Here is a 57,671-nt window from a genome sequence, read left to right on the forward strand (position 1 = left end):
TCGAACAACTATTAGGTAAGGTTGTTGTTCTCGATACAAAGTGGAACGTCACACCCAATAACGGTTGATCACCACAGGTAACATTCCACCTAACCAGTTTAAACCAGCATGACCATATTGTAGTTTCTTCCTTGAAAAACATTATCAATTCTTGCAGTTTTGCTAACGTGCTAGTGGACAAAAATGAGCTAGAACCAAACTCTAAAAATGACGACTAGTGTTAGGAAAAGTATGGGAATCGAATATTCGATAACGCCGCGTTAAGCGGACAAAAATTGTGGGTTATAATATGTAGCGAAGCGAAACGTAACCCACTGTTTTTTTGTTCCGCTTAAACGCCTTGTTGAACGAAGCCGCTCTGCGGCAGAAAAAGATAAAAGCCCATCTTTAGCTTCATCATAAATACTTACTAGACCCGCCTAATGAGGCATTTTTCTAGGAGTATGACTATGGACGCTCACGAACAACAACGCTTTGATTTTCTTTATCAACAACATCTTACCAATTTAACACTGCAAGGCAAGCGCCCCGCTACCATCGATGCTTACAGTCGCGCAGTGAGGCGCATTAGCGCTTATTTTGACTGCTGTCCCGATAACCTTTCAACCGATGATTTGAAGCGTTATTTTGCTGATTTAATTGCCTCTCACTCCTGGAGTACCGTAAAACTCGACCGCAATGGATTACAGTTTTTCTACCGGTATGTCCTTAATCAATCTTGGGAGTGGCTCAACATTGTTAAGCCGCCGCAGGTCAAACGCCTACCGGATATTCTAACCCCTGCCGAAGTCTCAATCGTCATTAGCCTCACCCATAAGCTGCGATATCAAGTGTGCTTTTTAACCTTATACAGCATGGGGTTGCGCCTCGGTGAAGCAATTTCATTGCAGGTTGGCGATATCGATTCAGCGTTGATGCAGGTGCATATTCGTGACGCCAAAGGCGGCAAGGATAGGCTAGTACCTTTACCGCAACGCACTTTACTTGCGCTGCGATATTACTGGCGTACCCATCGTCATCCCCGCCACCTCTTTCCCGGTAAAGATGGTAAGCCAGGTTCAATGATAGATAAAGGCGGTATTCAAAAGGCCATGAAAAAAGTGATTTCTGAGTGCAACATTCACAAATCTATCAGTCCACATAATTTACGTCACAGCTATGCGACTCATTTGCTAGAGCAAGGATTAGATTTACGCTCAGTACAACACTTGCTCGGTCACAACAGCCTAAACACCACAGCAAGGTATACACGTCTCACTCATATTACCCGTAAAAACACGGCCTTGTCGGTTAACCAGCTCACTAATAATTTGGTGTTGAAGTGGGAGTGCGAGATATGAAGTTTATCGATATTTTACGTGACCATCTTGATGCGTTTAATCAAGCTTATGATGGCCAAATAACAACATCAATGCGCCATGCCATTAATGCCATGCTGAGCTGTCGCGTTCACACCCAAAGAGCTAGCCACTGGGTTTGTCAGGGCTGTACTCATACAGCAGATTTCCCGCTATCATGTGGTCATCGCAGTTGTCCCCAATGCCAGTACAACACCACAGCAGATTGGTTAGCTAAGCAACAGGCTAAATTGTTATCTGTCGATTACTTTATGGTGACATTTACTTTGCCATATGAGCTGCGTGTGGTTGCTAAATATCAACCGGAAGTTCTCTATCCAGCCATGTTTTCAGTGGCTGCCAGTGTGCTCAAAGACTTTGCACTTAACTCACCAAAACTTGCCGGTGATATTGGTTTCACTGGCGTGCTGCATACTCACAGCCGGCGGCGAGATTTACATCCGCATATTCACTTTATTATTCCAGCGGGCAGTTTCAACAAAACCCAACAACACTGGAAAAAGAATAAGGGCAAATACCTGTTCAACGCTTTCAATTTAGCTAAAGTGTGGCGCGCACGTTTACTGGAACAGTTGGCAAAACTGAATCTCAAACTGCCAACCTCACTGCCGAAAAAGTGGGTGGTTGATTGCCAGCATATGGGTAAAGGTTTGCCTGCACTGCAATATCTATCACGCTATCTTTATCGCGGCGTACTGCCAGACAAAAGCATCAAAAGTGATGTCGATGGGCTTGTTAGTTTTGAGTATAAAGACAGTCAAACTCAGTCTACAAAAGTACGAACCTTACCCGCTACTGAATTTCTCTGGTTAATACTGCAACACGTATTACCGAAAGGGTTACGACGAGTGAGAGACTATGGATTACTCAGAGGCAATGCTAAAAAACTCAGGCTACAAATACAACTGATGCTGGCGGTTGCTGGGGCTGTATTTCCAATCATTCCCGAGATAAAGCGCAGATTAGCAACACGCCGTTGCCCCTGTTGTCAGCAACCAATGCACTTTATGGGCATAGTGAAACGACCGACAAACTTAATACCCTGAACCTAATGTTGAACATGATAATAAGGATAATGGCTTAACTGAATACCGTGGAGGGTTAATTTAAGATACTGAAATATAGCGAGTTAACTAATTAGCAAAGAGGCTAAGGAAACTTGCTGCCTACTGAAAAGTAGCTAGCTAACAATCACATCAAACAGCGCGTTTTCTCGAACTGTTAATTACATAATAAAGAGTCACATCTCACGTGTTCGGGCTTGTTCAACACTTGGGATAAGGACGCGGCTTCGCGCGGCCTATCCTTATTAGTTAGCCTTGCAGCGCAATTTCTGCTTCTCCGAGTTCTGCTAATGTAAGATTTGGATTATCTTTAGCCATAACCATGAAAAGCTCAGGGTTCTGAAGAATTAGGTGTATGAATGAGCCTTTTACTAATTTATTATTTTTATGACCAAGGTCTTTTCTGATTTCTAAAAAAAACTCTTCCATCATGAACATGGTTTTAGCATCTGGGTTTCCTTTCTTTAAATGCCCCATCCAAGCAATATATTTTGATAATACATCCTGACCTCCCCAGAGAATCATTTTTCTTTGCCACTCTCGGAGAAAAACAACAAGATCTGGATTTGCTTCTTCGTTTTCATTATCTATATCAGAATGAAATATTTTAAAAAACTCACATAGAAACTCATCATATATTTCAGTTTTCTTTTGTCTATAATGCGCTTCAATATCTTTTTTCCGTTCTATATATTTACCCAAAACAATAGTTGAAGTTGCAACTATTACTGTTGTTGCCGCCGTTAATAAGCCGACTGAAACCTTTGGATCAAGAAGTTTAAATTGTCCCCAAATTTGAGAGACAATCCAATAAATTCCAAAACCTATCCCCGCTATCAAAACGAAGCCAAATATCATTGATGCAGTTTTCTTCATACCTATCCTTGTAAGGCTAACGGCGTATTAGCGAGAATTCCGATAAACATCCTGAGAAGCTCACCAAAACACAACATCCAAATGGCTTTAATTATTAATAATTTTAGTAACTTATCAGCTTAAATAACCCAAATCAATCACCTTTTAGTCTAGGCAAAAGCGAGAATTTAGATAATCGAGAATAATACAAACTCGTTATGCAGAGCAGATATGTTAACAAAAATCAGCTAATTCAATTAGATAGAATTATCCTTTAGGTAAAACCAAGAATTTTCGCAATTACATAACGAGAAACAACACTGTTGTTTTAACACAAATGAATTATAACTGTATAAAAACACAGTGTACTGTCGCAAAGATTTTATGATGTTAATCGTAGATAAATTTATTTCAAAATAGTGCTTTCATAAACTAGCGATAACTATGTTCGAGCAAAGTTTAAATTAGATGTTCTCTAACAAGCTTTGGGGCACAAGCGAGTTAGTTTTCTTGATTTTAAAATGTTCAAATTCAACTCTGAACTTGAGGCCGTTGAAGAAAATGACGTGAGCCCAGACATGGATGTCTGGCTAGCTTTGGAGGGGAAGGGACGCCCCATCTGAAGCGTTAGCATTTTCGAATAAGGCCGGAGAACACTCAGACGAAGTTAAAAGCTGGATCAGACCACGTCGCGAAATTATCGCTTTTCAGATAATTTTGATGTGGCGGCTGGGAGATCCAAGAGGGAACAGCCGTTGGTTTCCTCTTGGTCTGGTGTGGGTGAAGCACCACGACGTTAGTGGCCGCAGGTCATAAAAGGCCTGAGCAACCATAACAAGTCTGCTTTGCTTAACATCCTTTATTGTTTACCGTTACGCTCAATGCCCATTGCTCTCGAAAGTCTTTTTGAATACGTGAATGGATAAAAAGGGTTATCGCCATCGCTATAAAACCGCCAAGACTTGCCAGGGCCATATCTTTATGTGCATCCCAAACATCTCCCTGTGTGCCTAAATACGCCATTCCTAGCTCGCCACCAAATGTCTCGGCGGCGCCCCACTCAATCAATTCATATAGCATCGATGTTGCCATAATAAGATTTAAAGGCGTTAAATAGCTCCAAAAGCCTTTCAAACCAGCAATTCGACAATACAAATCCCTAACCGGGTATGCCAATAAAAGACCGTATGCCAAATGAATCAATCTATCAAAATTATTCCTGGTCCAGCCCATATATTCATTAAGGCTAAAGTTAAAATACGACGTTAAAAATGCATCATAGGGAACATTGGAATAAGTATAATATGAACCTATTTCATGCAAGCTCATAAAGGCAAATATCAAACTATAAGAGAGTCGCGATAATGGGCATTTCTTATACGTAAAAAAAATGAAGATGGCAGATAAGACAACTAATACATTCTCAAGCGCCCAATCGGCTCGGTCATGAGGCGATATAGAAATAACTAGGAATTCAATGCCAAAGATAACTGAAAGGATTAGAAAGTATCGTTTATGTTCCATAATATTTTTAGCCATTCTGAATTAACGGTAATCTTACTAGGGAGTCAAAAGTCTGCTGTAGATCCCTCACCCATACCCTTTGGGACTCACCGCCGTGCAATCTCTCACTAACGCGAGGGCTACTGAAAAATAATAAACTCATTCTTTTAAATGCTGCATGTAAAATAACGGATTTTGCTTATATTGATGGATTGATCAACCCATCAATAGGCTAATAATGAAGATAATACGTTTTATCTTCAACAATAACCCCATGAACAACATACCACCTATTTATCTAACTAGCCCTGCTATATATATCATGTTTCGATTAACGCAAAAAACACTAACGCATTTTGTGCTTCCAAGAGCGATTTACGCTTAAACAGGACTGAAAGTATTATGTTTTCCAGCATATTGGTTGATTCGGGATGCAAATAGATACAATGATCAAACAGTAAAAAAAATAGACCCAGGTTGTTAAACATGGGTCTATTTACAGGGTATTTACACGTTATCTAAAGCAGTTAATTACTTCGCTAACACCTCGCTGACTGAGCTAAACGATCTAGCTAAATTATCTAGCTAAATTGCGCAATACATAATGCAAGATGCCGCCATGTTGGTAATAACTAAACTCATTAGGGGTATCAATGCGGATTTTAGCTTCAAACGAATGTTGCTTACCCGCTTTGTCGGTCACTGATACATTAACGGTTTTCTGTTCGGCGCTTACCGCTGGAATGCTAAATTGCTCTTCACCTGTGAGGTTTAGCGATTGTGCGCTGTCATCAGGCATAAACTGCAGTGGCAAGATACCCATTCCAACCAAATTAGAACGGTGAATACGCTCATAACTTTGCGCTATAACCGCTTTGACCCCCAACAGTGCAGGCCCTTTTGCCGCCCAGTCCCGCGAGCTGCCAGTGCCATATTCCTTACCGGCAAGCACAATACAAGGCGTACCTTGCTTTTGATACTGCATAGCGGCATCAAATACAGTCATCGACTCACCGTTAGGCATTAAACGTGTCCAACAGCCTTCGGTCCCCGGTGCCAGCAGATTTTTTAGCCTTACATTGGCAAAGGTGCCGCGCATCATTACTTCATGGTTGCCACGGCGTGAACCGTAAGAGTTAAAGTCTTTAATGGCGACTCCAGCTTGTTGTAAATAGTCTCCGGCTGGGCTGTCTGGTGCAATAGACCCCGCAGGTGAAATATGGTCGGTAGTGACCGAATCACCTAACTTAAGCAAACAACGGGCATTGTCGATAGCCATAATTTTCGGTACTTCAGCACTGATCCCATCAAAGAATGGCGGCTGTTTAACATAGGTGGAATCTGGCCAGTTATATTTTTGGCTCTGCACCACTTCAAGCCCTTGCCAGTCTGCGTCGCCGCTGTATACATCGGCATAGCGGGAAACAAACATCTCGCTTTGTACCGCGCTGGCCATGACCTGTTGGATTTCCTGATTATCTGGCCAGATATCTTTTAAATAAACCGCATTACCATCAACATCTTCGCCAAGTGCTTCTGTGACCATATCGGCTTTCATATTACCGGCCAATGCATACGCCACCACCAGCGGCGGCGATGCTAAGTAATTGGCTTGTACTTCTGGATGGATGCGGCCATCAAAGTTACGGTTGCCCGATAATACCGAACACACCTTCAATCTGCCCTGTTGTATCGCTTCACTAACGGGCTGAGGCAATGGACCAGAATTACCAATACAAGTGGTACAACCGTAGCCAACCAACTGAAAACCTAGCGCATCTAGATCGACATTAAGACCCGATTTTATTAAATAATCCGTCACTACCTGTGAGCCAGGTGCAAAGCTGGTTTTCACCCAAGGTTTAACCTGTAAGCCTTTTTTACGCGCATTTCGGGCCAATAATCCGGCTGCGATTAACACCGATGGATTAGAGGTATTAGTACAACTGGTTATCGCCGCTATCACCACCGCGCCGGCTTCCAGCACAAAGTCTTTATCTCGATAACGACAAGCAACACCAGTACTACCATCGGCGACGGGTACTTGCACCGATGGACCACCCTCGCTTGCCAACTCGTCTTTACCTTCGGCGTCGATGTGGCTCACAGGGATTTGACTATCCAACCATTGGCGGAAACTGACTCCAGCTTGCTCAAGTGCAATTCTGTCTTGTGGTCTTTTGGGGCCAGCGATAGAAGGCACAATACTGCCTAAATCCAGTTGTAATCTGGCGTGATAACTGGCTTTGTTGTCGGATGCGCTGGCCCACATGCCCATCTGTTTAAGATACGCTTTGATCAACGCGATACGCTCTGGATCACGACCGGTAAGCTTGAGGTAATCTAACGTTTGTTGGTCAATCGGGAAAATGCCACAAGTAGCACCGTATTCTGGCGCCATATTGGCAATGGTTGCCCTATCGGCCAAGGTTAATTGATCAACACCGGCACCAAAAAATTCTACAAACTTACCTACCACGCCAAATGAGCGCAGCTGTTCGGTTACCGTTAACACTAGATCAGTCGCGGTAACTCCTGGGGGCAATTTACCGACAAACTCAAATCCGACAATTTCGGGTAACAACATGGTCACGGGTTGGCCTAACATCGCGGCCTCAGCCTCAATGCCGCCCACGCCCCAACCCAATACTCCCAAACCGTTGATCATAGTAGTATGAGAATCTGTTCCGACTAAGGTGTCGGGATACAATAGGTTATCGTCATCCTCTTTAACAAAGACCACTCTTGCCAAATATTCCAGATTGATTTGATGCACGATACCGCGCCCTGGCGGTACTACTTTAAAGTTGTCGAAGGCTTGCTGACCCCAACGCAAAAACTGATATCGTTCGCGGTTTCGTTGAATCTCAATGGCGGTATTTTTTTGCAGTGCTCCTGTTTCGGCAAATACATCGACCATCACGGAGTGGTCAATCACCAGCTCTACCGGATTCAGTGGATTAATCGCGTCGGCATTGCCGCCCAATGTCACGATAGCATCACGCATTGCGGCTAAATCGACAACTGAAGGTACGCCGGTAAAATCTTGTAGAATGACTCGAGAAGGAACAAAGGCAATTTCGGTTTCTGACCAGTTATCCAGATCCCAGCGAGCCAAGATTTCAATATCCTCTGGCTGGACAAAATCCGAATTTTCGTAACGCAGTAGATTTTCTAATAATATTTTTGCCGCAAAGGGTAAGCGGGTTAAATCGTAGTGTTCAGCTAATCGATCAAAGCTGTAATACCGGAAAGTTTTTCCATTACTTTCAAGCTGTTTCAATAATTGCATAGAATGGTTCATTACTGATCTCCCTATAAACGTTTATTGGCACTTCCTGCTAAGCTTAGTGAACACACTAACATATCCAAATCAAAAATCGAGTCAGAAACCTTATGAGTAAGATGCGTATAGAATATGACAGTATGGGAAAAGTACAGGTGCCAGATGATGTTTATTATCAGGCGCAAACTCAACGCGCACGAGATAACTTTCAGTTTTCTGAGCGGCGCTTTCCGACGCCAGCGATACTCGCCCTACTCGACATAAAATCAGCTGCTGCACAGGCTAATAGCCAACTCGGTTTATTAGATAGCGCCATGGCCAAAGCAATTCAACAAGCGATTATCGCCGCTAAGAAGCTTCATTTTTCGCAGCATTTTCCGATTGATTTGTTCCAAACAGGCTCTGGCACCAGTTCTAATATGAATGTTAATGAAGTCATTGCCAGCCTCGCCAGCGATATTTTGCAGGCAAAGGTTCACCCTAATGATCATGTCAATATGGGGCAAAGCAGTAACGATGTGGTGCCTGCCTGTATTCATATTAGTACGGTTAGGCAATTAAAGGGCTTATTGTATCCGGCCATTAAGGGCTTGAATGACAGATTAGCGTTTTTGGCCGATGAGTATTCCAATACAGTCAAAACCGGTCGCACCCATTTAATGGATGCCATGCCGATTACGCTTGGTCAAGAACTGCAATGTTGGCAACAACAGCTAAACAGTGCTCAAGCTCGAATTCAGCAAGTTGAGCTGAGCCTGCATCAATTGCCATTGGGCGGCACAGCGGTTGGCACTGGCGTTAATTGTGACCCCAATTTTGCCAAACTTGCATGTGATGATTTACAACAGCAAGATAAAATCCCTTGGCAGGCGGCGGTAATGCCTGCGTTATATATGAGTAGCCAAGATCACACCTTAGCCATGGCTTCGGCGATCAAAGGGTTAGCGGTTACGTTATTGAAAATCGCCAATGATTTACGTTGGATGAACTCTGGCCCTGTAGCAGGGTTACAAGAAATTAGCTTAACGGCACTGCAACCGGGCTCATCGATAATGCCCGGTAAGGTTAACCCCGTTATCCCAGAAGCGGTAGCCATGATTGCCGCTGAAGTCATTGGCAATGAAACAACCATCACCATCGCGGCGCAATCGGGTAATTTTCAGTTGAATGTGATGCTGCCACTGATTGCCGACAAGCTACTGTCCAGTATTGATTTATTAACCCATGCCTGCCAGGCCATGACCGACAAAGTGTTTGCCGAGTTTCAACCCAATGTCGAGCATTTGACCCAGGCATTGGAGAAAAACCCTATTCTGGCTACCGCACTTAATTCAGTGGTGGGTTACGATATGGCCGCAAAAATTGCTAAACGTGCAGACAAAGAACATAAATCAGTATTAGCCATTGCACTTGAAGAAACCGATTTGGACGAAGAGAAACTCAAAGCGATACTCGACCCGTTGCATCTGGCAAAGCAGTATTAATAACGCCCATCAAACTGAAAATAACGCGTTAAATAACATGATGATGAGGCTGTAGATGTTAGCTGTTAGCCATCGTTTAAGTCAGTAAAAGTGCAATGGTGAATGGTGAATGGTGAATGGTGAATAAAAAATCGTGAGTAGTGAATCATAAGAAGTCTGCCGATATCCGTTGTCTCAGTGATATCGGCGGTAAACGTTATGACTCATCATCTAGCGTCATTGCCTCTTTTATTTCATCACTGCCAAATCCTTTACGGGATAAATAGGCATACGCTTTCGACTTTTCTTTATAGTCCGCTAAGTTATAGCGTTTTTTAGCCAGTTCATTTTTGCAGCTTTGATAAAAATCGACGTGTTCTGTTAGCGTTAGTTGGTACAAGGTTTCTTCAAAGTCGCTTACATCAATCAATCGCTGCTTTAATTCCTGCAAGATAAGAGTTTTACCTTTGCCTTTATTAAACAGCTTGATTATTTCAGTGGTTAAATCTGCTTTGTCGGCTTTGAGGGCTAATTTACTGCGCAGGGTTTCACGTTGTGGATGTTGTGCTAATGCGTGATCAATTTCAGCTCGAGAGAAACCTTTTGTGGTCATCTGGGAATAGACTTTTTCTATATTGGTGCCATAGAAATTTTCAAACCGACTCAACAATCGCGATGTGGCTAACTCAAAAAGGTCCACTGTTTGCTCGTGCATCACTTGTTCTATCGCGGTATCAATCTCTGTAGCACTCACGCCGCGCAGCTGTAACTTACGCCTTATGGCACCGATACCGATTTCGTTACTAAAAGCTAACTCGCAGTAACGTACCGCAAAGTCAAAATCACTTTTTAAATATCCGCCCTCAATGAGTCTGGCGAGTACGGTATCAATCCATTGTTGATTGTCGGTTTTACGCTCAAGCTTGGTGCGAATTTCGTTAATGGTAAAGTCTTGCTGGCCAAGGTGCCAATAAGCACTATTAAAAACGTTATCGATGGTTTTGGCTTGACGTAGTGGTGGACGCTGCATAAAAAAATAATCTTAAATTCAAAAATAACCAAAAACAGTGTAGCAGTTCATCACATTATTGAGTACGCACCTGACGGACCGTTGTACTGATACGGTGTGAAAGCAAGGCCGTGAAATACCAATAGAATTTACGGCTTAGTTCTAACGCTCCCATATATAAACCAGCCTGATACGTGGATTCAAACAACTAAAAACTGAACCACACACAAAAACTAAACTCACTTTTTAATAATATAAGCCCTTACACAATGCAGCCTCGCCAACCTCTATAACGGGTAAAATGGCTAACTTACATACAGCTCATCAATCAAGATTTTGATTAATCTCTCGGCGGGCATTTCGCGTGCGAAAGGTGCGCCTTGACCAGCCCATTGTGCCGCGAACTGATGATTATCGAGTTTGTTGGCAATCGCATTAAGCTGCTTGGCCGCATCATAAGCAACCGGATATGCCGCGGGTGTTGGTGCCTCTATTGATTCACCGTGAGTAATGAAGCGATTAACGATTCCGCGAGCGGGCCGACCAGACAGCACAGAAGTCAGTTTGGTGAAACTTGCTCGCTCACTTTTGAGGTTTTCGCGATAGCTAGCATTTGCCGCAGATTCAGGACAAAGTATAAAGGCGGTGCCAAGCTGCGCTGCAACTGCGCCCAAATCGAGAGCAGCTTTAATTCCCTGCCCATCCATAATGCCTCCAGCGGCAATGACAGGTAATTGGGTCTGTTGCACTAGTAATCTGACCAATTCTGAAGTGCTTAAGAGTTCATCTATAAGCGCAGGATTAAACATACCGCGATGCCCACCAGCTTCAATACCTTGCGCAACGATGGCATCAATCCCAGCGAGCTCAATAGACTGTGCTTCTTGTAAATTAGTTGCAGTAGCGATGGTATAAATACCAGCTTGTTTTAGGGCGCTAAGTTTTTCACTTGATGGCAAGCCAAAATGAAAACTCACCACCGCAGGGCGTTCATTCAGCAGCATGTTGAACATGGCTTCATCTTCGATAAAACTGGTATAGATTTCATCGATTTGGGTTGGTGCTTTTGCACCCAACTCAACAAATAACTCATCCAGATGGTGTAACCAAGCATGTTCTTTTATTGCATCACGCTGAGCAGGTGCATGACAAAATACATTCACATTAAACGGCGCATTGGTAAGCAAGCGGGTTTCCCTAATCAACTGCTGAGCTTGCGCTACCGAACTAGCACCAATCCCCAATGAGCCGAGACCACCAGCGTTTGAAACTGCAGCAGCCAATTGCGGCGTAGAAACACCAGCCATCGGCGCTTGAATAATAGGCTGAATGCCAAAACGTTCTGTAAAAGAATTATGCGCGTTCACAACCGCTCCTCAAAAATGACACTACCGATTAGTTAATCATAAAAACAAGTTAACCCACCATTTCCAACGTACTCTTAGTCGAGACTGATTAACAATAGCTAATCAAGAATAGTTAACACGATTTTACCCACATGCTTCTTTTTCAAGAACACGTCCTGGGCTTGAGCAATCGCTTCTAGTGGGAAGGTTTGCGCCACAATGGGGGTTATTTTACCTTGTTCAATTCGGTATTGGAGTACTTCTGGGCCGCCATGGCCAGTCAGTAGAACGCCTTTCATTGTTTTGGGGATCATCATATTCGTTGTTCCTGTTTAAAAAATTGTAATACGGTTTTTTGAGCAGATATTACCGCCTCTGTGCCCAACACTGACCACGCGCTCGATACCCCTTCATGCAATATAAAAAGGGCTGTAGCTAGATCGTCTCTGTTGCTTTGTTGACCTAATATATGACGAACTTCCGCTTTGTGCTCTTTTACCGCTTTACTAATAAGCGCGTTGTCGGGAAAGGCTGCTATGGCATCCATGCGGTGCGCTTTCTGCCATCCATTGTTCAAGCTTTTGAAAAATATGGATGACAGATTCGATGCCTTTATGAGGATTATCGTTAAGTAAAAAAGCCAGATATCTTTGGTGTCTGTACTCTAGCGCTGCGACGATCATCGCTTCTTTTGATGGATAATGTTTATAGAGTGTACGTAAGCTAACATTACATGCCGCTTTCAATTGAGCCACGTTCGGCTCAGCAAATCCGTGGGCGCTAAAAGCCTGTTCAAGGCTCGCCGCAATTTGATGTTTTAACATAACAACCATTTAGTAGAATACTTGTTCTACCCTGTCAAATTTACAGCCATTATTATCATATTGATTTGAAGTATCAGCGCATCTCTATAATGTTTAATAGCGAATATGACGTTCCAGTTGTAACAGTATCTGCTGGTTTTTACTGGCCAGAGGGCAGCAAACCCGATCACGGTTTCTCATTTGAAATAAGTGCTATTAGTCACAAATTTGTGCGTTTTGCGCCACCGACTCATGATCAAAGGGTTAAATGTGTAAAACATTCGTTTAAATATTGTTCTAATTAAGATTTATTTAATAATTTCACGGTTTCCCTACCGTGATTCACTTCCAATGACCAGCCCCTTATTGTTATTCTCCTGCCAATGAAAATTGCCAGCTGGATCTGTTGATTCAACTACCCACTCCTTTGAGCTCGTTTGGAATCGTTTCTTGAAATTCACTCTTTGCCAATACCTTGCTAAGCCGCTTAATAGCATCGCAAGGCTTTCCAAATTGAGTAAAGCACATTTAACGTTGTGTTTCGGGTTACTGTTGCTGCAACCTGTAGCCGATTCATTATCGATGTCGATGGGACATGTCGTCGATATTAGTGAGTTTATTGCCGTTGTTGACACTTTATTAGCTGAAGTTATGGGCGCTAGCTTACTGGGCCTGTTGATATTAAATCCATTGGTGATCGAGCAATTCTGGCGTTTATTCAATCTCAATTCTACTTTTTGTAATCTCCTTGCTCTTAGCTACGCGTTAAGTGCTTTATCTGCTGTTACCCCTAAATCCCTTGAATACACGGCACACGGTTGTCGCGCTCCTCCTCTACAAGCTTAAGTTTTTAATTTAAATACATTATTCGCAAAATCGATATCGCCTTAAGCGCTACGCCAAAATCACTGATAGTTGATTTGGATTAGTCCTTTGGTGTGGTTATTTGCGTTCGATGATTATTCTGCAACTGCCGATCCTATTGGCAGCGTAGTAAGCTTTTAAGGTGAGAGGAATCTTCCTTTGTTAATTCGAAATTTAAGTAAACCAATGCTGGCGGCATTAGCATTTATGCTTGCCGGTTGTGAAGGCGGCGTACTGGATCCCAAAGGTCAAATCGGCATAGATGAGAAAAACCTCATTATTGTGGCGACGCTACTGATGCTGATTGTGGTTATTCCGGTAATTTTTATGACGCTGTACTTTGCGTGGAAATACCGTGATGGCCGCGATGAAGAAATTTATGCGCCTAAATGGGCACACTCAACTGCAATTGAAATTGTGGTGTGGGTTGTTCCCATTATTATCGTGATCATTTTGGGTGTTATCACTTGGAATTCGACTCATGATTTAGACCCCTATAAACCGCTTGAACATGATGCTAAACCAGTAACGGTTGAAGTAGTGTCGCTGGACTGGAAGTGGTTATTTATCTATCCAGAATATGGCATTGCGTCGGTTAACGAATTGGCCTTCCCTGCGAACGTGCCGGTTAACTTCAAAATTACCTCAGACACGGCGATGAATTCCTTTTTCATTCCGCAGTTAGGCAGCCAAATATACTCAATGGCAGGCATGGCAACCAAGCTACACCTTATTGCTAATGAGCCGGGTACCTTTGAAGGTATTTCAGCTAACTACAGTGGTGCTGGTTTTGCGGGCATGAAGTTTAACGCCATTGCCACACCTACAGCAGGCGATTTTGATGCCTGGATTGCTAAAGTAAAACAACAAGGTAACACCTTGGATGTTGAGCAATATAAGCAGCTAGCTGAAAAGAGCGAAAACAACCCTGTGCAATATTATGGGTCAGTGCAAAAAGGCATGTTTAATTACATTGTTATGCAGTACATGCATCCAGACTCGAACATGAAATCAATGGGCAGCATGGACGGGATGGAAAATATGGAAGGCATGCACGACATGGGCAACATGAAATCAATGTCTGGTATGGACCACACTCAACATATGCAGCATATGACAGACATGGACGCTGAACAACATTCTGGACTTTCATCCTCTACACACTCAACCACAGAGCATTCTTCGACTGCTTCTGGGGAGGCGGAGTAATCATGTCATTTCTTGGAAAATTAACACTCGAGTCTATTCCGTATCACGAACCCATTATTATGGTGACCCTAGCGGCTGTCGCCATTATTGGTGTCATCATTGCGGCCTTAATTACTAAACATCAAAAATGGGGCGTGCTGTGGCACGACTGGTTAACCTCTGTTGACCACAAAAAACTCGGTATTATGTATATCGTATTAGCGATGGTAATGCTGGTCCGTGGTTTTTCTGACGCGATTATGATGCGAACTCAGCAAGCACTTGCCACTAACGGCGCTGCGGGCTATTTACCACCAGAACATTACGACCAAATCTTCACTGCCCACGGCGTGATCATGATTATCTTTATGGCAATGCCATTTATGATTGGTTTAATGAACTTGGTCGTGCCATTACAGATTGGTGCTCGCGATGTGGCGTTCCCATTCTTAAACAACTTAAGTTTTTGGCTAACGACCTCTGGCGCAGTGTTAATTAACATATCGCTAGGACTCGGTGAGTTTGCTAAAACCGGTTGGGTTGCTTATCCGCCATTGTCTGAGCTGGCCTACAGCCCGGGGGTGGGGGTTGATTATTATATCTGGGCCTTGCAAATATCCGGTATCGGGACAACCTTAACCGGGGTGAACTTTATCGCCACTGTGTTAAAAATGCGTGCGCCTGGCATGAAGTTAATGCAAATGCCTATTTTCACTTGGGCTTGTACTTGGGCTAACGTGTTAATCGTTGCATCGTTCCCCATTTTAACCGCTGTTTTAGGTATGTTGACCTTAGACCGTTATTTAGATTTCCACTTTTTTACCAATGATGGTGGCGGTAACGCCATGATGTACATCAACCTGTTTTGGGCTTGGGGTCATCCTGAAGTATACATTTTGGTATTACCGGCTTTCGGTATTTTCTCTGAAGTGTTTTCAACCTTTACCTCAAAGCGTTTATTTGGTTACACCTCAATGGTGTGGGCAACCGGTGCGATTTCGGTGCTTGGCTTTATTGTGTGGTTACACCATTTCTTTACCATGGGTTCAAGCGCTAACGTTAACGCCTTTTTCGGCGTAATGACCATGGTGATTGCGGTGCCGACCGGGGTGAAACTGTTTAACTGGCTATTTACCATTTATCGCGGCCGTTTACGTTTTACCGTGCCAGTATTGTGGTCTTTAGGCTTTATGGTGACCTTCACCATCGGCGGCATGACCGGGGTATTGTTAGCATTACCTGGTGCCGATTACGTACTGCATAACAGCTTGTTTTTAATCGCCCATTTCCATAACACCATTATTGGTGGTGCGGTATTTGGCTACATGGCTGGTTTTGCTTACTGGTTCCCTAAAGCGATGGGGTTCACACTCAATGAACGCTTAGGTAAGGCATCATTTTGGTGCTGGCAGATTGGCTTCTATGTGGCCTTTATGCCGTTGTACGTGCTTGGTTTTATGGGCATGACACGTCGTATTAACCACACCGACAACCCAGCGTGGAACTTCTGGCTTTACTTTGCCGTAGTCGGCGCATTTATCATTCTTGTGGGTATTATTTTACAGTTTGTCCAATTGTATGTGAGCTTCCGTGACCGTGAGCAAAACCTGGATACCACAGGCGATCCATGGAATGGCCATACGCTTGAGTGGTCAACATCTTCACCCCCACAGTTCTATAACTTTGCCCAGTTAGATCCTGTAACTGACATTGATGCGTTCACCGACATGAAAGAAAAAGGCACTGCCTACCAACGTCGTGAAACCTATCAGCCAATTCACATGCCTAAAAATACTGCCAGCGGTATTGCTATGGCCGCGTGTATTACGGCCATGGGCTTTGCTGCTATTTGGCATATTTGGTGGTTAGCCATTGTCGGGTTTGCCGGTACGTTTGTGTTGTTTTTACTGCGCGCTTACGACAATGACGTTGACTATTTCGTGCAGCCAGATGAAGTCGCACGGATTGAAAATGCACACTTAGATAACGTAGCAAGGGGCCGATAATGAGTATTGCTATTCAAGCAGATTTACACGTGGCTCACGCTGCAGATCACCATGATGAGCATCATGACACTAGCGGTAACACCTTGTTCGGTTTTTGGATTTATCTAATGACCGACTGTATTTTGTTCGCCTCTGTGTTTGCGACTTATGCGGTGTTGTTTATGAACACCGACGGTGGTGTGTCGGGTAAAGATATTTTCGAACTAGACTTCGTCCTTATCGAAACCGCCGCCTTGTTGGTCAGTAGTATTACTTATGGCTTTGCCATGATTTGCGCAAGACACCAAAAGAAAGCAGCAACTTTAGGCTGGTTATTAATCACCTTCGCTTTAGGTTGTGTGTTTATCGCGATGGAAGTGTACGAGTTTCATCACTTAATTGAACACGGCAATGGCCCAGATCGCAGCGCCTTTTTATCAGCATTTTTTGCCTTAGTTGGCATGCATGGGTTGCATGTTACCGCGGGCTTAATTTGGATGTTGATCATGATGGTTGAAGTGCTTAAAACAGGTTTAACTAATCGCAGCATCACTCGCCTGAGTTGCTTAAGTTTGTTCTGGCATTTCTTAGACATCGTGTGGGTGTGCGTGTTTACCGTAGTTTATTTGTTAGGAGTCTTGTGATGAGCAATGCACATGCAAGCCACGGCGAAGGCGATTTTTCTGCCAGCGTTAAATCATATTTAGTCGGCTTTGTGTTATCGGTTGTCTTAACCGGTATTCCATTTTGGTCGGTGATGACGCACCAGTTTGACCACATGACAACGCTATGGGTTGTGGTGATAACGGCGTTAGTGCAAATCGTGGTGCACTTGAAATACTTCCTCCATTTAGATTTTTCTAAAAAAGGCAGAATCAATACATTCTCGTTCTTATTCACAGCCTTGATTATTGTCATGGTGGTGGGTTTGTCTGTGTGGATTATCTACGCAGCCAATGAATTGATGATGTAACGAGATCAACGTAACCACAGTATGTCACTCAACAGCCATCATGAATAATCAAGGTCAATTTATGTCAGCACAATTAACCTCACGCTTACGAGGATATGTTCAGGTCACCAAACCTGGCATCATCATGGGCAATTTAATTTCTGTCGCGGGCGGCTTTTTACTCGCGGCTCAAGGTAATGTTGATTTGACCTTGATGTTCGCCACCATGATAGGTTTATCTTTGGTGGTAGCGTCGGGTTGCGCGATCAATAATTGCATTGATCGCGACATCGACGCCAAGATGAAGCGTACTCGAAACCGAGTTACCGTTACCGGTGAAATATCAGTACAAGCGGTATTGAGCTTTGGTATTGGTTTGGGTGTTGTAGGCTTTACCATGCTGGCGATATTCACTAATAGCCTAGCGGTGTTATTTGCCGCCATTGGCTATGTGGTATATGTCGGCGTGTACAGCCTGTACATGAAACGCAACTCGGTTTACGGCACCTTAGTAGGCAGTTTTTCGGGTGCTGTGCCACCGGTTGTGGGTTATTGCGCGGTTACCGGGCAAATGGACATGGGCGCGGTAATTTTGCTGCTGATGTTTAGCCTATGGCAAATGCCCCACTCTTATGCGATTGCGATTTTTCGGTTTGACGATTATGCCGCGGCCAATATTCCTGTATTGCCCGTAGCCCAAGGCATGACCAAAGCTAAACTACATATCGTATTGTACATAGCGATATTTGCTGTCGTCAGTGCGCTGTTGCCACTGGCCGGTTACACAGGTATTGCTTTTATGGCGGTCACCTTTGCCACCAGCTTATGGTGGTTAGCCATGGCGTTAAAAGGCTATCGTCGCGACATCAATTTGCAGTCTTGGGCTAGACAGGTATTTGGATTTTCCATTATCACTATCACAGCATTAAGCGTGACCATGGCATTGGATTTTCAAGTAGTTGCCCAAACACCGTTACTCACATTGGTGCCATAGGCGATTAAGCTCAATAAAAGGCTACGTCCAATAAATAGCTAAGTTTAATAAAGGCTTCAAGCCCGTGGCATTATGCTGCGGGCTTTTTTATTTGATAAATCCGCATTAAAGACTAAGGTTTAAGACTGATTAAAATTACCGCATGCAATTCTATTTTTCGTTTTTAACCGCATCATCAAACATAAAGGGATCTTATGTTTACCGTATTTAAGGGAATTAAGCCTCATATCCAGTCACTAAACCCTGTTAACCTCATCATGCTAATGTTGGCATGCAGTGTATTGCAGACAAATCCACTGCATGCCGCTACGCAACCGAGTACCAATAACAACATCTTCGGTGATTGGGTAATCAACACCCCTGAACGTATTACCTTGTTGCAGTTAAATCGTAATAGCAGCTACTTACACCTAGAACTTAACTTAACAGCGCCACAAGATAGCGTGGCAGAATGGGGCCGTTTGGATTTGCAATCAACAGACGCGCACTTTATCCCTAGCTACAGTAATAATGCCCAACAAGGATTAGTAGCATATCAATTCGAGCATCCGCAATTAAACATGATGCTGACATCACTGTCGTTACAACTCGCATTAACCATCGATACTAATGCCGACAGCATTGCTGATGAACAACATCACTATAACCTCACGACTAACCAATCGGTCTATGGTGTATGGCATCAATTGTCTACCCCAGCGCTGAGTAGCTTAGTACTGCTCGACAATGGCTATTACGCCATGGTGAACATTAACCTACACCAAGACCCACAAGCTAATGAGCACGTCACTCACTTACAATGGGGACGGTTTGAATTACACCAAAATCAGCTAACCCTTGAGCCCGTTTTTAATAGCCATTCCCAACACACAACTAACTTACCCAGCACTATTCCCAGCATGATTTATCAGCCTAGCAAACAGCAATTGACGTTATCATTTAACGTAAATAAAGGTAATTTGACTGACCATTTGTTGCTATTTAAGCGATAAACAAACATTTACAGCTATTTAGTTACAATTTCTGCCACAATCAGCTATTCAAATTCAAGCGATTACACTTCATACTGAGTCATTGCTAGTATCAATTTAGTGTTAAAAGGATATGTCATGGGCCAAGAAACCTCTAAGATTCTCGTTGTCGATGATGACATGAGATTACGTTCATTATTAGAACGTTACTTAATTGAGCAAGGCTTCCAAGTTCGTAGCGCTGCCAATGCAGAACAAATGGATAGATTACTTGAACGTGAAAATTTCCATTTATTAGTACTCGATCTGATGCTACCAGGCGAAGATGGTTTGTCTATTTGCCGCCGCTTACGCCAGCAAGAAAACCCAATCCCTATCGTGATGCTGACCGCCAAAGGCGATGAAGTTGATCGTATTATTGGCCTAGAGCTTGGCGCTGATGACTATTTACCTAAACCGTTTAATCCACGTGAGTTATTAGCGCGTATTAAAGCGGTAATGCGTCGCCAAATTGCTGAAGTACCTGGTGCGCCTGCGCAACAAGAAGAAATGATTGAGTTTGGCGAGTTTTCGCTAAATTTAGCCACTCGTGAAATGTTCCATGGCGATGAAAGCATTGCACTTACCAGTGGTGAGTTTGCTGTGCTTAAAGTGCTGGTAAACCATCCTCGTGAGCCATTATCGCGCGACAAATTGATGAACCTTGCCCGTGGCCGTGACTATTCAGCCCTTGAGCGTTCAATCGATGTTCAGGTATCGCGCTTGCGTCGTTTAATTGAAAAAGACGCCGCTAACCCACGTTATATTCAAACAGTTTGGGGTTTAGGTTATGTGTTTGTGCCCGACGGCACAACGCGTAAGTAATCCATGAAACTGAAGTTAAAATGGTGGCAACGCTTCTTACCTAGAAGCGCTTTTAGTCAAACCGTATTGCTGATCGGCAGCTTACTGCTGATCAATCAATTAGTGTCATATTGGTCTGTCGCCGTTTACTTTATCAAGCCCAGTTATGAGCAAATTAACCAATTAATTGCCCGCCAAATCAATATATTATTTGTTGATGGGGTCGATGTTGGCCGTGAACATCTCACCATGGTGGATGCCTTAAACGCCAAAGTGCGTGACGATGGCATGACCGTTTATAACCAAAAACAAGCACAAGAAGCCGGACTCGGCCAAGCCACTTATTACAGTTTCTTGTCAGAACAAATGTCAGTTTACCTTGGCGGCGAAGCCGAAGTGCGTTTTTCGCAAGGTGAAAAGCTCGATGTGTGGATAAAACCGCCGCAAGCCCCCACATTGTGGATAAAAGTCCCTTTGACGGGCATTAACGAGTCAGACTTATCACCATTAACTTTGTATTTGCTGGTTATTGGCGGGCTCAGTGTCGCCGGTGGCTGGTTATTTGCCCGTAGGCAAAACAGGCCTTTAAAACGTTTACAAAAAGCCGCTGTGGCCGTTTCTCAAGGCGACTTTCCGCCAACACTGCCGTTAAGTGGCTCGACTGAAATTGTTGAAGTAACCCATGCGTTTAACCAAATGGCTCATAGCATGAAGCAGCTTGAGCAAGACCGAGCTTTATTAATGGCAGGGATTTCACACGATTTACGCACACCATTGACCCGCATTCGATTAGCATCTGAAATGATGGTAGAAGACGACCAATATTTAAAAGAAGGTATTGTCACCGACATTGAAGACATGGATGCGATTATTAACCAATTTATTGCTTATATTCGTAACGACCGTGAAGGTGTACGCGAGCCCGACCAAATCAATCGTTTGATCCAAGAAATTAGCCAACAAGAATCACACCGTGAAGAAACCATCGAGCTGTCGCTAGCAGACTGCCCCGATGTTCCCATGAACAGCGTCGCCATTAAACGTGTACTGAGCAACTTGGTCGAAAATGCGTTCCGATATGGCAATGGCTGGATAAAAATCAGTTCTTATCATCAAGGTAACGCGGTGTGTTTTAGTGTTGAAGATAACGGCCCTGGTATTAATGAAGCCGAAGTTGAGCATCTATTTCAACCCTTTACCCAAGGCGATACTGCACGCGGTAGTATTGGTTCTGGCTTAGGACTAGCTATTATTAAACGTATTATTGACCGCCATCATGGTAAGGTGAAGTTGTCTAACCGCCCTCAAGGCGGCTTAAAAGCTCAAGTGTGGCTGCCGTTAATCGATAAAAATCTCTACAACTAACAACGGACACATTTCACCACACATTATTCAACTCATAGATAAAGTGCAATCACGAAAAACTGTAACATTAGTGCCATAAAATGCACATATTGGCATTTATGTGAAGTCACTTACCTATGAAGATATCGACCCTATCCCTTAGTGCATCCGCCTTATTATTACTGCTTGCGGCATTACTCGCCGCTACCGTGTTATGGAGTAATCAACAACGGCAAACCAGTGAAAAATTAAACCTAGACTTACAACATATTCAACATACCTTTCAATATGATGTTCGCCGAAACATTGATAGTTACTTACAAACAGGCCAAAGCAATTATCTCGAACAAGCCCGCAGCGATATTACCCGTATAACCGACAATATTACCCAGCTGAGTTCCGCTCACCCACAACTTGATAGTGCTTCATTAACCAGCTTAATGACTCAATTAATTAGCGACTTAGACACTAAATACCGTGCCGCAGGAAAACTGGCCGGTAACCCACGCCAACTACTGGCTTTTGCTGAATCAGAAATGATCGATTACAGCCGCAGCCTGCATCGTTATGCCCAATCAGCTCCGAATGACTCAAATACTGTGGAGCAATATCTTGCGCTTAGTCTTGAGTTACCTAACCTAGTTTATCAACTATCACAGCAGACTCAGGCCTTACTGATTGATCAAGATGCAGGAGCAAATAATAGCCTTAACTTTTCGATAAACTCTCTCAACACATGGCATGATGATTTGGAGAAGCTATCTTTGCTGGGTATTTATCGCACCGAAGAAGTGGATGAATTCGCCTTAGGCGATGACGAACCGGAACGTATTGAAACAGGTGAAGCCCCTCGCGCTGAATTGCTGAGTTTGACTCAACGCTATAGCAAAGAAGTGAGTAATACCAAGCAAATGCTCAGCGACAATCAACAAGTACAAACTGCGCTAATTAACGCCACCAGCCAAGTAGAACAGCAACTAGTGACACTGGCCAATACACAAGCCGTAACCGATGAACAACTTAAAATCCGTTTGCAGTGGTTGCTTTACACCATGGTGATATTGATAGCATTGTTTTCTATTGGTTATTTAGTGTTACAACAACGACGAGTCGTTAGCCCGCTTAAACGTTTAAACCGTGCTTTTTCAATGTTAAGCGAATCGAATCAACGAGAACCATTACCCGTGACCAGCCAATGCGAAACAGGCCAAATTGCGGCACACTTTAATCGCCTATTACAGCGATTTGAACAAGATGACGAACAACAAAAAAGTAATATGGCACAGGTGTCTAACTCATTGAGTGAATTAGTCGCTAAAATTGGTTCCTTATCAACTAGCACGCAACAAACGCAAGATGTGGTACAACAAACTCAATCACAAACCGCTGATTTAATTACTCTTGCCAATGAAGTAAACCGGTCGTCTAGCTTGGTAACTGCCAGTGCAGAGCAAACCATGCATGATATGCAAGCAAGCCAACAAGAAGCCCAGGCGGTGTTAGATGCGACCGATCACACTGTCACCAAGGTCAATCAATGTAACCACTCACTAACCCAACTCAGTACATCGGTTAATGACGCAGCTAAAATTGTGGATGTTATTGGTAATATTGCCGACCAAACCAACTTATTGGCATTAAATGCCGCCATTGAAGCCGCTCGTGCAGGTGAACAAGGTCGTGGTTTTGCTGTGGTAGCCGATGAAGTACGCAGTTTATCGCAACGGACTCAACAATCATTAAAAGACATAATGGCTATTTTCGAGCAACTAACCCGCTCGAACACAGCACTTAGCCACAGCGTTAACGATATCAGCGAAGCATCTGCACAGCAAAAAGGTCGAGCCCAGAGTTTGTTAGATGTTGCGTTGCAAGTACAGCAGCAAGCTCAAGAGATGGCGAGCAGTGCGAGCCAAGGGAGTGAACATGCTAAGCAACAGGTGGGGCATCTTGATGAGTTTGTCATCGCGATGGATAGCCTAATGCTGCATGCTAAAGATGCGTTTGAACAAAGTGAAACGATTGCGCTTGAGGTCAGTAACAGTGTCGATAACATTGAACAACACTTAGGCATCCGCGGATAATCAATACTAACAAGCTTTACTGATAACTGTTTTTTTCATAAAAATGGGCGCCTTATTGGCGCCCATTTTGCTGTACTGTTAAGTCTCTAATTCTGAGACATAATATAGATTACAGTGCAGCCATTACCGCTTCAGCAGTGCTGACTTCAAATGACTTACCTTCCTCAACATTCAGTAAAGTCACGACGCCATTGTCGATCACCATCGCATAACGTTGTGAACGAACGCCGCCAAAACCAGCGGTATCCATTTCTAAGCCTAACGCTTTTGCGAAGCTTGCATCACCGTCGGCTAGCATCATTAATTCAGAAGCATTTTGGGCTTCGCCCCACGCTTTCATTACGAATGCATCGTTAACAGATACACAAGCGATAAGGTCAACACCTTTAGCTTTAAACTCGTCGGCTAATACTACAAAACCTGGTAAGTGAGCTTCTGAACAGGTTGGTGTAAATGCACCTGGCACTGCAAACAATACTACTTTTTTACCGGCAAAAAGCTCAGTAACATCGTGATTAACCATGCCGTCTTTTGTCAGTTGGCTTAAGGTAGCTTTTGGTAAAGATTGTCCTGTAGCGATCATAATATATCCTTGATTATTGAGGGCTATTAACCCTTGTTAACACGAGAGATTATCTTGGGGCAAACACCCTGCGACAACCCAAATACAAAATAGATAATACTGATTCACACAATATAGAGATCAATAACCCTAGCAGCAACCCAATGGCAATCGCCTCTGGTTTCAATAAAATTACATGGCTATAAGCCTGCCAGACCTCAGCTTGAATGTCTTTTTGTGGGGCTAATGCTATTTGCTGATAAGGACTATAACTGTGTTGATTAAAACGGCCCAACGCTTCGGTGAGTGATGTATAACGTTGGTATATTGACTCAATACTTTCACCACCAGCACTAAAAACCGGATCGTTATTTTGTTGATAGTGGCGGATAAGTTTACTGATGTCTCCAGCAAAAAAACGGTCCGCATCACGCTGAAATTCTGCCAAACTGAGCTTAGCTTCAAGCTGATGAGCTTCAAGTCGTTGGCCGTATTGTTCGACAAACGCAGGGACTTGAATACCAATCAAGACACCACAAATAAACAACACTAAGCGAAAGTAATCCATTAAACGTCGTATCATGATGTCATCGAAAAATCAGTAGTAAATGAATCGTCAGAATATCACCAATTACGCAAGTAAGCATCTTGAATAAACAGATGTTAACTTACGTAATTGTGTGGCTTTTTTGAAAGTTTATGTGCCTAGCGACAAGCATCAAGGTAAGAGTGATACCTGCTTAGCATTGCTGCTATTTAGGATTACTCAACTAGTAATACCCCTTTGTACATCTGCATTTGGCAATGAAACGGATACTCTCCTTTGGCTAGCGCTGGCAGCGAAATAACCACAGATTTGTCCAGAGGCAGCTCTTCGCTAATGTCTAAGTCAGGAAATAACAAACTGGCAGAGCAACCGGCTTTGTCCTGTCGTAAAAAGGTTAATTGTGTCGCTGTATTGGCCGGCACAGTTATCCTTGCCGGAGAGTAAACGCCGTCTTTTACCACAATAGCGTTTGTTGCTTGATGAGTGGTGGCTTTGGGTTTATATAACCAAAACCACCAAACGATAAGGGCAATCAATGCCACACAAAATAAGTTAATTAATAGCATCATTCACTCCTAGTGTTGTTGAGGGGTAAAAAAGCGTAAACGGTTGGCATTGGTCACCACGGTTAATGATGAAAATGCCATTGCAGCACCGGCAACTACTGGGTTAAGCAATACGCCAAATACCGGAAATAACACCCCTGCAGCGAGCGGAATACCCGCCATATTGTAAATAAAAGCACCAACCAGATTTTGCCTAATGTTGCCTAACGTCGCTTTACTCACCGCGATGGCATCTGCCAAACCGTGTAGCGATCCTCGCATTAGCGTTATATCGGCACTTTCAATCGCCACGTCTGTTCCGGTGCCTATGGCAAAGCCGACATTAGCCAGAGCCAACGCTGGAGCATCATTAATGCCATCGCCGGTCATACCCACCACCTCTCCTAAGGCTTGTAATTCGGCCACTTTATTGGCTTTATCTTGTGGTAATACATCGGCAAAAAAGTCATCAACACCCACTTTGGCCGCCACTGCTGCGGCTGTCGCATGGTTATCACCAGTAAGCATAATGACCTTAATGCCACTGTTTTTAAGCCTTGCGATGGCGGCAACAGAGTCTGCTTTAATCGGATCGGCCACTGCAATCACCGCTGCGAGCTCACCGTCGATGGCAAAATACATTGGCGTTTTGGCTTCTGCTGCTAATGCTTGTGCTTGCTGTTGATAATCGCTTAAGGCAATGCCTTTTTCGCGCATTAGTTTTTCATTACCAAATAACAACTGTGTTGATTGATATTGGGCTTGAACCCCAAAACCGGCTATTGCAGTAAACTGTTCAACATTGAATAACGCTAATCCCTTATCCGCAGCGGCTTGAACTACGGCCTGTGCAAGTGGATGCTCAGAATGTTGCTCAATACTTGCCGCCAGTTGCAATACGTGCTCTTGTTCGCGACCATTGGCCACTATGATATCGGTGATTTTTGGCGCGCCTTCGGTAATCGTGCCGGTTTTATCTAAAATCATGGTGGTAATGGTCGATGCCGTTTGCAGGGCTTCACCATTACGAATAAGCACGCCAGATTCAGCGGCTTTACCTACGCCCACCATCACCGACATGGGTGTTGCTAACCCTAACGCACACGGACAAGCGATGATTAAAATTGTCATCGCCGACACGATGGCGTATCCCATTGACGGTTCTGGACCAAAATTGAGCCATACCATGGCGCTAATAATGGCAATAATCATCATAGCGGGAACAAAATAGCCCGAAATCACATCTGCCATACGGCCAATGGGCGGTTTGGAATTTTGTGCCCGCTTAACCATAGTAATAATATGCGCCAAGGCGGTATCTTTACCGACTCGGGTAGCGGTGAAGGTAAGTGAACCTAGCTTATTTAATGTGCCCGCGACTACGTCATCGTTAATGCCTTTTTCAACCGGAATAGGTTCACCCGTCAGCATCGACTCATCAATAAAGCTGCTGCCTTCAACGACCACACCATCAACAGGAATTTTTTCACCTGGACGAACACTGACTTTATCGTTTAATTGCACCAGAGCAATATCGATATCGACCGCTTTACCATTGCGGATCACCCTAGCCGTTTTAGCTTGTAACCCAATAAGACGTTTAATGGCTGCCGAGGTTTTACCGCGCGCTTTAACCTCTAACGCAAGTCCAAGGTTGATTAAACCAATGATCATCGCGGTTGCTTCAAAATAAACATGGCGCGCCATTTGTGGCAATAAATCTGGCGCAAGCACCACGACCATAGAATAAACCCAGGCGGTTCCGGTACCTAAGGCGATTAAGGTATCCATATTGGCGCTATGATTAATAAATGACTTCCAAGCGCCAGTATAAAAATGCTTACCCGAGACAAACATTATCCCTAAGGTGAGCACACCAATTGCGCCCCAAACCAGCTGTTGCATTGGGCTGGTAACGGTCATTTCACCAATCAATAAACCATAGATCATCAGTGGAATACCCACTGCTAATGCAACGACTGTGTGTTTGATTAAGCTTTTATAGTAGGCAGCATCGGCCTGTTCTTTCTCATCAATGGCATCTGCACCACCTTGATCGTTAATCACAATTGCGTGGTAACCGGCTTGCTCAACAGCATCAAGTAAACGAGCAACGTCAACCTCTCCGGTGACCATCACACTGCGATCAGCAAAGTTCATTTCAGCCTGCTCTACTTGCGCGACGGTTTTAAGGGCTTTCTCAATTTTGCCAACACAGCTGGCACAACCTGCACCCTCTATCAATAATTGTGTTGTTGTTTGGGTATTCATCACAAAGACTCCTTATCACTAACCTGACAAGGGGTTTCATGGTTTGAATCAAATCCCTCAATTAAGTGGCAAACCATGTTACCGGTGGGTGCCAACGCTGGCAGATTTTCCCACTCACTTACGGCTTGAGTCAGCTTATTACGTAATTTTAGGGTTTCATTGAATAGTATTTCAGTTTCGGCCAACTTTTGGCTAATAAGCTGCTTCACCATGGTACAAGCGCTTTCACCGTGATCCGTTTTGGAAAAAATCACTTTAATTTCATCCACCGAAAAACCTAAGTTTCTGGCACTCATAATAAATCGCATCCGCGACACTTCTTTGTCACGATAAAATTTATAACCATTGCTAGGCGATTTTGTTGGGGCGAGCAGGCCGATTCGGGTGTAAAAACGAATTGTGTCTGTGGTAACACCCAATAACGTCGCGAGTTCACTGACTTGCATAATCACTCCTTGGGGTAACAACTGTATTGAAAAATAAGATCTACATAAATAAATCTACTGAGCATATGCAACGACTGTAAACCTATGTCTTACACCCATGTCAAGCAGCTAGCAACCCTGAAAATAAAAAACGCCAATATGATCACTCATGTTGGCGTGGATACTTGCTATACAAATCATCTAAAACTGAGTGCGAACTCCCTGGCCACTTAAGCCATTGGCACGTTCGCTAATGGATCATTCGCTGATAGATTATTGATCCCAATCAGGGCTAAAATCTGGCGCAGCTACACGATGATTTCGATCTAATTTATCGATTTCCGCCATGTCTTCAGACGGAAGCGATAACGCTAATGAGGCCATATTAGCTTGCACATTTACCAGCTTAGTTGACGATGGAATGGTCACATAACCTTTTTGACGCATCCACACTAATACCGCTTGAGCGGGTGTCATTTGATGCTTTTTCGCAATCGCGACAATAGTGTCATCAGTTAATACCGCACCATAGGCAAACGGCATATAACCTGTCACCATAATATTGTGTTGCTGACAGAATTCGACCAGTCGGTTATTTTGCAAATATGGATGTACTTCAATCTGATTGGTAAATATTGCGTCTGCACCTAAAATCTCAATCGCTTGTGTCATCTGGGCAATCGTGAAATTAGACACGCCAATACGCTTCGTTAAACCAGCATCTTGCACTTCTTTTAATGCTAGCAAATACTCGCGCATGGGTACGGAATCATCACGTAAGGGCCAATGAATCAGTAACAAATCCACATAGTCGGTTTGCAATAAAGCCAAGCTGTCATGCACGCTTTGAATCAGTTGGTCGTGGGCAAAGCGATCTGTCCACACCTTAGTGGTGAGGAAAATATCAGCTCTTGCGATACCCGATGCGTTAATTGCATCACCAACTTGTTTCTCATTGGCGTAAATCTGAGCGGTATCAATGTGGCGAGAACCCTGCTTTAGCGCCATTAACACTGAATCAAATGCCAGTTGATCTTTAAGTCTGAAGGTACCTGTGCCTAACAATGGAATAGTGGTCATATTGTCTTCCTAAAAACGGTATCTGAACCAACACTGTGCGCCAACTAACAACAGAAATAAACCGTCAACCAAGCAAATCTGTTTTGCTCAAACTGCAAATATCTACACACGATTAAATTGAGCCCTTAGTTATAAGGTTAATCTTGGTTGAATAAACTCAATAAATGCAGAAATACGTCGCGCCACAATAGACGATTTGTAATACACCGCATTCACTTGTTCACGTTCTATGTGAGTAAACTTCTCCGACTGAAGTATGGGCACTAACCGACCCGCCGCGAGATCATCATTAATCATAAAACTTGAAAGACACGCAATGCCATTACCTGCCAGTGCTAGTTGACGCAAGGTTTCTCCATTGCTGGTGCTGATGGTAGGGGTAATAACATCGCAACCTTTTAGCGGCCAGTGATTCAATATTTTAGGTTCGGTAAACCCAAGTAACTCGTGGCAAGCCAAATCAGACACTTTTTGTGGCACACCTCTACGCGCTAAATACTCAGCGGAGGCAACAATATGTAAGGCACTTTTACCTAATGGTCGAGCATGCAAGGTTGAGTCTGCCAGCTTACCGATTCTAATGGCCACATCGGTTCGCTTTTCGAGTAAATCGACGTAACCCTCGTTCGAGGTCAATGCTAATTCAATGTCTGGATAAGCGGCGCGAAAGTCTTTCATCAAAGGCACTAATTGATGAAACACAAACGGACTTGCCGCGTCCACACGCAAACGTCCTTGCGGTAGTTCACCACGACGTACGAGTTCATCTTCTGCGCGTTGTAATTGTTGTAATCCACCCCGAACAGATTCGACAAATTGGCGGCCTTCATCGGTTAACTCAACACGCCGAGTGGTGCGATTGAGAATGGTGACCCCGAGCTGTTGCTCTATTTTACTTACCGCGCGTGACACTCGTGCAACCTGAATATTGAGTGCATCGGCCGCTGCAGAAAACCCGCCGCAGTCGACCACCATCAGCAATATATCTAAATCATCTGAACGCGTAAGCATGCATACCTCATCTTGTGCTGTGTCGATCTAAAGAGTCGCTCTAACATCATTGTTTATTGCATTTATAGCAAAAGTCATTTGCTAAACATACTGTTTTTAACAACATATGTCTAATCAATAATGACGCCCATCAACTGACTGACACATTTATCGCGACGGTAAATCCTAGCGACAACCTAAGAGGAACACATTATGCCGTTAGCTTTACTCGCATTGACGCTTAGCGCCTTTGCTATTGGAACCACCGAATTTGTCATTGTGGGGTTAATCCCCACAATGGCACAAGATCTTAACGTATCATTACCCTCAGCTGGCTTATTGGTCAGTCTTTACGCATTAGGTGTCGCCATTGGCGCACCTGTACTCACCGCATTAACCGGTAAATGGAATCGCAAACACGTATTGCTGGCGGTAATGAGTTTATTTGTTGCGGGTAATCTATTGGCTTGGCAAGCGCCCGGTTACGAAACCTTAATCGCTGCACGCATTATCACTGGGTTAGCCCACGGAGTGTTTTTCTCTATTGGCTCAACCATTGCCACTGGGTTAGTACCCAAAGAAAAAGCTGCCAGTGCGATTGCCATTATGTTTACGGGGTTAACCGTCGCCTTAGTGACAGGCGTCCCTTTTGGGACCTACATTGGCCAGACCTTTGGCTGGCAAGCCACTTTTTTAACTGTCGCAATTCTTGGATTTGTAGCCTTGATTGGCAGTAGCTTGTTGGTTCCTAATAATTTACCTCAGCCACCCGCGGCAAAATTATCATCGCAATTAAAAGTACTCACTCAACCACGGTTATTACTGGTCTATGCTATTACCGCATTAGGTTATGGCGGCACATTTACGGCCTTTACTTTTTTAGCCCCCATTTTAGAGCAAGTGTCTGGTTTTGAATCTCAATCTATTGGCTTAATCATGTTGGTGTACGGGGTATCGGTCGCTATTGGTAATATTTGGGGCGGAAAAATGGCCGATAAAATGGGCCCAATTAAAGCGTTAAGTATTATTTTCAGCGGTCTTGCGACCATATTAGTGATATTTAACTTTACTGCGGTTAACCCTATTGCCGCTGTGATCACCATTTTGGTCTGGGGCGCGTTTGCATTTGGTAATGTACCAGGGCTACAAGTTTACGTAGTTTCACTTGCACAGAAGTACACACCCGACGCCGTTGATGTGGCTTCAGGATTAAATATTGCCGCTTTTAATGTCGGTATTGCACTTGGGTCTTGGGGTGGCGGGCTGATTGTGGCTAACGCTGGCCTAATGCATACACCTTGGGTTGGTGCGGTGATTGTGGTTATTGCCCTAGCATTAACACGTTTCAGTGGCTCACTAGACAAGAAAACTCACGCTAGCAAGAATGCTCAAGTGAGTATTCAAGCGAGTAGTTAAAAGAATAGTTAAAAAAATAGTTAAGCAACGACATCAACGCTGATATTCAATATCACGATGAGATCAATAAGCACCAATGTGAGCTCGTATCTGCGATCTCACATTGGTCGCTATCATTGTGCTCACATTCAGATGTTATAAACCCCAGTCGGCTTTAGGTAAATGCTCCACAAACCAGTCAAATGCACGGCCTTGATGATCTTTATGCCAAGCAATGTACAAACTTTGATTTGGTCTTGGAATTGAACAGGATTTTTCAATCAATTCGCCACTATCAAAATAACATTGCACCATGTGCCTAGGTAAAAAACCAATCCCCAAACCTTGTCGCTGTGCCGCTATTTTAGTTTCCATGGTGTTGACCCTAATTACCTGCTTACTGTTGAACATACCGCTGCTTCGAGTGGGTAAAAGTTGTGATGTATCAGCAACCACAACCGAAGCATAATCTGTTAATTTGTCGGCTTCTAATATGCCATCAACAAACGCCAATGGATGATGTGGCGCAACCGCAAACACAAATTCAATCTCGCCTATTTTATGGGTTTGAAATACACCTCTTGGTAACTCGCCAGATGCACCAATCACAATATCGGCGCGGCGGCTATGTAATGCATCCCAACCGCCACCGACGGCTTCAACATCCACACTAATGTCGACCGAATGTTCTAGCTGATTAAATTGTTCAATTAATTGAAACAATACCCCCTGAGGGATAACCGTGTCGCGTGATAACCGTATTTCGGTTTCCCAGCCAGATTCTAATTGCTGCACTGAATCAACCAACCGATTGGTGGCTAACAAAATCTGCCGTCCTTGCTCTAATACAATTTTACCTGCGGGTGTCAGTTGTGCTTTTTGCTTTGTACGGTCAAATAACGCCGTACCCATATCATCTTCAAGTTTTTTGATGGTGTAAGTCAGTGCTGATGGCACTCGATATAACGATGCTGCTGCAGCAGCAAAACTGCCCTTACGTTCAATTGCATCTAAGGCGCGTAATGCGTCGATAGTGATCGGATTTTGCATCATTCCTCCGTATTCAAATAATTTGAATCTTTACGTCAGTTTATTCCGATTTTTTATTCAATCAAGTCTCAATATACTTCTTATCAACCAGTGAGAAAGGCTCACGACAAAACAAACAATGTTTAAATTTATTGAGGATACATACCATGAAAGCACTCGTTAAACGCATCACAAATTCTACTGCAGGTTTCAGCACATTGGCATTACGCTTACCTGTTGGGATTATTTTTATGGCTCACGGCGGCCAAAAACTATTTGGTTGGTTTGGCGGTTATGGCCTTGAAGGTACAGGACAATGGATGGCATCAATTGGCATCGAACCTGGCGTGTTAATGGCTTTCTTAGCCGGTAGCGCTGAATTGGTTGGCGGACTGTTCATTCTACTAGGCTTGCTGACTCGTCCTGCCGCAGTTTTATTAGCATTCACCATGATTATCGCCATTGCTAGTGTACATATCAGCAACGGTTTATTTATGGCAAATAACGGCTATGAATTTGCGTTAGCACTATTGGCCGCCAGCGTGTCACTTGCACTTTCAGGTTCAGGCAAAGTCGCAATCGATAACGCCATTACCGCGAAATTATCTTAAATGAACCAAACGTCTGCTTAGTTTTTTTAATTGCGCCTTAGGAGATAGTTATGATTACCTTACGTCATGCAAGCGAGCGTGGAATAGCCAACTTTGGTTGGTTAGACAGCAAACACAGTTTTTCATTTGGCAGTTACTATGATCCACAACACATGGGCTTTTCAGCACTGCGAGTGATCAATGACGACAGTGTCACTCCTGGTGCCGGATTTGCCACTCACGGCCACCGTGACATGGAAATTATCAGCTACGTACTTGAAGGGTCTATCGCCCATAAAGACAGTGAAGGCAATGTTGAAGTATTGCCTGCTGGTGAGTTTCAATTAATGTCTGCTGGCAGTGGAATTACTCACAGTGAGTACAACGCATCCGCTACAGAACCACTGAAATTTTTACAAATTTGGATCCAGCCAAATACCTTAGGCAATACACCTGGATACCAACAAAAAAACTTTGGTCAAGCAGTGGGGTTAACCACGATTGCTACGCCAACGGGTGAAAACGGTACCTTGCAAATCAAGCAAAATGCGACATTGTCACAACTGATTTTGGCGCCTAAATCTGAAATAACCTATCAGATTGCAACTGACCGTAAAATGTATGTTCATCAGGTGGCTGGCGAGCTCAATATTGAAGATCAGCAGTTAACCATAGGTGATGGCGCTAAACTCACCGACATGACCACGGTGACCTTGGTTAACCCAACGGACACTCAAGCAACTGCATTGATTTTTGATTTACCCTAGATGCGCTTAGTTGATGATTAAGCCTGTGATAGTTTCCTTCACAGGCTTAATAGGTTTAGTTTTATTACAATCCGCTATCCATTAGCGGGAGTAATATTTTTAACCATTGCTGGCTGCGACCGAGGTGATACACCTAACTTATTGGCGGTCCATAAACACACTGCCGTTACCAGCATCATGCCAACTTGTATCCCGATGACCCCATGATAACCACTTTGCCATAACGCTATTATTTGCTCAGAAAATAACAGCCAATCTGCAACAATCGTGATGATTAATATGCCACTGGTGAGTAACAGCAACTGGCTGAGATGACGCTTAATATCGGTCACTTTTATACTGCACAACATAACGAGCAATAGTGACGTTACAAAACACCCCACTAACCATTCACTTCGCCCTGATAAGGTTGCAGGTAATAGTCGCTCACACAAAAATCCAACTGCTGTCGCGACAATAATGCCACCACAGCCACCCATCGTCATCGCGGTTACGATAGCAATACTGCGCTGTGAAGATTGGCGCTGAGCACTGCGCTTATTTATCCATAACATATTGCCGGTAACAATCATGGCGCTGATGGCCATCGCCAAAATAAAGTACAAAATACGGATATCTAAGCCAGCAAAATTACTAAAATGCAATGTCACTAATACATCTCTACCCTGGCGGAATACATTGTAATTATCGGCATTAACCTTATCCATCACAGTGCCATCCTGCACCCGGTAGGTCACTTCATCTCGTTGAGCAAAATTAACCGTGTCGGTTCCACGCACTTGTACCAGAGCATTATCGGCGCCGTAATGGTGGAAAATAATATTACGTAACTCAAAATTCGATTGCTGTTTAGTTTGTTCAATTAAGGTAAATGCATTGCTCATATCCAGTGACGTTTCACTTCGCGGTTCGCTGGTACGGTTAAAACCGGCATCGTTAAACAATGCTTGTCGATCGCCCTGATAAATAAACACCACAAAAGCCAGTTGGAACACTATGGCCAAGTTAAGGATCAAGCCGCTTAGCGCATACATCAAGGTAAAGGGAATTGTCATTACTCCGACTACAGTATGAAGATCGAGTAATTTATCCCGGCGCTGTTTATCAACCCGATACAAAAAGAAATGTTTCAGTAATTTACGCGCATGGATAAAAATACCTGACACGAGTGCAAACAAAAAAATCAGCGTCACGACCCCAATAAGATAACTGCCACCGGGTAAATCAAGGTTGTAATGCAAGCGGTAAATAAATTGCGATAAGTAAAAGTCATCTTTGCCCGCAACGGTTTCGCCGCTTTTAGGGTCAACCAATATCGCCATCGACTGGCGGTCCGATTGCGGAGTATCTCCAAACATATCGAAGTAAAAAATATAATAAGGTACTAGCTCAGTCGGCATATTTATTCGAAATCGGCCAGCTTGATCTACTGGGTATTCAGCCAACTTTTGCTCTACCAGTTTCGCTAAAGGAATATCTGCTTGGGTATTATCGACTGGATGATGAGGCGTAATGGCCCACTGGGCAATTTCATCGTGAAACAAGGTCACCGCGCCAGCCCAAAATACCAAAAACAGTAAAGGTGAAATAATTAACCCAAGCCAACTGTGGGCTTCGATGAGATTTTTAACGACTTTGTGCTGTACGGGAGAGTCTGGTTTCATTGAGGTATTCATGACTTAGGTTTGAGAAAAAAATAGTTAGTTTTGCGAATAAAATAACAACGTATTAATAAGGCTACTGGCCACAAGCCATTTTGCGCATACGACACTCGCCGCTTTTGCGCTGTTGCGGCTATAACAAAATGTCATCACCCCAACCCACACACAAAAACCCAGCATTAGCCCAACAAATAGTTTTACATCTACTGCAGCCGGTAATGTTCGAAAAACAATGAGCATTAAACTGATCGCCAGTAATAATCCCCACAAAAATGCAGCAACAGATTTAGGCCACATGGTTATTTAACCCCAACAAGTAAGATACTGACAAACAGCGCAAAGCCTAACGAACTCACCCAGATACTACGACCTTTATAGTGCGAGGCCACCAGCACCAGTAATATCCACATGGTCATCATGCAAATCAGCACCACCAAACTGGCGACTAATACACTGTAAGTATGGCTAAATCCCCATACTGCAAATACCACCGATAAACCGCATAAGCTCCAAGCCAGTAATTTAGGAAAAGGCAAACTAATAAGCTGTTGCTTGTCAGATGCCAAATAGGCAAACAAACAACCAAGCCATAAAGAAGATACACTGACGAGTTCCATCTAATTCGATCTCCAGTCATTTAACGCAAATGATAATGATTTGCATTAATTATCCAGAATATCTTTGCTAAATACAAGTTGATTGTGCTCAAGCACTAAGGAATAACTGTCAGAATGAGATCTAAAAGTGCTGTAGCGATATATTGTGGCTTAATCATGATTGTGGAAACTATTGCAATGAACAATCATATTGAGGGGACATAATCGCCGAGGTACATAATCACCATATTGAGTACCTGCTCAGCGATAAAATCATCTGGTCACAGATGAGTAAATAGTTAATAAACACCGACATATATCTTAATGGCCAATAATCGTTTTTTCGGCAGTATTTCCTCACTTTATGAATCTGGCATGGCTACTCATTTTAATCATAGATAACTAAGATTACCGCAACATAGCAGCAACCTTGAAAACTGTGAATTAACAGTGAATTAACGAAATCAATTTATTTAACAATCCACATGTTACTCGTCAGCGCAGTACTGTATTATTTTATTCTAATACAATAACAGATCAGTCAATATCAATGCTGGACAAAGGGCTATACCTTGCATAGGATTAATATTTGACCAATCACAATAATAATACGCAGTCGAACAGGGAATGTTTAGATGAGATATTCCCTTCTCTATATCATTTTTTATTTAAAATAAGGCAATGTAATATGCTAAAGCGCATCGTTTACGGCGTATGTGGCGCAGCTATTGTTGGACTCGGTATATTCAGTATATATGCTTGGCACCCTGCAATTGATCCCGTCGTACCAACTCAAACTGATTATTCTCCACAAGTTATCGAACAGGGTAAAATCCTTGCCGCAGCAGGTTATTGCAGTACTTGTCATACACCACCTGGTGGCACAGCCTATGCTGGTAACTATGAAATGCATACTGACTTTGGCACCATTTATTCAAGTAACATCACTCCCGATGTTGAAACCGGTATTGGTGGCTGGTCACAAGCCGCTTTCGCTCGCGCCATGCGCACAGGTGTGAGCCGCGATGGACACCATTTATTACCTGCATTCCCTTTTGAACACTTTAATAAAATGACCGACGATGATATTAACGCTATTTACGCCTACATCATGACGTCTGTTCCAGCAGTTAACCAAGTTAAAAAAGAAAACGGTATTCCGTTTCCGCTCAACATCCGCTGGTTTCAGGCGGGTTGGAAACTGTTGTTTGCTGATACCCAACCTTTTGAGGTCAACAGCAAGCAATCTGCCGAATGGAATCGCGGTGCTTACTTAGCGGAAGGTATTGCTCACTGTGGTGCATGCCATACTCCACGTAATGCGTTGGGCGGCGAAAAGTACGCCCAAATGTACCAAGGTGCGGCCATTGATGGTTGGATAGCACCATCATTAACATCAACAAGCACTTCACCTATCCCGTGGCGCGCGCAAGACTTTTACGAATACCTAACTACGGGTAACTCGCCTTACCATGGAAGTGCGGCAGGCCCAATGGCGCCAGTTATGCACAAAGGCTTATCAGCCCTTCCAGACAGTGACATAGAAGCCATTAGTGGTTACTTTGCTGAAATTGCCCGTACCAACAACACCGACGATCCTGACTCAAGTAGCACGTTACAAGCAGCTATCGCGGCACAACATCAACAACCGGATCAGCGGATTGATGAAGGTGCACGTTTATATGCTACAGCTTGCCAAGCATGCCACTACAACAGCGACCAGTTAGTTAAAGGTCGTCCATTAATTACTATCGGCTCGGCAACACATCTTAATGATCCAACTAACCTAATTAACGTAATACTGGATGGCGTGCGCAGCGATCAAGGCATTAGCGGTGTGGTAATGCCAGGGTTCCGTGATGCTCTTAGCGATGAAGACATTACTGCTATAGCGGCTTATTTACGTCAAGCAGCTGGGGAAAACACCTGGCCGAAATTACAACAACAAGTGGGCGAGATCCGCAATCAACCCCGATTTGAGCACTAATTCACTGGAGAAGTGACAATGGCAAAATTTATTTTAAACGGCAAACCGATGACTGCCGATGTAGAGAGTGATACTCCTCTACTGTGGGTTATTCGTGATGAACTGGACATGACCGGCACAAAATTTGGCTGTGGTATTGGTACATGTGGTGCCTGTACCGTCCATGTTGGCGGACGTGCCACACGTTCATGCATAACCCCTATATCGTCAGTTGAAGGAGCCGAAATCACTACGATTGAAGGACTTTCTGAAAAGGGCGATCACCCATTGCAAATATCTTGGCAAAAGCTGCAGGTACCACAGTGTGGTTACTGCCAGTCGGGTCAAATTATGCAAGCTGCAGCGCTACTAAAAGACATTCCTGAACCTTCAGACAAAGACATTGACGCTGTGATGGGCGGAAACTTATGTCGTTGTATGACCTACGTTCGTATTCGTGGTGCCATTCATGAAGCTGCAAACGCAATTAAGGAGAACAACGATGAGCAGAATGCCTAAACGTGGATCGGCTGGTATAACCCGCCGTGGTTTTTTAATTGCGATGACCGCTGTAGGTGTCAGCTTTGGTTTTCCTCGCCATTTGATGGCGGCAATGGATCCTGCTAGCCCAGACGGTAAAGTACTCCCAAGCGAAGGCGATATTTACGAACCGTCTTTATGGTACTCAATCGATACCGCAGGCAAAATTAAAGTCAACATTATGCGCTCAGAAATGGGCCAACATGTCGGTACTGCTATTGCGCGTATTCTTGCTGATGAACTAGAAGCGTCATGGGATGATGTCGAGATTATCCATGTCGACAGTGACCCACGTTGGGGTTACATGGTTACCGGCGGCAGTTGGTCTATTTCACAAAGCTGGCCAGTTTACCGTCAAGCGGGTGCTGCAGGCCGTACAGCGTTAATTGAAGCTGCGGCTAAAAAATGGGGTATTGCAGCAAAAGACTGTAAAGCCAGTAACGGTAAAATTATCTCAAGTAAAGGCGAGCTGTCTTACGGTGAGTTAGTCACCCTAGGCTTAACACGTCAGTTTACTGAAGAAGAACTTAAAACCCTGCCATTGAAGCCGAATGCCGATCTTAAGCTGGTGGGCCAACAGGTGACGTCTCTTGATATTGCCAACAAGACTAACGGTAAAACCATATTCGGTATCGACGCGAAAGTTGATGGCATGGTGTACGCTAACCCTATTTTGCCTCCTACACGTTATGGCTCCAAAGTGGTTAAGTTTGACGACTCTGCTGCAAAAGCCGTTAAGGGTTATCAACAAACTATCGTACTAGATGATGCCAGTGGCAGTGTGCCAGGTTGGTTAATGGTTATCGCCAGTAGCTTTAATGCGGCCCAAAAAGCCTCAAAGCTCGTGAAAGTAACTTGGGACGCAGGTAAAACGGCCAACGTGTCTGAAGCAGACATTATTGCTCATGGTAAGCAATTACTTGGCGACCAAACCAAAGGCAGTATTTTAGACACAGGCAATACTGACACTGGTCCAGTATTTGCGAGTGCAAAAAGCACCATTGCAGAAGAATACATCACCAGCACGGTACTGCATGCGCAAATGGAACCGCTTAATGCACTGGTATTTAAAAACCAAGACGGCATATGGGAAGTGCATTCAGGTTGTCAGTGGCAATCGCTTACCCTTCCCGTATTGGCCACGGCATTAGGCGAAGAAGAAGCTAACATTGTGATTCGTAGCTACATGTTAGGCGGTGGCTTTGGACGCAGACTTAACGGCGATTACACCATTCCAGCTGCGTTGACCTCTAAAGCATTAGGCGGTAAACCCGTTAAAATGGTGATGATGCGTCCACAAGACATGTTATTTGATAGCGCGCGCTCTGCATCTGTTCAACAGTTAAAAATGGCGTTTGATGACAAAAAAGCGGTTACCGCAATGGAACATCACGCCACAGCAGGTTGGCCAACTCAGGTATTAGCACCAGGGTTTATGCCAAAAGGCACTAATGGCGAACCATTTGATCCGTTTTCGATTGCCGGAGCAGACCATTGGTACACTGTTGGCGCTCAAAAAGTGCGTGCTGTATCGAATGACCTTGCGATTGCAACGTTCAGACCGGGTTGGTTACGTTCAGTTGGACCTGGCTGGACAGGTTGGGCTGTTGAAAGCTTTATGGATGAAGCTGCGCATCACGCGGGTAAAGATCCATTACAGTTCCGCCTCGACATGCTAATTGCCGAAGGCCGAAATGCTGGGAGCACACCCGTTGCCGAAGGTGGCGCTGCTCGCCAAGCCGCAGTATTGAAAAAAGCTGCCGAGATGATTGGCTGGGGCACACCACAAGCCAAAGATACAGGGCTTGGCATTGCATCAACCTTTGGCCAAGAACGTGATATGCCAACCTGGGTATCGTGCGCAGTACAAGTGCATGTGGATAAAAGCAACGGTATTGTCAATGTGCAGAAATTGGTTATCGCCATCGATGCCGGCATTATTGTTGATCCTAACGGCGCAGAGGCCCAATGCCAGGGTGCTGCATTGTGGGGATTATCTATGGCGTTGTATGAAGGTACTGAACTGCTTAATGGTCAGTATAAAGACTCAAACTTTGATACTTATACTCCGCTGCGCTTAGGTCAGACACCGGAAGTTATCATCGAATTTATCCCAAGCAAAATGCCACCATCTGGCTTAGGTGAACCGGCTGTAACCCCTGTTGCTCCAGCGATTGCTAATGCAATCTATCAAGCTGTGGGTGTACGGTTACGTAAAATTCCGATGAAACCTAGCGAGCTAAAAAGCGCATTAACTAACGCGTAATTAATCTGCATTAACAGCCCAGTCTTAGCGATAATGACTGGGCTTTTTTATGCTTGCTGCGCCTCTTCGTTATCATTCTTTAGACTGAGGGATAAATAATTTTATTTTCCCCTACTCGATTTAAAAAACGTCAATAAAAACAGTGGACAAGCTTTATTCCTCTAGCAACAGAGTCATAGCACCGGTTAGTTTGTTACCAAAAAGTAACGTTTTTCCTTTATAATTACGCCCAAGTATCGTCACATTGTTGAGTATCCTATGCCACAAAGTCCACCAGTCAATTTAGAGCCCATCCTCTTGGATGCATTAAAACTCACTCCAAATTGTTTCGGTGTACTCAACCAAGATAAAGAAGTTATCTACTGTAATCAGCACTTCGCCAGCATCTTTGGCACTACCGCAGAAGATGCTATTGGCAAAAAATCAGGCGATTTATTACGCCACGCTTGGGAAACTAAGCAAGGCGTTATTATCAATACTGATGATTTTGAACAATGGCTGGAAAATCTGCATAAACTGCATTCAGAAAAGGCTCTGAACCAGTATGAAACAGACCTGTCTGATGGGCGTTGGTTTAAAATGACCAGGATTAACTTAGACAGTGGTTACACCATTATTATGGGCGCAGATATCACCAACCTAAAACAGGCACAAACATCACTAGAACAAGCACATCAACAAATCGAAAGTTTAGTTAACACCGATCAACTAACCGGCATGCATAATCGTCGCTCATATAACCAACTGGCAAAACAAGAATGCGCCAGAGCCATAAGGTTTAATCAACAGTTATCATTGTTGGTTATCGACATCGATTACTTTAAAGTGATTAATGACAATTTTGGTCATGATGGCGGAGATAGCATACTCAAACAGTTTGCCCAAATATGCAGTGATTTACTGCGACAATCAGATTCATTGTCCAGAATCGGTGGTGAGGAGTTTACCATCATCTTACCGATGACCGACGGTGAAGGTGCAATGATCATTGCTGAGCGTATTCGAGAACATATTGCCAAACACTCATTTCACACCACTCAAACAAATAACAACATTAACGTTACTGTGTCTATTGGCGTAAGCTCTTTAACAGCCGGAGACAAGGTAATACAAGACCTTTTTAGCCGAGCAGACATGGCTATGTATTGCGCCAAACGCGGTGGCAGAAACCAAGTACAGCAAACACAGCCTGTGTAACTTGGTTGCATATTCCGCGGCAATTTAACACCATCCTTACATTATAAACCTCATATATTCGAGGTTTATGCTCTTCAGTAGTATCACTACAAAATATAAAATGTTTAACGCAAAATAATCTAAAAACACATTGATACTGTTGAAACAAAAATAACTAAGTGGGCTATCCATTTTATAGTCATACCGCATTACTTATTTGCACAAATTAATACTGTAAACATGGCTACTTTGACGTTATATATACATAAATTAAGCCCGCGTTATTAGCTAATGCGGGCTTTAAATAATGTAAACAACAATGGTTAAACCCTAGTCTGCTGCCATTTTTTGCAAAAACTCAAGTCGCTGCATTTCTTGCTCATCGGGTTGCCATGGCTCATCAGATAGCGACTCAACAGCAAAATCGCCTAACTCGTAGGCAGGTTCCTCACTGTGGCCGTACTGAGTTAATTCACCGGGTACTGCTGGGCGGCGCTCCAATACAAATGTACTCAGAACATAAGGGCCTTTATATTGCGCTAACACCCCTTTATAGGCTTTAAGATCCAGTACCACAGAGCCTTCAGTCAGCTTGTCGGAACCCGTTAGCAAGGCAATCGGCTGCTTATCTGCTGTATATAGATTGGCCCGTAAACGATAATAACCCGCTTGCTCAACATCCAATTTAACCGGTATCAACATATCACTACCTTCAGCGCGGATATCCCCCACTCCGGTTATGGTTGCCGTAGGATGACTATATTCTATGCCTGTTTTTAACGTTTGCTTTTTGCCCTTAGCGCGAAAGGTAACACTGACCTCCATTGGACCATTCCAATCCTCTTCAGCATTCAGTTGTATCGCCCATTTGCCATCGGCACCTAGCATGGTTTCGCTAATTAACGGCTCCGAACCACTTGTAAGTTCGCTGTGTAATGCAGCACTCGCCCCAGTAACGAGCAAGCCATTAACTTCAAGATTAATGACCACTGGTTCAGGAAAACTGAAACGATACTTAGGCAACACAATGCTAGCACTGGCTCCATCTTGGAGTTGCACCGACTGAGGAATGTAAGCATTGGGGTTAAGTAAGTGCGTATCATCAACCGGTAAAGGCATTGAGTAAGATGGCAGCTCAAGTTCGCTAGCATAAGCCTCTGCCATGAGCTGAAAACTATTACTGATCGGTTGTGGAAGCTTTTCAACCACGGTCATCGTTTTAGCTGGCATGGGTTTTACCACTTTCGGCTTGGTTGGCGCAGTATCATCTTGCTCGATAACAGCGGCACTCTGAGGTGGCTCAAGTGCCGACTCAGAAGTGTCAACCCAAAACCCTACTGCCGTAGCGAGTAGGGCTATTGTTATAATGATTTTTTTATATTTCATATACGCTTAGTTAGCCGCTTGATACACAAGTGCTGACATACTGGTTTTATTCGAATTATTAACCACTCTATAACGTGAACTAAATATCCACCAGCCACGTTTTTCATCATAGGTGTTGAATTGCAAGTTATCGCCATTGAGATAATTGGCACTACTATTGGCAGAAGTTACTTCATCTTTAGCGCTATTTAAAATAGTGTCGCCATGGCTATAGCCTTCACTCATCAACATTGGGTAGTGATAAGGCATAAATCCGCTAGGGCCATTAGTAGAGGTGAGCTTGCCATCAAATGCTACACTGCGCGAACAACTGTTGTAACTGCCGACGGCCGCGGCACCACAACTAGAATGACTGGCAACAACACCATCATCTTCGCCGGGTAAAAATGCCCCTGTCACACCGAGAAAGTCAGACCCTGCCCCAGCAAAACGTAAACGTGGTACTCGACTTCCAGGAAACGCTGCCAATTGGCGTGCAGTATTTACGCGTAAATCATTCAATACCCCAATATTGGATGACGACGGCAGTTCTCCTAACCATAACGACACAGCTAGTTTTAATGTTGCATCTATCAAACCTGAACCACTAGCGACATTAACCGCCAAATCAGCCAATTCAACCCCACCACCCGCGCCAGAAAAGTCAAATGTGGCGACAATATTAAGCGGCTTTAAACCTGCGTTTTGCAACCATAGCGCTTGGTTATCAATAATATAACGCATCACTAAATCGCCAGTAGAATGGGTCACAAATACACAACCGCTGGCACATGTCCCCTCTCGCGACATCTGTTGCAATTTAGGCCATACATACTGACTGGTTATTTTATTGGCAATGCGCTCTTGCGATGGCCAATCAATGCGTGCATCAGCACGATCACGCCAATATTGCGCCCAGTACTCTGAGCCATTGTCAGCTACCTGCGTACCAGTCGGTTTACTCTGTAAATTATCCGGTTGAAAGCCATGCACTAACACTACTGGGTAGCTACCAACGGCTGCTTGAGCGGCGCCAGTTAATAAGCCTGCCAACAGTAAAAGTATCGATTTTGTCATTGGGTTGTCCTCTTATTTTATCTGCTGCAGCGCTAACAGCACTGTTAACAGAACTTTATTATTTTGTTATTCATATTGGATTTTTTATTACAACTCCAACATCAACATAGAGCAGAATCAAAACAATGCAACCACAAAAAATTGACCTATTTATTGTCAAAATAGACCGAGTGTTTGAATTAACAAATAACAATTTAAACAGGCTAGCATTCCAGTATTTAGTGGTAGGCAATAACAACTTAAATGGGACGTTATAGTATTTGACACAGATGTTTTAAGTAATTACTCAAACTTGTAAAAAAATTTAACCGAATGTTGGCGTGGCGATCTTATGAGTAATATTGATAGGTAATATCGATGAGTAAAATCGATGAGTAAAATCGATAGCTAGAGTGGTGACAGCCTGATGTGCATTGATCTTAAATTGAATACATAAGAGCGATACAAACGACCGCAACCTTGCATACGCTGCATGGCTAAATAAATGACTGCTCTATAGTGTGCTCTAGTTATGGTTTCTGGTTTCTGGTGGCGAAAACAAACAAGCCCCGCCGATAAATATCAACAGGGCTTGGTTACTAATATCTATCTCGATGCTATCGAAATAGATACTTATCGTTATGCTCTTAAGGCTATGCTTTTTTAGCCGCGATGGCTGCTTGCACTTGATTGATAGCGGTACCACCTAATACATCACGTTTCTCTAAACACGCTTCAATCGTAAGGTTTGGATACACATCATCGCTAATCACATTGGCAAATTTTTGTAACTCAGCCACGCTTAAGTCTTCAATCGGCTTTTGCTCACCAATGGCAAATACCACCACCTCGCCCACTACATGATGTGCTTCACGGAACGGCATGCCTTTAGCGACAAGATAATCAGCAAGTTCAGTTGCGTTAGCATAACCTTGTTGAGCTGCAACCAAGGCTTGTGGACGATTCACTTTTAAGCCCGACAATACTAATGCTGCCATGTCTAAGCAAATAGCCCAGCTGTCGACTACGTCAAACAAGCCTTCTTTGTCTTCTTGCATGTCTTTGTTGTACGCTAATGGCAAGGCTTTCATGGTGGTTAAAATACCCATTAAGCTGCCATAAACACGGCCGGTTTTACCACGAATAAGCTCTAAAGCATCAGGGTTTTTCTTTTGTGGCATTAAAGATGAGCCAGAGGTGACTTCATCGGCTAGTGAGATAAAGTTAGCTTCGCCAGAGTTGAAGAAGATTAAATCTTCGGCCATGCGGCTTAAATGCATCATGCTGATTGACGCTGCGCTGCATAATTCAACCACATGGTCGCGATCCGACACACTGTCTAAGCTGTTTAAGGTTGGGCGAGCAAAGTTTAATGCCGCCGCTAACGCGTGGCGATCAATCGGATAAGCAGTACCAGCGAGTGCGCCAGAACCTAATGGACATGAATCGGCACGGTTTAGAGCATCTTGCAGACGGCTAATGTCACGCTCGTACATTTCTACATAGGCTAACGCCCAGTGACCAAATGTAACCGGCTGAGCACGCTGTAAATGGGTGTACCCCGGCATCACTGCGTCAACTTCACGCTCGGCTAATGCAATCAACTCTGCATGTAATGTACCTAAACGCGCAAGTAATGCAGCGCCTTCTTTTTTACACCACAACTTTAAATCAGTCGCGACTTGGTCATTACGTGAACGGCCCGTGTGGAGTTTTTTACCTAAATCGCCCACTTTGGCAATCAGCTTTTGTTCAACAAAGCTGTGAATATCTTCTGCGCCGTTGCTAATAATAGCTTGAGGATCGTTACCTACTTCCACCAGCAATTCGTTTAATGCTGCTTTTAGATCAGTACATTCTTTGGCAGTAATAATATCGACGCTAGCAATGGCGTCTGCCCATGCGATAGAACCGACTACATCTTGTTCAAATAAGCGGTAATCCACTGGCAGTGAGTCATTAAATAACTTGAAAAGTGCACTGGTTTCGCCCTGAAATCTTCCGCCCCATAACGCCATGTCGGTATCCTCTGTTTTGAAAACTGTTTTAAGAACTGGGTGTTTAATAATATAGCTGTAAGTCATATTCTCTTTCTTGTAATGACTCTCGGTTTGCCAAAAGTCATTATAAGAAAGGCGCTTTGCAGCGCCTTTATATCGTTGGCGTAAAATCTATTTAGTGTTTAGCGCGCGAATACGGCTCGCTAAAGAGTACAAACGGATAAAGCCTTCAGCATGTTTTTGATCGTATACGTCATCTTCACCAAACGTTGCGAAAGATTCTGAATACAAGCTGTTTGGCGAACGCTTTTTAACTGCTGTCGCTTGGCCTTTATACAGCTTAATCACTACATCACCGTTAACCGATTCTGCTAATGATTCAGATGCTGCGATAAGTGATTTACATAAAGGGGTAAACCAACGACCGTCGTACACTAGGTGCGACATTTGGCCAGCAATTTGCTCGCGCCAAGTACGGCTAGTTTTGTCTAACACTAATTCTTCAATGGCACGAAGACCAGCAAACATTACAGTACCGCCTGGTGTTTCATAACAACCACGAGACTTCATGCCCACTAAACGGTTTTCAGTAATGTCGATACGACCTACACCGTGTTTACCAGCAATGTCATTTAGCTTCATAAGTGCGGCATATGGCGATAATGCTTCGTCATTTACATGAGTCACACGACCATGCTTAACCGCTAACGATACATATTCAGGCTCATTTGGTGCATCTTCTGGTGCTACTGTTAATGTCCACACGCCTTTTGATGGCTCGTTCCATGGATCTTCTAACTCGCCACCTTCGTGCGAAATGTGCCATGCGTTTGCATCACGGCTGTAAATTTTGGTTGCTGATGCGCTAGTTTTGATATCACGCTCGGCAAGGTAAGCCAATAAATCTTCACGGCTACGCATTTCCCACTCACGCCAAGGTGCAATTACTTTTAGGTCTGGTGCTAATGCAGCAAAACAACCTTCAAAACGAACTTGGTCGTTACCTTTACCAGTACAACCATGGCATACCGCGTCAGCGCCGACTTTACGGGCTACTTCTACTTGAGCTTTAGCAATAATAGGACGCGCCATTGACGTACCTAGCAAGTATGTACCTTCGTAAATAGCACCCGTTGCGATAGTTGGGTAGATGTAGTCAGCAACAAACTCTTCTTTTAGATCGACGATATGGCACTCAGAAGCACCTGATGCTAAGGCTTTTTCTGTTAAGCCAACGAGCTCTTCTTCGCCTTGGCCTACGTCAGCACAAAATGCGATGATTTCGCAGTCGTCATAAGTTTCTTTTAGCCACGGGATAATAGCCGAGGTGTCTAAACCACCTGAATATGCCAATACCACTTTTTTAACGCCGGTTTTTTTCACTGCATTAGACATGTTTATTTCCTAGAATCGATTACGTATATGGTCAATGTTAATAACGCCAACGGCATTATTGTCTTAATTTTTGAATAACTTAAATAAGGTGACTAACTTAATAAGGTCACTAATACTGCATTTTGTGCATGCATGCGGTTTTCTGCTTGATGTAAAATCAATGAACCTTCGCCATCCATCACTTCATCTGTCACTTCCACACCACGATGTGCTGGTAAGCAATGCATAAAGAATTTTGCGCCAGCTTGAGCCATTAGTTCGCTATTAACTTGGTACGGTGCAAAACGGGCTTTAATATCAGCAAGCGGTGTTTCATCACCCATAGAAATCCAAGTGTCGGTGTAAATAGCATCATGGCCTTCAATGGCATTAATGTCAGCGCTTAGGGTTAACTTGCCGCCATTTTGCTTTGCTAACGCTTGTGCTTCAGTCACGATTAGCGCATCAGGGAATGCCCCTTCAGGACAAATCACTGTCATGGTCATGCCTAAAATCGCTGCACCATAAATCAATGAATGAGTGACGTTATTACCATCACCAACATAAGCCAGTTTTGCTTGGCTTACATCATCAAACTGCTCAGCTAATGTTAAAAAGTCAGCTAAAGCTTGGCATGGGTGATACAAGTCAGATAAAGCATTAATGACCGGTACGCTGCCATGTTGAGCTAATTGCTCGATGGTGGTGTGCGAGTATGTTCTTGCCACAATAGCATCGGCCCAGCATGAAATGTTTGTCGCAAAATCAGCTACTGTTTCACGCTGACCTAACGCGCCATTTTGTTGGTCTAAGTATAAGCAGTGACCACCTAATTTATTAATGCCAATGTCAAAGCTGACTCGGGTGCGCAGTGAAGGCTTTTCAAACAACATCACAACGCTTTTACCATCTAAAGCACGACGGTACTCAGCGGGGTTATTCTTAATTTTTTTAGCCAGATCAATGATGGCTAAAAGCTGAGATTGAGTTAACTCTTTTATCGACAATAGGTGCTGCATATACTACTACTCCATTAAGGTTGTATTTGAGTCCCGACGGACCCACCTTTGACTAAGGTTTTTAACTGTTCGGCATCGCGCCATGAAGCAACTTGCACGGGTTTACCCATCCATTGAGCAACTTCCAATGCGGCTTCTACTTTGACTTTCATCCCTTTTTCAATCACCCCTTGGGCAACAAGATGTTCGATTTCGCTTTTGTTTAAACTATGAATTAATTGACCTTTACCATCTAATACACCCGATACGTCTGACAATAACACTAACGTACCGTTAACTAATTTGGCTAAGGCTGTTGCGGCTTGATCTGCGTTGACGTTTAACATTTCGCCTTGGCTAGAAATGGCAATCGAGCTACAAATTGGCATCCAACCTTGGCTTAAAATAAAGTTTAAGTAGGTGGCGTCTTTTGGCTCAACTTCGCCCACGAGTCCTAAACGTTCATCTTTGATTTTTGCAGTAACAACATTGCCGTCGCCTAAGCTCATGCCTACACTAACAATGCCTGCTTTTGCAGCTGCTGCTTGTAAAATTTTGTTTGAGGTACCTGCTAGCGCGCCAACAATAATAGGAATTTGATCTTCTGGCGTAACACGTAACCCGTCTAATTTAACTGTTTCTTTGCCGTTAGCGGTTAATTGCTCATCAACCAAACAACCACCACCATGGACTAATATGACTTGTTGACCCGCTGCAAGCATTTCGGCTGCTGCTGCCATTAAACGCGCCATGCCCATTTCGCATTGAAGTAACGCACCACCGACTTTTAAGACTAATACTGATTTTGTAGCCATTATTTTTATTCCTTCACTAATGCGAGTTAATTACACACCGAAATGGATTTTAATGCACTGTAGCCCTTGGCTAGCAGCACCTTTCATTAAATTGTCTATCGCACTGGCGACCACTAAATAACCGCTGTTGGCATCATACTTCCAACCTAAATGACAATTGGGGGTGTTAACCACATCATCAACTTTAGGGAATTGATTGTGCTTTACCGTCACAATTGGCGCGTTGTCGTACACGCTATATGCTTTAGCGACATCGGCTTCTGTGGTACCTGGTTTTAGTTGCACGGTAATCGTTGCCAAAATACCACGCTTAAAGTTGCCTAAATGCGGCGTGAAAATGACTTCTTGACCTAAATGTGTCGCTATCTCAGGCTGATGCCTGTGGCCCAATACACCGTATGGTGTAAGGCTAACTTCGCAGAAACTGGTATGTAACTGTGCTTTACGGCCTGCACCTGTTACACCACTAACGGCATTAATTACTGGGTACATTTCAGTTAAGAATGGTTTAAGCGGTTTTAGTGCAGTAAGTGATGCCGTAGGATAACAACCTGGTACGGCAATCATTCTTGTTTGTTTAATTTGTTCGCTGTTCCACTCTGCTAAACCGTACACCGCCTGAGCCAATACATCAGGGTGAGTATGTTCAAAACCGTACCATTTAGGATACTGCGCCACATCGGCAAAACGGTATGCACCACTTAAATCGAATACCGCTAAACCTTGCTGGTAAAACCATGCAGCAAGCTCTAGGCTGACTGAATGCTCAGTCGCTAAAACCACGGCATCGGCTTCGGCAACAATTTTCTTTTTAGCGTCATCAGATAACGGCGAAAGCGTATAAGCCATGTGGCTGTATGTAGGATAAAGGTCGGCTAATTTACGGCCTTTATCTAAACTGTTTTCCGATACATACAACCCTTGAACGCTGAAGTTGCAGTCTGCGTTAATTAACGAGGTAATTTGTGCACCGGTATAACCACTGGCGCCAATAATTGCGATGCTTTTCATAAGTTTGTTTTCTTTTTAAATAATGAGAGAAAGTGTCAGCATAGCCTATTTAGACGGGGGCCGCCTAATTTTGAACTATCGTCGCAGGAAGTTCGCGTTGATTATTGATATAGTGGTTTTAGCAGTTAGAAAGCACATGTTTATTTTCATTTCTATCGTTCTATTTATGGTGTCGGTTAATGCTGTTTGCTAGACTATCACACAATATTAATTATGCAATATATGTGAATAAGTATTTTACATATTATTTTTTAGGATAACCCATGAGCACACTACCAGATCTAAAAAGTTGTTTTACACAGCTGATTGCAGCACCATCAGTCAGTGCACTCGAAGCAGAACACGATATGAGTAATCATGCAGTTATCAACTTGTTGCAGAATTGGTTCAGTGAACTGGGTTTTGAATGCGAAACCCCCACGGTCGAAGACTCGCGCAATAAACAGAACCTGATTGCCAGAATAGGCAGCGGCAGTGGTGGGCTTTTACTTGCGGGCCATACAGATACAGTGCCCTTTGATGAAGGCCGTTGGAGCCAAAGTCCATTTGAGATGGTTGAAAAAGACAATCGTTGGTACGGCTTAGGCACTTGCGACATGAAAGGCTTTTTTGCGTTGGTACTCGAAGCATTAAAAGACATGCCGTTGGATCAGTTCAAACGTCCGCTGACTATTTTTGCTAGTGCAGATGAAGAAACCACCATGAGCGGCGCTAAAGCATTTGCCGATTCAAAAGTTGTTGCGCCTGATTACGCGGTTATTGGTGAACCCACCAGCTTAAAGCCTGTCTATATGCATAAGGGACATTTAGCCCAAGGGATCCGCGTAATTGGCCGCAGTGGCCATTCGTCTGATCCTGCTCGCGGCTTAAATGCTATTGAAGTGATGCATAAAGTCATTAGCCAATTAATGAAGCTAAAGCAGCACTTAAGCGAGAACTATCGCGAAGATGCGTTTACTGTACCCTACCCAACCATGAACTTTGGCCATATTCATGGCGGTGATGCCGCAAACCGTATTTGTGGTTGCTGCGATTTGCATTTAGATATTCGTCCTTTACCCGGAATGGAGTTAGCGGATCTGGAATTAATGGTATTGAACTACTTATCTGACATCAGTAAAGAGTATCCTGGCAGTATAAGTGTTAGTACTTTGTACCCAGGCGCTGAATCGTTTGCAGGAAAAGCAGATAATCCATGGACCAAACTCGTTGCGGAATTGTCTGGCAACGAAGCAGAAGTGGTCAACTATTCGACTGAAGCACCTTATATCAACAAACTAGGTTGCCAAACCTTAGTACTAGGCCCAGGTAGCATTAACCAAGCCCACCAGCCAGATGAATTTATTGGCCTAGAATACTTAACGCCAACGGTAGAATTGATCAAAAAAATGATTTTTCATGCCTGCATTAAGTAAACATTAATAATCAGTGACATTTTTACGCAAAATGTAACTTTTTTACGAAATAAAATTACAAAATACAGTGCCTGCGTATTGACCGATTTTGATACGCTGGGTATTGTGATGTAAGAGTTATTGGCAGAATCGTTCTTTTTTTCGGGAGTAAGTATGACAGAGCAAACGGCAGATATGTATGCGTCACTTCGATCAAATGTGGGGCATTTAGGCCAGATATTAGGCGAAACAATGCAAAACCATTTAGGTGATGCATTTTTAGAAAAAGTAGAACAAATTCGAATTTTAGCAAAAAAATCTCGCCAGGGTGACGAAGCCTCTCGCGAGCAAATGTTGGCATTATTAACCGCTTTACCAGATGAAGAACTGGTACCTTTCGCCAAAGCCTTCAACCAATTTTTAAACTTAGCCAATATCGCAGAACAATTTCACACCATTAGCCGTAATTGCGACGAACTCGTGTGTGTACCCGATCCAGTAGAGCAACTACTTGGACGCATGCTTGATACTGATTTAGACAAAAAAGATGTGATTAAGAGCTTAAAAAACTTAGACATCGATTTAGTATTAACCGCACATCCAACCGAGATTTCACGCCGCACGCTAATTCAAAAATATGCGGCAGTGGTTGATTGCTTAACGGAACAAGAAAACAGCCAACTGACTGATCGCGAACGCCAACAAAGCACTCTGCGTCTGCGTCAGCTTATTGCCCAAATTTGGCACACCAACGAAATTCGTAACGAACGCCCAACTCCTGTAGATGAAGCGCGTTGGGGTTTAAGCACTATCGAAACATCATTGTGGCAAGCTATTCCTGACTTTCTGCGTCAACTGAATGATCAAGTTGAGCAAAAGACCGGTCAGCAATTACCTATTGATGTCTCTCCGGTGAGATTTTCAAGCTGGATGGGCGGAGACCGCGACGGAAATCCGTTTGTAACGTCTCTCGTCACCCAAGAAGTACTCGATCGCAATCGTCATGCCGCAGCAAGATTGTACTTAAAAGATATTGTGAGCTTGCTTGGCGAATTGTCGATGGAACAAGCGAATGCTGAATTATCAGCGTTAACAGATAACAGTAAAGAACCGTACCGCGATGTGTTACGCAAATTACGCTGCCAATTACGTGACACCATCGATTACCTTAACGCACGTCTTGAAGGTAAAAAACCTGATGTTGATACCAGCGAGCTAATTTGGCATAAATCAGATTTGCTTGAACCGCTTGAACTACTTTATAAGAGTTTGACCGATTGCGGTATGAAGCTGATTGCTAATGGCCTGTTACTCGACATATTACGTCGTTTAGCGTGTTTTGGTATTCACATGTTACGCCTAGATATTCGTCAAGATGCTACCCGCCATAGTGACGTGATTGCTGAACTGACTCGTTATTTGGGCATGGGTGATTACAACCATTGGGACGAAAATGAAAAACAAGCGTTTTTACTGCGCGAGTTAACCAGCAAACGTCCACTGATCCCAACAAATTGGAAACCGACGGATGATGTCGCTGAAGTTGTCAGAACCTGCAACTTAGTCGCCCAGCAGCCTGTTAATGCACTGGGCTCTTATGTGATATCAATGGCCAGCAAGCCATCTGACGTATTAACCGTATTATTACTGCTAAAAGAAGCCGGTTGCACTAATCCAATGCGCGTAGTGCCATTATTCGAAACCCTCGCTGACTTAGAGGGTGCAGCTGACTGTATGACTTCGCTACTGAATATTGATTGGTATCGTGGTTACACCAAAGGCATGCAAGAAGTGATGATTGGTTATTCTGACTCAGCTAAAGATGCCGGCGTAATGGCAGCTGCCTGGGCGCAGTACCGTGCACAAGAACAGTTAGTTGCTGTGTGTAAAAAAGCTGACGTTAAATTAATGTTGTTCCATGGTCGTGGCGGTTCTATCGGTCGTGGGGGCGGACCTGCTCATAAAGCTATTTTATCGCAACCACCAGGTTCGGTAGATGGTCGCATCCGTGTGACAGAACAAGGCGAAATGATCCGCTTTAAGTTTGGCTTACCAAAATTAGCGGTACAAAGTTTAGCGCTATATACCTCAGCGGTATTAGAAGCGACATTGTTACCACCACCGGAGCCTAAAAAATCATGGCGTGATTGCATGCAGCGTATTGCTGAAGAGTCAGTACTGCATTATCGCGGAATCGTACGTGAAGAACCTGACTTTGTTGAGTATTTTAGATCCGCTACTCCTGAAGTTGAGCTTGGTAAATTGCCATTAGGCAGTCGCCCTGCTAAACGTAAAGTTGATGGTGGTATTGAAAGCTTACGCGCTATTCCGTGGATTTTTGCTTGGTCACAAAACCGCTTAATGTTACCTGCTTGGCTTGGTGCGGGTGAAGCACTACAAGATGCGGCAGATCGCGGCGAGTTGGAATTATTGCGTGAAATGGAAGAGCAATGGCCTTTCTTTGAAACCCGTATTTCAATGCTCGAAATGGTCTACACCAAAGCAGAACCTAACTTAGCCAAGTACTACGAGCTATGTTTAGTGAAGCCAGAGTTACATCATTTAGGTGAGAAGTTACGTCAACGTCTGCAATTGGGTATTGAAGCAGTATTATCATTAACCCAAGCGACAGAGTTAATGTCACATACGCCTTGGAGCCGTGAGTCTGTTAAACTGCGCAACCCTTACATAGATCCACTTAACTTCTTACAAACCGAGCTATTAGCCCGTACACGTAGAGAAGTTGAACCGTCTGCTGATGTTCAGCTAGCACTTATGCTGACCATTGCCGGCGTTGCAGCAGGAATGAGAAACACTGGATGATAACCTTGGTTAAAACCCTTGGACTGGGATTGTTATTGTTACTGACTGGCTGTGCCAGTCAGTACAGCATCACCGAGTCTGAAATTGAACAGTACCTTAATAAAGACATGCATTTTGAGGTAAAACAGGGCAACAAGTTAATTGGTGTATCACTTAAGCTAAATGATATGCAGGTCGTGTTGGGCGCTAAGCCAAATACCATGGCAGTGACAGCAGCAACAATGATTACAGTTAACAACCCACTTTTACCGATCCATGCAAAACTGAAAACGACTTTTGAGGCAGTGCCTTGGTATAACAGTAATACCAAGAGTGTCTATCTTCGACAGTTAACCTTAGTGAAAGTTGAGTCTGAACCCGCTGATATTGAACGCTACATCAGCCAGGCAACACCACAACTAATGGGATTTTTACGTAATTATCTTGAAAACCAGCCAGTGTACACTTTAGACACTCGCGACAGTAATCAAGCATTAATGGCTAAAATGACCAAAGAAATTGCCGTACAACAGGGCAAACTAGTGGTTAAGTTTTAAAGTTATTTTCGTAGTAACAGAAAGCACCTTCCGAGGTGCTTTTTTGTTGTTTCAAACATATCGAAATCCATACATCTATCAACACTTAAATATCTCAAGTATCAGAAAACTGAGCATTTCCTAATCAATCAGAACCACGTACAATAACTTGGCAATATTGGAGTGCATAATAATCATGGGATAAATGATGCCGTTAATGGATGACGTAGCCACATTAAAAGCACAGCTGGCTGAGTTAGTCTCACAGCAAGGTGCACAACAGGCCGATGTAAATCAGCAGTTAGCTAAATTCAGCCAGCAACTTGATGCTTTGGCCCTGCAAGTACAAGCGCAAAACAACAATGAACAACACATTAGCTTGGCTGACGAAAACTTACATGTTCCTGTGTATGAGAGTCGAGCAAACGATTCGAGCGGCAATATCGTTGCCGATAAACCTCAATACTCTTCTTCCGCTTGGGAACGCCAACCGTTAGACACAAATCATTCAGCGTCAGCGCCATCCATAACAGCGCAACAAACCTCGATAGTCACAAAGTCACCAGCCAGACAAAGTGCGCTAAGTGCCATGGTCTCTCAATTAGCTGAAGCTATTGGCGAATTCAGCACATCTGCGCTGGCACCATTGTCTGGGTTAACCGAACAAGCAAAAAGCTTTTATCAACATTACCAAACTAAGGGTTTAGGTGCTGTATTTTTGATGACCGTTGCCGGCATCATTACCCTGACACTTGGGTTTGGTTACTTATTGCAGTTTTCTATTAACAACTGGTTTTCAGAGCTGGGTAAAGCGTTATTAGGTTTAGGCGTAGCAAATAGCATTATTGTCGGTGGTGTATTCATTCGACAAAAACGACCGGGCATGCAAGATTTTGGTTCAGGGCTTGTTGGTCTTGGGCTTATTCTTAACTACTTGTGTTTGTATTTCTTAGGGCCGTATTTTCAGCTTATTCCCGATACAGCCTGCTTTGGTTTACTGTTACTCAACACCGTTTTTGGTTATGGTTTATCATTTAAACTCGACACCAAAGTGGTGGCCATTGTCGCCTTACTTGGTGGTTCACTTGCGCCATTGATGTTACTTGATGGTGGTCAAACACCATTATTGTACCTGCCGTATTTAATGCTTATCGGTATCTGCTCGATGGTACAAAGCCACAAATTAGTTTGGCCGATACTCATCGAAATAACTGCATTACTCCATATCGCTTGCATACAAATACTCAGCTTATTTATTCAATTGCCGCTGTCTGTCATTGATTGGCAAACCGGCTTAGCATTATTGATGATCAATGGGCTCTTCTACCTCTACGGTATTGCCAGCTTATTATTTGTCATCAAGTCTGCGTTAACACCAAGACTGCTAGCGGTTCCAATCGCACTCATGGTTTTTACTCTCTACACCCTAACGGAATGGAGTATTTTTGCTGGTGAGCTATTTGCACTTAATGCATTGCTGTGTGGGTTGTTATATTGGGTAATTAAACGCGATAAAGATATTAGTGCACTTGCCTTGGCTTTTGCCGGAAGCTTTGCTGGTTTTGCCGCACTGCTTTTACTCAGCGTCGAACTGATGGGATTAGTGTTGTTATTAGAGGGATTATTGTTACTGTGGATTGGCTGTAAACAACAATTTAACCCTATTAGAGCAGAAGCTTATGTCTTGCTGATACTGGGCATAATCAGCAGTTTTGCTAACGTATTTGATGTACTAACCCTGCCACACTATGACAATAATGGCTTATTAGGGTATCAAGAATTATTGAGCTTATCGATGGCACTTACCTGTGCAATGACTTTTGCAGCACAAAAGCTTCTTAGCCGCCATCAAGCTGATTTAATGACATTTGAGCACCTAGCTGTACGGTTTATCCGCGAGTTACTTGGAGTGCTTTATACGGTTACCTTATTACTCATTAGCTTCTTTATTACTGAGCAATATTGGCTTAATACATTGCCATTAATCAGCTTATTACTACTG

48 protein-coding genes and 2 pseudogenes (2 of these 50 only partly in view) are annotated in these 57,671 nt (G+C 43.6%); 25 read left to right on the forward strand and 25 right to left on the reverse strand.

Annotated features, from left to right (window positions below):
* From H5181_RS06945 to H5181_RS06955, 3 genes are all read left to right on the forward strand, one after another.
* Positions 1-68: the end of a DUF4937 domain-containing protein gene (locus tag H5181_RS06945; RefSeq protein WP_182750597.1), read on the forward strand. The gene continues 565 nt to the left of window position 1, outside the view; only the last 68 of its 633 coding nucleotides appear in the window; its start codon lies beyond the left edge, outside the window; it ends in the stop codon at positions 66-68.
* 381 nt (positions 69-449) lie between these two features.
* The gene (locus H5181_RS06950) at positions 450-1,340 is read left to right on the forward strand and encodes a site-specific integrase (protein ID WP_182750598.1); all 891 of its coding nucleotides are present in this window, start codon (positions 450-452) and stop codon (positions 1,338-1,340) included.
* Positions 1,337-2,404: an IS91 family transposase gene (locus H5181_RS06955; RefSeq protein WP_182750599.1), complete on the forward strand. Its 1,068-nt coding sequence runs from the start codon at positions 1,337-1,339 to the stop codon at positions 2,402-2,404. Before H5181_RS06950 ends, H5181_RS06955 begins: the two co-directional genes overlap by 4 nt.
* A gap of 267 nt (positions 2,405-2,671) precedes the next feature.
* Here the strand turns inward: H5181_RS06955 and H5181_RS06960 are convergent, their stop codons facing one another.
* The 3 genes from H5181_RS06960 to acnA form a co-directional block, all read right to left on the reverse strand.
* A complete protein-coding gene (locus H5181_RS06960; protein ID WP_182750600.1) occupies positions 2,672-3,298 on the reverse strand; it encodes a hypothetical protein in 627 nt (208 codons plus the stop codon).
* Between the two features lie 828 nt (positions 3,299-4,126).
* Positions 4,127-4,816 carry a DUF2238 domain-containing protein gene (locus H5181_RS06965; protein ID WP_182750601.1) on the reverse strand — a complete coding sequence of 230 codons (690 nt, stop codon included), beginning with the start codon at positions 4,814-4,816 and terminating at the stop codon, positions 4,127-4,129.
* A gap of 541 nt (positions 4,817-5,357) precedes the next feature.
* Positions 5,358-8,084: an aconitate hydratase AcnA gene (acnA, locus tag H5181_RS06970; protein ID WP_182750602.1), complete on the reverse strand. Its 2,727-nt coding sequence runs from the start codon at positions 8,082-8,084 to the stop codon at positions 5,358-5,360.
* Positions 8,085-8,176: 92 nt separating this feature from the next.
* Here acnA and H5181_RS06975 point away from each other — a divergent pair, with 92 nt between their 5' ends.
* Positions 8,177-9,550, forward strand: coding sequence for a class II fumarate hydratase (locus tag H5181_RS06975; RefSeq protein WP_182750603.1), 1,374 nt, complete (start codon positions 8,177-8,179; stop codon positions 9,548-9,550).
* A 196-nt stretch (positions 9,551-9,746) separates the two neighbouring features.
* Here H5181_RS06975 and H5181_RS06980 read toward each other — a convergent pair whose 3' ends face one another.
* The 4 genes and pseudogenes from H5181_RS06980 to H5181_RS06995 form a co-directional block, all read right to left on the reverse strand.
* Positions 9,747-10,559: a RecX family transcriptional regulator gene (locus H5181_RS06980; RefSeq protein WP_011635718.1), complete on the reverse strand. Its 813-nt coding sequence runs from the start codon at positions 10,557-10,559 to the stop codon at positions 9,747-9,749.
* A 284-nt stretch (positions 10,560-10,843) separates the two neighbouring features.
* Positions 10,844-11,905 (reverse strand): nitronate monooxygenase family protein, encoded by a 1,062-nt coding sequence (locus tag H5181_RS06985; RefSeq protein ID WP_182750604.1) that lies wholly within the window; start codon positions 11,903-11,905, stop codon positions 10,844-10,846.
* A gap of 98 nt (positions 11,906-12,003) precedes the next feature.
* A pseudogene (locus H5181_RS06990) lies at positions 12,004-12,129 on the reverse strand (zinc-binding dehydrogenase); the annotation flags it as partial.
* Positions 12,130-12,197: 68 nt separating this feature from the next.
* Positions 12,198-12,708 (reverse strand): annotated as a pseudogene (locus tag H5181_RS06995) (TetR/AcrR family transcriptional regulator).
* A 429-nt stretch (positions 12,709-13,137) separates the two neighbouring features.
* Here H5181_RS06995 and H5181_RS07000 point away from each other — a divergent pair.
* The 10 genes from H5181_RS07000 to H5181_RS07045 all read left to right on the forward strand — a co-directional run bounded on the left by H5181_RS07000 (position 13,138) and on the right by H5181_RS07045 (position 23,912).
* Positions 13,138-13,533, forward strand: a complete 396-nt coding sequence (locus tag H5181_RS07000; protein WP_041412712.1) for a hypothetical protein — start codon at positions 13,138-13,140, stop codon at positions 13,531-13,533.
* 177 nt (positions 13,534-13,710) lie between these two features.
* A complete protein-coding gene (cyoA, locus tag H5181_RS07005; protein WP_182750605.1) occupies positions 13,711-14,760 on the forward strand; it encodes a ubiquinol oxidase subunit II in 1,050 nt (349 codons plus the stop codon).
* 2 nt (positions 14,761-14,762) lie between these two features.
* Complete coding sequence (gene cyoB, locus H5181_RS07010; RefSeq protein ID WP_182750606.1) at positions 14,763-16,745, forward strand: cytochrome o ubiquinol oxidase subunit I; 1,983 nt, start codon at positions 14,763-14,765, stop codon at positions 16,743-16,745.
* Positions 16,745-17,368 carry a cytochrome o ubiquinol oxidase subunit III gene (gene cyoC, locus H5181_RS07015; protein WP_182750607.1) on the forward strand — a complete coding sequence of 208 codons (624 nt, stop codon included), beginning with the start codon at positions 16,745-16,747 and terminating at the stop codon, positions 17,366-17,368. Before cyoB ends, cyoC begins: the two co-directional genes overlap by 1 nt.
* Positions 17,368-17,697, forward strand: coding sequence for a cytochrome o ubiquinol oxidase subunit IV (gene cyoD, locus H5181_RS07020; RefSeq protein ID WP_220491668.1), 330 nt, complete (start codon positions 17,368-17,370; stop codon positions 17,695-17,697). Before cyoC ends, cyoD begins: the two co-directional genes overlap by 1 nt.
* A gap of 40 nt (positions 17,698-17,737) precedes the next feature.
* Positions 17,738-18,670, forward strand: a complete 933-nt coding sequence (gene cyoE, locus H5181_RS07025) for a heme o synthase (RefSeq protein ID WP_102036240.1) — start codon at positions 17,738-17,740, stop codon at positions 18,668-18,670.
* Positions 18,671-18,864: 194 nt separating this feature from the next.
* Positions 18,865-19,662 (forward strand): hypothetical protein, encoded by a 798-nt coding sequence (locus tag H5181_RS07030; RefSeq protein ID WP_182750608.1) that lies wholly within the window; start codon positions 18,865-18,867, stop codon positions 19,660-19,662.
* 117 nt (positions 19,663-19,779) lie between these two features.
* Positions 19,780-20,505, forward strand: coding sequence for a two-component system response regulator OmpR (gene ompR, locus H5181_RS07035; RefSeq protein ID WP_011635708.1), 726 nt, complete (start codon positions 19,780-19,782; stop codon positions 20,503-20,505).
* A gap of 9 nt (positions 20,506-20,514) precedes the next feature.
* On the forward strand, positions 20,515-21,849 hold the full coding sequence (envZ, locus tag H5181_RS07040) for a two-component system sensor histidine kinase EnvZ (protein ID WP_123778808.1): 1,335 nt from the start codon (positions 20,515-20,517) through the stop codon (positions 21,847-21,849).
* A 116-nt stretch (positions 21,850-21,965) separates the two neighbouring features.
* The gene (locus H5181_RS07045) at positions 21,966-23,912 is read left to right on the forward strand and encodes a methyl-accepting chemotaxis protein (RefSeq protein WP_182750609.1); all 1,947 of its coding nucleotides are present in this window, start codon (positions 21,966-21,968) and stop codon (positions 23,910-23,912) included.
* 109 nt (positions 23,913-24,021) lie between these two features.
* Here H5181_RS07045 and H5181_RS07050 read toward each other — a convergent pair whose 3' ends face one another.
* The 7 genes from H5181_RS07050 to H5181_RS07080 form a co-directional block, all read right to left on the reverse strand.
* Complete coding sequence (locus H5181_RS07050) at positions 24,022-24,495, reverse strand: peroxiredoxin (protein WP_011635705.1); 474 nt, start codon at positions 24,493-24,495, stop codon at positions 24,022-24,024.
* A 49-nt stretch (positions 24,496-24,544) separates the two neighbouring features.
* The gene (locus H5181_RS07055) at positions 24,545-25,042 is read right to left on the reverse strand and encodes a DUF2937 family protein (RefSeq protein ID WP_244262849.1); all 498 of its coding nucleotides are present in this window, start codon (positions 25,040-25,042) and stop codon (positions 24,545-24,547) included.
* A gap of 194 nt (positions 25,043-25,236) precedes the next feature.
* A complete protein-coding gene (locus tag H5181_RS07060) occupies positions 25,237-25,587 on the reverse strand; it encodes a cupredoxin domain-containing protein (protein ID WP_011635703.1) in 351 nt (116 codons plus the stop codon).
* Between the two features lie 9 nt (positions 25,588-25,596).
* A complete protein-coding gene (locus H5181_RS07065; protein WP_182750610.1) occupies positions 25,597-27,837 on the reverse strand; it encodes a heavy metal translocating P-type ATPase in 2,241 nt (746 codons plus the stop codon).
* On the reverse strand, positions 27,837-28,283 hold the full coding sequence (locus tag H5181_RS07070; RefSeq protein ID WP_182750611.1) for a MerR family transcriptional regulator: 447 nt from the start codon (positions 28,281-28,283) through the stop codon (positions 27,837-27,839). The genes H5181_RS07065 and H5181_RS07070 overlap by 1 nt, the downstream gene beginning before the upstream one ends.
* A gap of 252 nt (positions 28,284-28,535) precedes the next feature.
* Positions 28,536-29,342, reverse strand: a complete 807-nt coding sequence (gene dkgB, locus H5181_RS07075; RefSeq protein ID WP_182750612.1) for a 2,5-didehydrogluconate reductase DkgB — start codon at positions 29,340-29,342, stop codon at positions 28,536-28,538.
* Between the two features lie 129 nt (positions 29,343-29,471).
* A complete protein-coding gene (locus H5181_RS07080) occupies positions 29,472-30,353 on the reverse strand; it encodes a LysR family transcriptional regulator (RefSeq protein ID WP_182750613.1) in 882 nt (293 codons plus the stop codon).
* A gap of 192 nt (positions 30,354-30,545) precedes the next feature.
* Here H5181_RS07080 and H5181_RS07085 point away from each other — a divergent pair, with 192 nt between their 5' ends.
* The gene (locus H5181_RS07085) at positions 30,546-31,748 is read left to right on the forward strand and encodes an MFS transporter (RefSeq protein WP_182750614.1); all 1,203 of its coding nucleotides are present in this window, start codon (positions 30,546-30,548) and stop codon (positions 31,746-31,748) included.
* A gap of 135 nt (positions 31,749-31,883) precedes the next feature.
* Here H5181_RS07085 and H5181_RS07090 read toward each other — a convergent pair whose 3' ends face one another.
* Entirely contained in the window at positions 31,884-32,777 is an 894-nt protein-coding gene (locus H5181_RS07090) for a LysR family transcriptional regulator (protein ID WP_123884471.1), read from the reverse strand.
* A 146-nt stretch (positions 32,778-32,923) separates the two neighbouring features.
* Here H5181_RS07090 and H5181_RS07095 point away from each other — a divergent pair, with 146 nt between their 5' ends.
* Positions 32,924-33,367, forward strand: coding sequence for a DoxX family protein (locus H5181_RS07095; RefSeq protein ID WP_182750615.1), 444 nt, complete (start codon positions 32,924-32,926; stop codon positions 33,365-33,367).
* A 50-nt stretch (positions 33,368-33,417) separates the two neighbouring features.
* The gene (locus tag H5181_RS07100) at positions 33,418-34,113 is read left to right on the forward strand and encodes a pirin family protein (RefSeq protein ID WP_182750616.1); all 696 of its coding nucleotides are present in this window, start codon (positions 33,418-33,420) and stop codon (positions 34,111-34,113) included.
* A gap of 74 nt (positions 34,114-34,187) precedes the next feature.
* On the opposite strand, the gene H5181_RS07105 is transcribed toward H5181_RS07100, so the two are convergent.
* Genes H5181_RS07105 through H5181_RS07115 form a run of 3 tightly spaced genes read right to left on the reverse strand, consistent with a single transcriptional unit; the run spans position 34,188 to position 36,391 of the window.
* Entirely contained in the window at positions 34,188-35,777 is a 1,590-nt protein-coding gene (locus H5181_RS07105) for a PepSY domain-containing protein (RefSeq protein ID WP_182750617.1), read from the reverse strand.
* A 36-nt stretch (positions 35,778-35,813) separates the two neighbouring features.
* Positions 35,814-36,071 (reverse strand): hypothetical protein, encoded by a 258-nt coding sequence (locus H5181_RS07110; protein ID WP_011635693.1) that lies wholly within the window; start codon positions 36,069-36,071, stop codon positions 35,814-35,816.
* Positions 36,072-36,073: 2 nt separating this feature from the next.
* A complete protein-coding gene (locus tag H5181_RS07115; protein ID WP_011635692.1) occupies positions 36,074-36,391 on the reverse strand; it encodes a hypothetical protein in 318 nt (105 codons plus the stop codon).
* 667 nt (positions 36,392-37,058) lie between these two features.
* Here H5181_RS07115 and H5181_RS07120 point away from each other — a divergent pair.
* The 4 genes from H5181_RS07120 (at position 37,059) to H5181_RS07135 (ending at position 42,339) form a co-directional block, all read left to right on the forward strand.
* Complete coding sequence (locus tag H5181_RS07120; protein ID WP_182750618.1) at positions 37,059-38,357, forward strand: cytochrome c; 1,299 nt, start codon at positions 37,059-37,061, stop codon at positions 38,355-38,357.
* 18 nt (positions 38,358-38,375) lie between these two features.
* The gene (locus tag H5181_RS07125; RefSeq protein ID WP_011635690.1) at positions 38,376-38,855 is read left to right on the forward strand and encodes a (2Fe-2S)-binding protein; all 480 of its coding nucleotides are present in this window, start codon (positions 38,376-38,378) and stop codon (positions 38,853-38,855) included.
* Entirely contained in the window at positions 38,839-41,142 is a 2,304-nt protein-coding gene (locus H5181_RS07130) for a xanthine dehydrogenase family protein molybdopterin-binding subunit (protein WP_182750619.1), read from the forward strand. The genes H5181_RS07125 and H5181_RS07130 overlap by 17 nt, the downstream gene beginning before the upstream one ends.
* Before the next feature lie 258 nt (positions 41,143-41,400).
* Positions 41,401-42,339, forward strand: coding sequence for a diguanylate cyclase (locus H5181_RS07135; RefSeq protein ID WP_011635688.1), 939 nt, complete (start codon positions 41,401-41,403; stop codon positions 42,337-42,339).
* 309 nt (positions 42,340-42,648) lie between these two features.
* Here the strand turns inward: H5181_RS07135 and H5181_RS07140 are convergent, their stop codons facing one another.
* The 7 genes from H5181_RS07140 to argC all read right to left on the reverse strand — a co-directional run bounded on the left by H5181_RS07140 (position 42,649) and on the right by argC (position 50,937).
* Entirely contained in the window at positions 42,649-43,704 is a 1,056-nt protein-coding gene (locus H5181_RS07140) for a hypothetical protein (protein WP_182750620.1), read from the reverse strand.
* 6 nt (positions 43,705-43,710) lie between these two features.
* A complete protein-coding gene (locus H5181_RS07145) occupies positions 43,711-44,760 on the reverse strand; it encodes a hypothetical protein (RefSeq protein ID WP_182750621.1) in 1,050 nt (349 codons plus the stop codon).
* A 632-nt stretch (positions 44,761-45,392) separates the two neighbouring features.
* Positions 45,393-46,757, reverse strand: a complete 1,365-nt coding sequence (gene argH / locus H5181_RS07150; protein WP_182750630.1) for an argininosuccinate lyase — start codon at positions 46,755-46,757, stop codon at positions 45,393-45,395.
* Positions 46,758-46,910: 153 nt separating this feature from the next.
* Positions 46,911-48,134, reverse strand: coding sequence for an argininosuccinate synthase (locus tag H5181_RS07155; RefSeq protein WP_011635684.1), 1,224 nt, complete (start codon positions 48,132-48,134; stop codon positions 46,911-46,913).
* A gap of 92 nt (positions 48,135-48,226) precedes the next feature.
* Complete coding sequence (locus H5181_RS07160; RefSeq protein ID WP_011635683.1) at positions 48,227-49,132, reverse strand: ornithine carbamoyltransferase; 906 nt, start codon at positions 49,130-49,132, stop codon at positions 48,227-48,229.
* A 14-nt stretch (positions 49,133-49,146) separates the two neighbouring features.
* Positions 49,147-49,926, reverse strand: a complete 780-nt coding sequence (gene argB, locus H5181_RS07165) for an acetylglutamate kinase (protein WP_059745932.1) — start codon at positions 49,924-49,926, stop codon at positions 49,147-49,149.
* Positions 49,927-49,956: 30 nt separating this feature from the next.
* Positions 49,957-50,937 carry an N-acetyl-gamma-glutamyl-phosphate reductase gene (argC, locus tag H5181_RS07170; protein WP_011635681.1) on the reverse strand — a complete coding sequence of 327 codons (981 nt, stop codon included), beginning with the start codon at positions 50,935-50,937 and terminating at the stop codon, positions 49,957-49,959.
* 263 nt (positions 50,938-51,200) lie between these two features.
* Here argC and argE point away from each other — a divergent pair, with 263 nt between their 5' ends.
* From argE to H5181_RS07190, 4 genes are all read left to right on the forward strand, one after another.
* Positions 51,201-52,352: an acetylornithine deacetylase gene (gene argE / locus H5181_RS07175; protein WP_059745933.1), complete on the forward strand. Its 1,152-nt coding sequence runs from the start codon at positions 51,201-51,203 to the stop codon at positions 52,350-52,352.
* A 153-nt stretch (positions 52,353-52,505) separates the two neighbouring features.
* Positions 52,506-55,154 carry a phosphoenolpyruvate carboxylase gene (gene ppc / locus H5181_RS07180; RefSeq protein ID WP_182750622.1) on the forward strand — a complete coding sequence of 883 codons (2,649 nt, stop codon included), beginning with the start codon at positions 52,506-52,508 and terminating at the stop codon, positions 55,152-55,154.
* A complete protein-coding gene (locus H5181_RS07185) occupies positions 55,151-55,690 on the forward strand; it encodes a DUF1439 domain-containing protein (protein WP_102036049.1) in 540 nt (179 codons plus the stop codon). Before ppc ends, H5181_RS07185 begins: the two co-directional genes overlap by 4 nt.
* A 187-nt stretch (positions 55,691-55,877) precedes the next feature.
* Positions 55,878-57,671: the 5' portion of a DUF2339 domain-containing protein gene (locus H5181_RS07190; RefSeq protein ID WP_182750631.1), read on the forward strand. It continues 1,266 nt past the right edge of the window; the window shows 1,794 of its 3,060 coding nt (coding positions 1-1,794); it begins with the start codon at positions 55,878-55,880; the stop codon falls past the right edge of the window.

Origin of the sequence: Shewanella sp. SG44-2 (assembly GCF_014164215.1) — a bacterium.
Classification (GTDB): Bacteria; Pseudomonadota; Gammaproteobacteria; order Enterobacterales; family Shewanellaceae; genus Shewanella; species Shewanella frigidimarina.

Coding starts and splice junctions, on each gene's coding strand:
- H5181_RS06950 (WP_182750598.1), top strand. CDS start 450: ATGGACGCTCACGAACAACAACGCTTTGATTTTCTTTATCAACAACAT.
- H5181_RS06955 (WP_182750599.1), top strand. CDS start 1,337: ATGAAGTTTATCGATATTTTACGTGACCATCTTGATGCGTTTAATCAA.
- H5181_RS06960 (WP_182750600.1), bottom strand. CDS start 3,298: ATGAAGAAAACTGCATCAATGATATTTGGCTTCGTTTTGATAGCGGGG.
- H5181_RS06965 (WP_182750601.1), bottom strand. CDS start 4,816: ATGGCTAAAAATATTATGGAACATAAACGATACTTTCTAATCCTTTCA.
- acnA (WP_182750602.1), bottom strand. CDS start 8,084: ATGAACCATTCTATGCAATTATTGAAACAGCTTGAAAGTAATGGAAAA.
- H5181_RS06975 (WP_182750603.1), top strand. CDS start 8,177: ATGAGTAAGATGCGTATAGAATATGACAGTATGGGAAAAGTACAGGTG.
- H5181_RS06980 (WP_011635718.1), bottom strand. CDS start 10,559: ATGCAGCGTCCACCACTACGTCAAGCCAAAACCATCGATAACGTTTTT.
- cyoB (WP_182750606.1), top strand. CDS start 14,763: ATGTCATTTCTTGGAAAATTAACACTCGAGTCTATTCCGTATCACGAA.
- cyoC (WP_182750607.1), top strand. CDS start 16,745: ATGAGTATTGCTATTCAAGCAGATTTACACGTGGCTCACGCTGCAGAT.
- cyoD (WP_220491668.1), top strand. CDS start 17,368: ATGAGCAATGCACATGCAAGCCACGGCGAAGGCGATTTTTCTGCCAGC.
- cyoE (WP_102036240.1), top strand. CDS start 17,738: ATGAATAATCAAGGTCAATTTATGTCAGCACAATTAACCTCACGCTTA.
- H5181_RS07030 (WP_182750608.1), top strand. CDS start 18,865: ATGTTTACCGTATTTAAGGGAATTAAGCCTCATATCCAGTCACTAAAC.
- ompR (WP_011635708.1), top strand. CDS start 19,780: ATGGGCCAAGAAACCTCTAAGATTCTCGTTGTCGATGATGACATGAGA.
- H5181_RS07045 (WP_182750609.1), top strand. CDS start 21,966: ATGAAGATATCGACCCTATCCCTTAGTGCATCCGCCTTATTATTACTG.
- H5181_RS07050 (WP_011635705.1), bottom strand. CDS start 24,495: ATGATCGCTACAGGACAATCTTTACCAAAAGCTACCTTAAGCCAACTG.
- H5181_RS07055 (WP_244262849.1), bottom strand. CDS start 25,042: ATGGATTACTTTCGCTTAGTGTTGTTTATTTGTGGTGTCTTGATTGGT.
- H5181_RS07060 (WP_011635703.1), bottom strand. CDS start 25,587: ATGCTATTAATTAACTTATTTTGTGTGGCATTGATTGCCCTTATCGTT.
- H5181_RS07065 (WP_182750610.1), bottom strand. CDS start 27,837: ATGAATACCCAAACAACAACACAATTATTGATAGAGGGTGCAGGTTGT.
- H5181_RS07070 (WP_182750611.1), bottom strand. CDS start 28,283: ATGCAAGTCAGTGAACTCGCGACGTTATTGGGTGTTACCACAGACACA.
- dkgB (WP_182750612.1), bottom strand. CDS start 29,342: ATGACCACTATTCCATTGTTAGGCACAGGTACCTTCAGACTTAAAGAT.
- H5181_RS07080 (WP_182750613.1), bottom strand. CDS start 30,353: ATGCTTACGCGTTCAGATGATTTAGATATATTGCTGATGGTGGTCGAC.
- H5181_RS07085 (WP_182750614.1), top strand. CDS start 30,546: ATGCCGTTAGCTTTACTCGCATTGACGCTTAGCGCCTTTGCTATTGGA.
- H5181_RS07090 (WP_123884471.1), bottom strand. CDS start 32,777: ATGCAAAATCCGATCACTATCGACGCATTACGCGCCTTAGATGCAATT.
- H5181_RS07095 (WP_182750615.1), top strand. CDS start 32,924: ATGAAAGCACTCGTTAAACGCATCACAAATTCTACTGCAGGTTTCAGC.
- H5181_RS07100 (WP_182750616.1), top strand. CDS start 33,418: ATGATTACCTTACGTCATGCAAGCGAGCGTGGAATAGCCAACTTTGGT.
- H5181_RS07105 (WP_182750617.1), bottom strand. CDS start 35,777: ATGAAACCAGACTCTCCCGTACAGCACAAAGTCGTTAAAAATCTCATC.
- H5181_RS07110 (WP_011635693.1), bottom strand. CDS start 36,071: ATGTGGCCTAAATCTGTTGCTGCATTTTTGTGGGGATTATTACTGGCG.
- H5181_RS07115 (WP_011635692.1), bottom strand. CDS start 36,391: ATGGAACTCGTCAGTGTATCTTCTTTATGGCTTGGTTGTTTGTTTGCC.
- H5181_RS07120 (WP_182750618.1), top strand. CDS start 37,059: ATGCTAAAGCGCATCGTTTACGGCGTATGTGGCGCAGCTATTGTTGGA.
- H5181_RS07125 (WP_011635690.1), top strand. CDS start 38,376: ATGGCAAAATTTATTTTAAACGGCAAACCGATGACTGCCGATGTAGAG.
- H5181_RS07130 (WP_182750619.1), top strand. CDS start 38,839: ATGAGCAGAATGCCTAAACGTGGATCGGCTGGTATAACCCGCCGTGGT.
- H5181_RS07135 (WP_011635688.1), top strand. CDS start 41,401: ATGCCACAAAGTCCACCAGTCAATTTAGAGCCCATCCTCTTGGATGCA.
- H5181_RS07140 (WP_182750620.1), bottom strand. CDS start 43,704: ATGAAATATAAAAAAATCATTATAACAATAGCCCTACTCGCTACGGCA.
- H5181_RS07145 (WP_182750621.1), bottom strand. CDS start 44,760: ATGACAAAATCGATACTTTTACTGTTGGCAGGCTTATTAACTGGCGCC.
- argH (WP_182750630.1), bottom strand. CDS start 46,757: ATGGCGTTATGGGGCGGAAGATTTCAGGGCGAAACCAGTGCACTTTTC.
- H5181_RS07155 (WP_011635684.1), bottom strand. CDS start 48,134: ATGTCTAATGCAGTGAAAAAAACCGGCGTTAAAAAAGTGGTATTGGCA.
- H5181_RS07160 (WP_011635683.1), bottom strand. CDS start 49,132: ATGCAGCACCTATTGTCGATAAAAGAGTTAACTCAATCTCAGCTTTTA.
- argB (WP_059745932.1), bottom strand. CDS start 49,926: ATGGCTACAAAATCAGTATTAGTCTTAAAAGTCGGTGGTGCGTTACTT.
- argC (WP_011635681.1), bottom strand. CDS start 50,937: ATGAAAAGCATCGCAATTATTGGCGCCAGTGGTTATACCGGTGCACAA.
- argE (WP_059745933.1), top strand. CDS start 51,201: ATGAGCACACTACCAGATCTAAAAAGTTGTTTTACACAGCTGATTGCA.
- ppc (WP_182750622.1), top strand. CDS start 52,506: ATGACAGAGCAAACGGCAGATATGTATGCGTCACTTCGATCAAATGTG.
- H5181_RS07185 (WP_102036049.1), top strand. CDS start 55,151: ATGATAACCTTGGTTAAAACCCTTGGACTGGGATTGTTATTGTTACTG.